This window comes from Caulobacter sp. BE254 (assembly GCF_031457295.1).
In the GTDB taxonomy this organism is placed as follows: domain Bacteria; phylum Pseudomonadota; class Alphaproteobacteria; order Caulobacterales; family Caulobacteraceae; genus Caulobacter.
In genome coordinates this window covers 1-55,965 of the sequence record NZ_JAVDWJ010000021.1, presented here as the reverse complement: position 1 = coordinate 55,965, position 55,965 = coordinate 1, and the positions used below count along the sequence as shown (strand labels likewise).

The 55,965-nt window shown below is 68.0% G+C and carries 51 protein-coding genes and 2 pseudogenes (1 of these 53 only partly in view); 39 read left to right on the top strand and 14 right to left on the bottom strand.

From position 1 onward, the window contains the following. The 3 genes from tilS to J2X41_RS23945 all read left to right on the top strand — a co-directional run. On the top strand, positions 1-317 hold the 3' portion of the coding sequence (gene tilS / locus J2X41_RS23955; protein WP_310086893.1) for a tRNA lysidine(34) synthetase TilS. The gene continues 1,084 nt to the left of window position 1, outside the view; only the last 317 of its 1,401 coding nucleotides appear in the window; the start codon falls outside the window, past its left edge; it ends in the stop codon at positions 315-317. Between the two features lie 76 nt (positions 318-393). Beyond that, positions 394-2,268 (top strand): ATP-dependent zinc metalloprotease FtsH, encoded by a 1,875-nt coding sequence (gene ftsH / locus J2X41_RS23950; protein WP_310086891.1) that lies wholly within the window; start codon positions 394-396, stop codon positions 2,266-2,268. Positions 2,269-2,408: 140 nt separating this feature from the next. After that, positions 2,409-2,897, top strand: a complete 489-nt coding sequence (locus tag J2X41_RS23945; protein WP_310086889.1) for a YbjN domain-containing protein — start codon at positions 2,409-2,411, stop codon at positions 2,895-2,897. On the opposite strand, the gene J2X41_RS23940 is transcribed toward J2X41_RS23945, so the two are convergent. Beyond that, positions 2,884-3,354: a DUF5063 domain-containing protein gene (locus J2X41_RS23940; RefSeq protein WP_310086886.1), complete on the bottom strand. Its 471-nt coding sequence runs from the start codon at positions 3,352-3,354 to the stop codon at positions 2,884-2,886. The genes J2X41_RS23945 and J2X41_RS23940 overlap by 14 nt on opposite strands. Between J2X41_RS23940 and folP the strand changes: the two genes are divergently transcribed. Next, a complete protein-coding gene (folP, locus tag J2X41_RS23935) occupies positions 3,353-4,162 on the top strand; it encodes a dihydropteroate synthase (RefSeq protein WP_310086883.1) in 810 nt (269 codons plus the stop codon). The two genes, J2X41_RS23940 and folP, sit on opposite strands and share 2 nt — an antisense overlap. A 150-nt stretch (positions 4,163-4,312) precedes the next feature. Here folP and J2X41_RS23930 read toward each other — a convergent pair whose 3' ends face one another. Next, positions 4,313-4,768 carry a helix-turn-helix domain-containing protein gene (locus J2X41_RS23930; protein WP_310086880.1) on the bottom strand — a complete coding sequence of 152 codons (456 nt, stop codon included), beginning with the start codon at positions 4,766-4,768 and terminating at the stop codon, positions 4,313-4,315. A 41-nt stretch (positions 4,769-4,809) separates the two neighbouring features. Here J2X41_RS23930 and J2X41_RS23925 point away from each other — a divergent pair, with 41 nt between their 5' ends. Then, positions 4,810-5,799, top strand: coding sequence for an alpha/beta fold hydrolase (locus J2X41_RS23925; protein ID WP_310086877.1), 990 nt, complete (start codon positions 4,810-4,812; stop codon positions 5,797-5,799). A 96-nt stretch (positions 5,800-5,895) separates the two neighbouring features. Here the strand turns inward: J2X41_RS23925 and J2X41_RS23920 are convergent, their stop codons facing one another. From J2X41_RS23920 to J2X41_RS23910, 3 genes are all read right to left on the bottom strand, one after another. Next, entirely contained in the window at positions 5,896-6,285 is a 390-nt protein-coding gene (locus J2X41_RS23920) for a hypothetical protein (protein WP_310086874.1), read from the bottom strand. 361 nt (positions 6,286-6,646) lie between these two features. Then, positions 6,647-7,006, bottom strand: coding sequence for a hypothetical protein (locus J2X41_RS23915; protein ID WP_310086870.1), 360 nt, complete (start codon positions 7,004-7,006; stop codon positions 6,647-6,649). Beyond that, positions 6,996-7,565, bottom strand: coding sequence for a hypothetical protein (locus J2X41_RS23910; RefSeq protein WP_310086866.1), 570 nt, complete (start codon positions 7,563-7,565; stop codon positions 6,996-6,998). Before J2X41_RS23910 ends, J2X41_RS23915 begins: the two co-directional genes overlap by 11 nt. A 160-nt stretch (positions 7,566-7,725) precedes the next feature. Here J2X41_RS23910 and thiD point away from each other — a divergent pair, with 160 nt between their 5' ends. From thiD to J2X41_RS23895, 3 genes are all read left to right on the top strand, one after another. Continuing rightward, positions 7,726-8,547: a bifunctional hydroxymethylpyrimidine kinase/phosphomethylpyrimidine kinase gene (thiD, locus tag J2X41_RS23905; protein ID WP_310086863.1), complete on the top strand. Its 822-nt coding sequence runs from the start codon at positions 7,726-7,728 to the stop codon at positions 8,545-8,547. Continuing rightward, positions 8,544-9,128, top strand: coding sequence for a nucleotidyltransferase family protein (locus tag J2X41_RS23900; protein ID WP_310086860.1), 585 nt, complete (start codon positions 8,544-8,546; stop codon positions 9,126-9,128). Before thiD ends, J2X41_RS23900 begins: the two co-directional genes overlap by 4 nt. Positions 9,129-9,390: 262 nt before the next feature. Continuing rightward, positions 9,391-10,236 (top strand): PhzF family phenazine biosynthesis protein, encoded by an 846-nt coding sequence (locus J2X41_RS23895; protein ID WP_310086857.1) that lies wholly within the window; start codon positions 9,391-9,393, stop codon positions 10,234-10,236. Between the two features lie 105 nt (positions 10,237-10,341). Here the strand turns inward: J2X41_RS23895 and J2X41_RS23890 are convergent, their stop codons facing one another. Then, entirely contained in the window at positions 10,342-10,737 is a 396-nt protein-coding gene (locus J2X41_RS23890) for a hypothetical protein (RefSeq protein WP_310086854.1), read from the bottom strand. A 325-nt stretch (positions 10,738-11,062) separates the two neighbouring features. Continuing rightward, the gene (locus tag J2X41_RS23885; protein ID WP_310086852.1) at positions 11,063-12,946 is read right to left on the bottom strand and encodes an ATP-binding protein; all 1,884 of its coding nucleotides are present in this window, start codon (positions 12,944-12,946) and stop codon (positions 11,063-11,065) included. A gap of 170 nt (positions 12,947-13,116) precedes the next feature. Here J2X41_RS23885 and J2X41_RS23880 point away from each other — a divergent pair, with 170 nt between their 5' ends. The 8 genes from J2X41_RS23880 (at position 13,117) to J2X41_RS23845 (ending at position 23,634) form a co-directional block, all read left to right on the top strand. Further along, positions 13,117-13,464 (top strand): hypothetical protein, encoded by a 348-nt coding sequence (locus J2X41_RS23880; RefSeq protein WP_310086849.1) that lies wholly within the window; start codon positions 13,117-13,119, stop codon positions 13,462-13,464. Positions 13,465-13,569: 105 nt separating this feature from the next. Then, positions 13,570-13,965, top strand: a complete 396-nt coding sequence (locus tag J2X41_RS23875; RefSeq protein ID WP_310086897.1) for a hypothetical protein — start codon at positions 13,570-13,572, stop codon at positions 13,963-13,965. 135 nt (positions 13,966-14,100) lie between these two features. After that, positions 14,101-15,273, top strand: coding sequence for a phosphoserine transaminase (locus tag J2X41_RS23870; protein ID WP_310086846.1), 1,173 nt, complete (start codon positions 14,101-14,103; stop codon positions 15,271-15,273). A gap of 148 nt (positions 15,274-15,421) precedes the next feature. After that, the gene (serA, locus tag J2X41_RS23865) at positions 15,422-17,002 is read left to right on the top strand and encodes a phosphoglycerate dehydrogenase (protein WP_310086843.1); all 1,581 of its coding nucleotides are present in this window, start codon (positions 15,422-15,424) and stop codon (positions 17,000-17,002) included. Between the two features lie 283 nt (positions 17,003-17,285). After that, positions 17,286-17,651 carry a VanZ family protein gene (locus tag J2X41_RS23860; protein WP_310086840.1) on the top strand — a complete coding sequence of 122 codons (366 nt, stop codon included), beginning with the start codon at positions 17,286-17,288 and terminating at the stop codon, positions 17,649-17,651. Between the two features lie 111 nt (positions 17,652-17,762). Then, the gene (locus J2X41_RS23855; protein ID WP_310086837.1) at positions 17,763-18,536 is read left to right on the top strand and encodes a protein imuA; all 774 of its coding nucleotides are present in this window, start codon (positions 17,763-17,765) and stop codon (positions 18,534-18,536) included. A 124-nt stretch (positions 18,537-18,660) separates the two neighbouring features. Then, complete coding sequence (locus J2X41_RS23850; RefSeq protein WP_404979982.1) at positions 18,661-20,115, top strand: DNA polymerase Y family protein; 1,455 nt, start codon at positions 18,661-18,663, stop codon at positions 20,113-20,115. Between the two features lie 141 nt (positions 20,116-20,256). Beyond that, positions 20,257-23,634 (top strand): error-prone DNA polymerase, encoded by a 3,378-nt coding sequence (locus J2X41_RS23845; RefSeq protein ID WP_310086834.1) that lies wholly within the window; start codon positions 20,257-20,259, stop codon positions 23,632-23,634. A 22-nt stretch (positions 23,635-23,656) separates the two neighbouring features. On the opposite strand, the gene J2X41_RS23840 is transcribed toward J2X41_RS23845, so the two are convergent. Next, complete coding sequence (locus J2X41_RS23840) at positions 23,657-24,514, bottom strand: LysR family transcriptional regulator (protein ID WP_310086829.1); 858 nt, start codon at positions 24,512-24,514, stop codon at positions 23,657-23,659. A gap of 124 nt (positions 24,515-24,638) precedes the next feature. Here J2X41_RS23840 and J2X41_RS23835 point away from each other — a divergent pair, with 124 nt between their 5' ends. The 6 genes from J2X41_RS23835 to J2X41_RS23810 all read left to right on the top strand — a co-directional run bounded on the left by J2X41_RS23835 (position 24,639) and on the right by J2X41_RS23810 (position 28,424). Beyond that, positions 24,639-25,076, top strand: a complete 438-nt coding sequence (locus tag J2X41_RS23835; RefSeq protein WP_310086826.1) for an ester cyclase — start codon at positions 24,639-24,641, stop codon at positions 25,074-25,076. Between the two features lie 258 nt (positions 25,077-25,334). Next, positions 25,335-25,766, top strand: coding sequence for a 50S ribosomal protein L11 (gene rplK / locus J2X41_RS23830; RefSeq protein WP_007661528.1), 432 nt, complete (start codon positions 25,335-25,337; stop codon positions 25,764-25,766). A 4-nt stretch (positions 25,767-25,770) separates the two neighbouring features. Further along, the gene (gene rplA / locus J2X41_RS23825; protein WP_310086823.1) at positions 25,771-26,460 is read left to right on the top strand and encodes a 50S ribosomal protein L1; all 690 of its coding nucleotides are present in this window, start codon (positions 25,771-25,773) and stop codon (positions 26,458-26,460) included. Between the two features lie 118 nt (positions 26,461-26,578). Beyond that, positions 26,579-26,818, top strand: coding sequence for a type II toxin-antitoxin system VapB family antitoxin (locus J2X41_RS23820; RefSeq protein WP_056762596.1), 240 nt, complete (start codon positions 26,579-26,581; stop codon positions 26,816-26,818). Further along, positions 26,818-27,213: a type II toxin-antitoxin system VapC family toxin gene (locus J2X41_RS23815; protein WP_310086821.1), complete on the top strand. Its 396-nt coding sequence runs from the start codon at positions 26,818-26,820 to the stop codon at positions 27,211-27,213. The genes J2X41_RS23820 and J2X41_RS23815 overlap by 1 nt, the downstream gene beginning before the upstream one ends. Then, positions 27,213-28,424 (top strand): TIGR03862 family flavoprotein, encoded by a 1,212-nt coding sequence (locus tag J2X41_RS23810; protein WP_310086819.1) that lies wholly within the window; start codon positions 27,213-27,215, stop codon positions 28,422-28,424. The genes J2X41_RS23815 and J2X41_RS23810 overlap by 1 nt, the downstream gene beginning before the upstream one ends. On the opposite strand, the pseudogene J2X41_RS25385 reads toward J2X41_RS23810, so the two are convergent. From J2X41_RS25385 to J2X41_RS23800, 3 genes and pseudogenes are all read right to left on the bottom strand, one after another. Next, positions 28,424-28,547 (bottom strand): annotated as a pseudogene (locus J2X41_RS25385) (hypothetical protein); the annotation flags it as partial. The gene J2X41_RS23810 and the pseudogene J2X41_RS25385 sit on opposite strands and share 1 nt — an antisense overlap. Further along, on the bottom strand, positions 28,544-29,920 hold the full coding sequence (locus J2X41_RS23805; protein WP_310086816.1) for an alpha/beta fold hydrolase: 1,377 nt from the start codon (positions 29,918-29,920) through the stop codon (positions 28,544-28,546). The pseudogene J2X41_RS25385 and the gene J2X41_RS23805, both read right to left, overlap by 4 nt. Before the next feature lie 340 nt (positions 29,921-30,260). Beyond that, complete coding sequence (locus J2X41_RS23800; RefSeq protein ID WP_310086814.1) at positions 30,261-30,605, bottom strand: hypothetical protein; 345 nt, start codon at positions 30,603-30,605, stop codon at positions 30,261-30,263. Positions 30,606-30,842: 237 nt separating this feature from the next. On the opposite strand from J2X41_RS23800, the gene J2X41_RS23795 reads away from it, so the two are divergent. From J2X41_RS23795 to rplL, 3 genes are read left to right on the top strand one after another with little or no spacing between them, the layout of a single operon-like run. After that, a complete protein-coding gene (locus J2X41_RS23795) occupies positions 30,843-30,983 on the top strand; it encodes a hypothetical protein (RefSeq protein WP_310086812.1) in 141 nt (46 codons plus the stop codon). A 17-nt stretch (positions 30,984-31,000) separates the two neighbouring features. Continuing rightward, positions 31,001-31,519, top strand: coding sequence for a 50S ribosomal protein L10 (gene rplJ, locus J2X41_RS23790; protein ID WP_310086810.1), 519 nt, complete (start codon positions 31,001-31,003; stop codon positions 31,517-31,519). Between the two features lie 44 nt (positions 31,520-31,563). Continuing rightward, on the top strand, positions 31,564-31,947 hold the full coding sequence (gene rplL / locus J2X41_RS23785; protein WP_028038099.1) for a 50S ribosomal protein L7/L12: 384 nt from the start codon (positions 31,564-31,566) through the stop codon (positions 31,945-31,947). 131 nt (positions 31,948-32,078) lie between these two features. Here rplL and J2X41_RS23780 read toward each other — a convergent pair whose 3' ends face one another. After that, positions 32,079-33,779: a YadA-like family protein gene (locus J2X41_RS23780; protein WP_310086807.1), complete on the bottom strand. Its 1,701-nt coding sequence runs from the start codon at positions 33,777-33,779 to the stop codon at positions 32,079-32,081. A gap of 123 nt (positions 33,780-33,902) precedes the next feature. On the opposite strand from J2X41_RS23780, the gene J2X41_RS23775 reads away from it, so the two are divergent. The 7 genes and pseudogenes from J2X41_RS23775 (at position 33,903) to rpoC (ending at position 46,928) form a co-directional block, all read left to right on the top strand. After that, positions 33,903-34,877 (top strand): AraC family transcriptional regulator, encoded by a 975-nt coding sequence (locus tag J2X41_RS23775; RefSeq protein ID WP_310086805.1) that lies wholly within the window; start codon positions 33,903-33,905, stop codon positions 34,875-34,877. A 50-nt stretch (positions 34,878-34,927) separates the two neighbouring features. After that, positions 34,928-35,086: a hypothetical protein gene (locus tag J2X41_RS23770; protein ID WP_310086803.1), complete on the top strand. Its 159-nt coding sequence runs from the start codon at positions 34,928-34,930 to the stop codon at positions 35,084-35,086. Between the two features lie 90 nt (positions 35,087-35,176). Continuing rightward, entirely contained in the window at positions 35,177-37,552 is a 2,376-nt protein-coding gene (locus tag J2X41_RS23765; RefSeq protein ID WP_310086801.1) for a glycoside hydrolase family 31 protein, read from the top strand. Between the two features lie 123 nt (positions 37,553-37,675). Then, positions 37,676-38,047 (top strand): hypothetical protein, encoded by a 372-nt coding sequence (locus J2X41_RS23760; protein ID WP_310086799.1) that lies wholly within the window; start codon positions 37,676-37,678, stop codon positions 38,045-38,047. Positions 38,048-38,076: 29 nt separating this feature from the next. Further along, positions 38,077-38,171, top strand: a pseudogene (locus tag J2X41_RS23755) (hypothetical protein); the annotation flags it as partial. 391 nt (positions 38,172-38,562) lie between these two features. Further along, positions 38,563-42,645, top strand: coding sequence for a DNA-directed RNA polymerase subunit beta (rpoB, locus tag J2X41_RS23750; protein WP_310086797.1), 4,083 nt, complete (start codon positions 38,563-38,565; stop codon positions 42,643-42,645). Positions 42,646-42,743: 98 nt separating this feature from the next. Then, entirely contained in the window at positions 42,744-46,928 is a 4,185-nt protein-coding gene (gene rpoC, locus J2X41_RS23745) for a DNA-directed RNA polymerase subunit beta' (RefSeq protein ID WP_310086793.1), read from the top strand. A gap of 122 nt (positions 46,929-47,050) precedes the next feature. On the opposite strand, the gene J2X41_RS23740 is transcribed toward rpoC, so the two are convergent. After that, entirely contained in the window at positions 47,051-47,950 is a 900-nt protein-coding gene (locus J2X41_RS23740) for a LysR family transcriptional regulator (RefSeq protein WP_310086790.1), read from the bottom strand. 92 nt (positions 47,951-48,042) lie between these two features. On the opposite strand from J2X41_RS23740, the gene J2X41_RS23735 reads away from it, so the two are divergent. The 3 genes from J2X41_RS23735 (at position 48,043) to J2X41_RS23725 (ending at position 51,568) form a co-directional block, all read left to right on the top strand. After that, a complete protein-coding gene (locus J2X41_RS23735) occupies positions 48,043-48,672 on the top strand; it encodes a glutathione S-transferase (protein WP_310086786.1) in 630 nt (209 codons plus the stop codon). A 1-nt stretch (position 48,673) separates the two neighbouring features. Continuing rightward, positions 48,674-49,600, top strand: coding sequence for a pyridoxamine 5'-phosphate oxidase family protein (locus J2X41_RS23730; RefSeq protein ID WP_310086783.1), 927 nt, complete (start codon positions 48,674-48,676; stop codon positions 49,598-49,600). A gap of 126 nt (positions 49,601-49,726) precedes the next feature. Beyond that, entirely contained in the window at positions 49,727-51,568 is a 1,842-nt protein-coding gene (locus tag J2X41_RS23725; RefSeq protein WP_310086780.1) for a methyl-accepting chemotaxis protein, read from the top strand. On the opposite strand, the gene J2X41_RS23720 is transcribed toward J2X41_RS23725, so the two are convergent. Next, on the bottom strand, positions 51,495-52,280 hold the full coding sequence (locus J2X41_RS23720; protein WP_310086777.1) for a hypothetical protein: 786 nt from the start codon (positions 52,278-52,280) through the stop codon (positions 51,495-51,497). The two genes, J2X41_RS23725 and J2X41_RS23720, sit on opposite strands and share 74 nt — an antisense overlap. Before the next feature lie 478 nt (positions 52,281-52,758). Here J2X41_RS23720 and rpsL point away from each other — a divergent pair, with 478 nt between their 5' ends. The 4 genes from rpsL to J2X41_RS23700 all read left to right on the top strand — a co-directional run. Then, on the top strand, positions 52,759-53,130 hold the full coding sequence (gene rpsL, locus J2X41_RS23715; RefSeq protein ID WP_007661566.1) for a 30S ribosomal protein S12: 372 nt from the start codon (positions 52,759-52,761) through the stop codon (positions 53,128-53,130). A 13-nt stretch (positions 53,131-53,143) separates the two neighbouring features. Continuing rightward, positions 53,144-53,617: a 30S ribosomal protein S7 gene (gene rpsG, locus J2X41_RS23710; RefSeq protein WP_007661568.1), complete on the top strand. Its 474-nt coding sequence runs from the start codon at positions 53,144-53,146 to the stop codon at positions 53,615-53,617. A 114-nt stretch (positions 53,618-53,731) separates the two neighbouring features. Then, positions 53,732-55,810 carry an elongation factor G gene (gene fusA / locus J2X41_RS23705; protein WP_310086773.1) on the top strand — a complete coding sequence of 693 codons (2,079 nt, stop codon included), beginning with the start codon at positions 53,732-53,734 and terminating at the stop codon, positions 55,808-55,810. 60 nt (positions 55,811-55,870) lie between these two features. Further along, the coding region (locus tag J2X41_RS23700) for a GTP-binding protein (RefSeq protein WP_209282537.1) at positions 55,871-55,965 on the top strand (95 nt) is incomplete at its 3' end.

Genomic DNA, 55,965 nt, shown 5'->3' with positions numbered 1-55,965 from the left:
ACGGGGGGAGGGGTGATTTGAGGCTGCCGGTCGGCCAATCGATCGTCTGGGACGGCCGCTACGAAATCACCGCCGTCGAGGAAGGCCTGGTCGTCCGCCCGCTACAAGGCCTGGCCGCCCGGCTGCCCGCCGCCCAACGCCAGGCCCTGAAAGCCCTGCCGCCGGCCGCCCGCCCGGCCCTTCCGGCCGTCGTCGACCCGGAAGGCGGCGTCAGTTGCCCGATCCTTGCAGGGGCCAAAACGACACGGGCGCGTTGTCTTGTGGCGGATCGTTTCGAAGCGGCGACAGGCCGTGTCGATCAAGAGCCCGCGACATGATATCCCCGCGCGTGGCGAAACCGGCCGGACCGTCCTATCTTGGAAGGTCAGAGACATCGTTGGGAAGACAACGCGTATGAATTTCAAGACCCTGGGCATCTGGGCGGCGATCGTGCTGGTGGTGGTGGCGGCCTATGGCGTCTTCAGCCAGGGCGGCCGCGCGGGCGCCGCCGGCGAGACCAGCTATTCGCAGCTGCTCAAGAACATCGACAGCGGCGAGGTCAAGAAGGCCAACATCAACGGCGACGTGGTCAAGGTCGAGCCGAAGACCGGCAAGCCCTACAGCGTCAACATCCCGACCAATTCCGAGGACCTGGTCAAGCGTCTCGAGGCCCGCAATTCCGAGATCGTCTACCAGAAGGGCGGCAACATCCTGGTGGGCGTGCTGTTCCAGATGCTGCCGATCCTGCTGCTGATCGGGGTGTGGATCTTCTTCATGCGCCAGATGCAGGGCGGCACCAAGGGCGCCATGGGCTTTGGCAAGTCCAAGGCCCGGCTGCTGACCGAGAACAAGAACCGCGTGCTGTTCGACGACGTCGCCGGCGTCGACGAGGCCAAGGAAGAGCTGCAGGAAGTGGTCGAGTTCCTCAAGGACCCGGCCAAGTTCCAGCGCCTGGGCGGCAAGATCCCCAAGGGCGCCCTGCTGGTCGGTCCTCCCGGCACCGGCAAGACCCTGATCGCCCGCGCCGTGGCGGGTGAGGCCGGCGTGCCGTTCTTCACCATCTCCGGTTCGGACTTCGTCGAGATGTTCGTCGGCGTCGGCGCCAGCCGCGTGCGCGACATGTTCGAGCAGGCCAAGAAGAACGCTCCCTGCATCATCTTCATCGATGAGATCGACGCCGTCGGCCGCCATCGTGGCGCCGGCCTGGGCGGCGGCAACGACGAGCGCGAGCAGACCCTGAACCAGCTGCTGGTCGAGATGGACGGCTTCGAGGCCAACGAGGGCATCATCCTGATCGCCGCCACCAACCGTCCCGACGTGCTGGATCCGGCCCTGCTGCGTCCGGGCCGCTTCGACCGCCAGGTCGTGGTGCCCAATCCCGACGTCATGGGCCGCGAGAAGATCATCCGCGTGCACATGAAGAACGTGCCGCTGGCCGCCGACGTCGACGTCAAGACTCTGGCCCGCGGCACCCCCGGCTTCTCGGGCGCGGACCTGGCCAACCTGGTCAACGAGGCGGCCCTGACCGCCGCGCGCAAGAACCGTCGCATGGTCACCATGCACGACTTCGAATACGCCAAGGACAAGGTGATGATGGGCGCCGAGCGTCGCTCGATGGCCATGAGCGAGGACGAGAAGAAGCTGACGGCCTATCACGAGGGCGGCCACGCCCTGGTGGCCCTCAACGTCGCCGTCGCTGACCCGGTGCACAAGGCCACCATCGTGCCGCGCGGCCGGGCCCTGGGCATGGTCATGCAGCTTCCCGAGGGCGACCGCTACTCGATGAGCTACGACATGATGACCTCGCGCCTGGCCATCATGATGGCCGGCCGGGTGGCCGAGGAGCTGATCTTCGGCAAGCACAAGATCACCTCGGGCGCGTCCAGCGACATCAGCGCCGCCACCAGCCTGGCCCGCAACATGGTCACCCGCTGGGGCTTCTCCGACGAGCTGGGCACCGTGGCCTATGGCGACAACCAGGACGAGGTGTTCCTGGGCCACTCGGTGGCCCGCACCCAGAACGTCTCGCCCGACACCATGATCAAGATCGACACCGAGGTCCGTCGCCTGGTCAAGGGCGGCGAGGACGAGGCTCGCCAGATCCTGACCGAGAAGCTGACCGAGCTGCACGCGGTGGCCAAGGCCCTGCTGGAGTTCGAGACCCTCAGCGGCGACGAGATCATCAACGTCATGAAGGGCATTCAGCCCGTCCGCGTCGAGGACGAGAGCAACAAGATGCCGACCGGGCCGGTGGCCTCGGTGCCGGTCTCGACGGGCCTCGTCGCCTAGGCCTGGAGCCCACGCGGCAGCACCAGGAAAAGCCGGACCGGTTCGCCGATCCGGCTTTTTCTTCGCCGGTTGCTTTGCGTCCGGAGCGGGCGCCGCTAGCCTGCGCCCTGGCCGCGAGCGCGCGGCGGGGGAGGCATGACATGAAGACGGCGATCATCGCCCTGGCGACCGCGACGGCGCTGCTGATCGTGGGCGGGGCCGGAGCGGCCCAGACCCAGGCCCAGGAGATCCACAAGGGCGGCATGACCGGCCCCGAAGTGGCGGCCTGGCTGCAGAAGGGCGGCTACAAGGCCGAGCTGACCAAGGATTCGTCGGACGATCCGCTGATCAACAGCGCCGCCGACGGCCAGACCTTCAAGATCTATTTCTACGACTGCGACGAGGCCAAGCGCTGCAAGGCGCTGCAGTTCTCGGCCGGCTTCGACCTGAAGGAGCCGCTGAAGCTGGAGAAGGCCAACGAATGGAACCGCAAGAACCGCTATCTGAAGGTCTATCTCGACGACGACGGCGACCCCTACGTCCAGTACGACGTCAATGTGAACGCCGGCCGCACCATGGCGGGCCTGGACGACGACTTCGGCGTCTGGACGGGGATGATCGGCAAGTTCACGACGTTCATCGACTGGTAGGGGTCGCGCCGCGCAGCGCCAGCTGGGTGAGAAGCGGCGCCGCGTGATGCGGCCCCCAGTGGTGTTCGTAGGCGAAACGCCATTCCCAGAGCGCCGGCCTTTCATGACCCAGAGCTAGAAGCTGAAGCCAGCGATCGAACTCCTCGGCGATTTCGCAGACATTGTCTGGCGCATAGCCGAGGTCCGCTTCTTCTTCTTGGCGGTAGTCGGTCAGGGCTGGGAAGCGCCGCTCGGCGTGGTCAAGCCAGTCGCCGGCCGGCGGAGGGCGCTCGTCCAGTTCGTTCTCGGCGTCGGATAGCACAGGCAGCTCGGTCGCTTCGGCCAAGGCGACCAGGACCGAGACCTTTTTGGCCAGATCATCAAGCGAGCCCTCACCTTCCGCCGCGACGAAGGCTAGAAAGTCCCGGCTGAGCGTAATCCACGCATTCGGGTCGATCGCGGCGAGTGAGGACGACATGCCCGTATCAATCCCCCGCGTCATGGGGATCGTCAATGTCACGCCCGACAGCTTCTCGGACGGCGGGCGGTTCCTCGACCGCGCCGCCGCCCTGGACCAGGCCCGGCGGCTGATCGACGCGGGGGCCGACATCCTCGACATCGGCGGCGAAAGCACCCGGCCCGGCGCGACGCCCGTCCCCGCCGCCGAGGAGATCGACCGGGTCGTTCCGCTGATCGAGGCGATCCGCGCGGCCAGCGACGTGACGATCTCGATCGACACCATGAAGCCCGCCGTGGCCCGCGCCGCCGTCGCCGCCGGGGCGAGCCTCTGGAACGACGTCGCCGCCCTGCGCTTCGCTGCCGACGCGCCGGAAACCGCCGCCGAGCTGGGCTGCGAGGTGGTGCTGATGCACATGCTGGGCGAGCCGGGGACCATGCAGGACGACCCGCGCTACGGCGACGTGGTCGCCGAGGTCGAAGCCTTCCTGCTGGCCCGGGCCCTGACCGCCATGGCGGCCGGCGTGGCCAAGGAGAAGATCTGGCTGGACCCGGGCATCGGCTTCGGCAAGACCCCGGCCCACAACCTGGCCCTGCTGGCCGCCCTGCCGCGCTTCGTGGCCCTGGGCTATCCGATCCTGCTGGGCGCCAGCCGCAAGCGCTTCATCGCCGCCCTGGACCCGCAGGGCGCCGACCCCGCCGCCCGCCTCGGCGGTTCGCTGGCGGCTCACCTGCACGCCGCGGCCGCCGGGGTGGCGGCGGTGCGGGTCCACGACGTCCGCGAGACGGCGCAGGCGCTGGCGGTGTGGGGAGCGATCGGGGGCGGGTAGGGCTCTAGGGACGGATCTCGCCCCATCCGAGACCTTGACGCACAGGGTTCGGCCCGGCCGATTTCGGGCTCAAAGGTGGCCGCTTGCTCTAGACTTTTGTTTTCACATCACTTTTGCGGAAAACCGGCGTCCACTTTTCCGCGCGATGCTCTAGGAGGCGCCCGCCGGCAAGCGCACAAGGGCGTCCTCCGGCCCAAGCAGGCGTCCGTCCTGCGCGCGCAGCTCCAGTTTTCGCACCGGAAGCCCCGCCTTCTTGTCGACGAGGAGCGCGCGCGGCTCGTCAGCGTCGAAGAAGAAGTCGTCGCCCCATTGCCGCAGGGCGACAAGCAGCGGAAACAGCCCTCGGCCTTTCGCGGTCAGCACATATTCCTGGTGCGGGCCGCCATCCGAGGCAGGGACCACCTCCATGACGCCGTGCGCCACCAAGCTGCGCAGGCGAGCCGCGAGGATGTTCTTGGCCAGCCCCAGGCTTTTCTGAAACTCCCCGAACCGGCGCAGACCGTCGAAGGCGTCGCGGACGATCAGCAAGGACCACCCGTCGCCGATGGCGTCCAGTGGCCGCGCGACGCCGCACGACGCGTCCCTGTGACTTGTTCTCTTGACCATCGTGGTCCGCTTTTCGGCTTCGTCCCTGGCCTAGATACCGGTTGCAATATGAAACCTCAAGCGATATGCGATTGTGGTTTCAAGTTGAAACTTTGAATGTCGAGGCCTTCATGATCCGATCCGACGCCACCTTCGGCGGCGCCTATCCCTTTGCGCCGCATTTCACCGCCGCCCCGGGCTTCCGGATGCACTATGCCGACGAGGGGCCGCGCGGCGGCGAAGTCGTCTTGTGCCTGCACGGCGAGCCGACCTGGGGCTTCCTGTTTCGCCACCTGATCCAGGCCTTGAGCCCAACGTACCGGGTGGTCGTTCCGGATCACATGGGCTTTGGAAAAAGCCAGACGCCGCCGGGGCGCAGCTATTGGCTGCAGGACCATGTCGACAATCTGGAGCGCTTTGTTCTGGCGCTGGATCTGGCCGAAATCACCCTTGTCGTGCACGATTTCGGCGGACCGGTGGGGATGGGGCTGGCCGCCCGCCATCCGAACCGTATCCGTCGCGTGATCTCGGTGAACGGCCCGACCCCGTTCGGGCAGCCGGATCTTTTCGAGCGCGTCGCAGCGAACGCCAGCGTCTCCCCGTGGTTTCAATGGATCGCCAAGGCCGAAGCGGACGGCAGCCTGGACGCCGTGCTGGGACAGCTCGGCTTCAACGTTCTGAGCACGCTGAAGCTCAACGGCTTTGAAAACAACCAGATCATCACCGACGCCTGGCTCGAGGCCTATGGCGCGCCCTTCGCGACTTCCGCCGATTGCCTCGGGGCGATCGGCTGGGCCAAGGGCTTCGCCACGGGCGCGCACAGGTTCGAGACGCCAAGCCCGGCCGCCGTGCGCGCGATCCGCGACACGCCCGCGCTGGCCATCTGGGGAGACGCCGACCGCACGCTTCAAGCCGAACACTTCCTGCCGCTCTTCAGCGCGCTCTTCCCGGCCTCGCCGGTCAAGCGTCTGGCCGGCGTCGGGCACTATTGCACCGAGGACGCGCCGGACTCCGTCGCGGCCTTGGTCTCGGAATTTATCCGACAGACCTGAAGCACGGCCAGACGCCAGAGCAGGCTCGCCATCAAGATTTCAAGGCGCGGCCTCGCCGTGGCGGGGGGCGGTTCGACACTCCACGTGCGCCGCATCTCACAGCCGTCCGCGCCGTCCGCCCTTGAGCTTGTCCAGCGCACGACGGGCGTGTTCGGCCTGAGCCGCCATGGGGGCGGCCATGGGGGCCACCATGGGAGCCGCGACGGGCGCGAGGGCCTCGGCCAGGGTCGGCGCGATCGCGGCCGACAGCGGCGGGGCGGGGGACCGCGCGGCGCGGGCCATGGGCACGATCAGCGCCACCTTGCGGGCCATGGCGGCCAGGTCGCCGATCGCCTTGGCCTTGTCGCGGATCTTTCGGATCTCGGCCGGGTCGTGACTGCGTTCAAGGCTCGCCCAGGCTGCGTCGAGGGCGGCCATGAGCTTGGCTTGCATCGCCTGGCACCAGGCGATGGACGGGGCGGGGGTGTGGGTCTGGGTTTGGGTCATGCCGCTAGTGTGCGGCCGTCCTGGAGGGTGGGGATCGGAAACGCGCGTTTTTGTGTAGGGCGTTGATAAGGCTTGTGTCTGTCCAGCGAAGTGCGGGGATAGACGCGGCGACCCTCCCCTTGCTCCAAGCCAAAAAGGACTGTCATCCCGGACAAGCGCGGCGCAGCCGGGCGCCGATCCGGGACCGCCGCAAGCTCGGAGTTCACGCGTCGGTCCCGGATCATCGCGCTACGCGCCGGGTTCGCCGACAGGCGGACCGCTCGCGCGGCCCGAAGGCCGGGATGACAATCGCTTTGGGTCGTGGGCGCTGGCCCGGCTCCTTCGCGGACGAGGGGCTAGGCCTGTGGATAACTTTGGTCGCCTACCCCGCCGGCAGGGCGTCGGCCAGGTGGCAGGACTTGCCGGCCGTCAGGTTCTCCAGGGCGACCACCTCCAGGCCGTTGCCGTCCTCGCCCTGGACCTCGACATACTCGCCGATCACCTCGACATAGACCGGCGCCTTCAGGGTCTTCAGGCGTTCGCGCAGCTTGGCGACAGGCTTGTCCGCCTCGCCCTCGCGGTCGCGCAGCACGTAGCGGTTCTGGACCAGATCGCAGCGGGTCAGGATCACCTGGTCCTTTTGGACGTCGACCGTGCCGATATAGAGGTCCTGGGCCAGGGCCGGAGCAGCGGCCGCCATGAACACGGCGCAGAGGGCGGCGAGGACGGGCTTACTGGCCATTTTCGATCATCTCGAAGGTGTAGCTGCAGCCGGCCAGGGTCTTGCCCGGGTGCGAGGTGACGGTGGAGACGTTGAGGGTGACGCGGGTCTTGTAGGTGAAGCCGCCGGCCTGGCCCTTGTCGGTGGTGGCCGAGATCTCGCGCTCGCCGAGGAACTTGGCCGGCAGGTCGATCGCCGGCTCGATCTCCAATTGCTTGGCCAACGGGTGAGGGTCGGCCTCGTCCAGCACGGCCATCAGGCCGGCGCTGTTGAAGACGATGTGGCGGGTCTGGCGGCCGAACACCGTGATCGGGGCCTTGAGCGCATAGGCCTTGAGCATGAAGTTGGCGGTCTTCTCCTCGGTCAGGCCGAAGTGGGCCCGCGCCTGGGCGGCCTCGTCGCCGACCAGCCAGAAGGCCAGGGCGTTGTACGACGGCACGTCGTAGGTCCGGCACTCGATCAGCTTGGCCAGGTCCAGGGTCGCCGGGTCGATCCCGTCGCCGCCGGCCGCCTGGGCCAGGGCCGCGACCGGCGCGCAACAGGCCGCGCCGACCAGCGCGGCGCAAAGCAGTCTTCTCATCGGCAACCCCACCAACACAACTTGGCAGTGAATACGCGCCGGATACGGTGAAGGTTCCGGAGCCGGATCGAGAATGTCGCGGCCTTTCCTACGGACGAGGCGTCGGCCACGCCCTCAAGGCGCCTACCCCCCACCCCCGACTCCCCGCTAGAACCTCTGCATGACGAAAGCGCCACATCGCGGTCGCGTGCTCGTCCTCGCCGGATCGGATTCCGGCGGCGGGGCGGGGATCCAGGCCGACATCAAGACCATCACCGCCCTGGGCGGCTACGCGGCCACGGCGATCACCGCGATCACCGTCCAGAACACCCTGGGCGTGACCGCCGTGCACCCGATCCCGCTGGAGATCGTCGAGGCCCAGGCCCGCGCCGTGCTCGACGACATCGGGGCCGACGCCTTCAAGACCGGCATGCTGGGCGACGCCGCCACGGTCGAGGTCGTGGCCCGGGTGCTGGACAGCGCGAAAAGCATTCCGGCCGTCATCGATCCGGTGATGGTCGCCAAGGGCGGGGCCGCGCTGCTGGCCCAGCCGGCGGTCGGGGCGCTGAAGAGCCTGCTGGTGCCGCGCGCCGCCCTGCTGACCCCCAACGCTCCTGAGGCCGCCGCCCTGACCGGACTGACCGTCGAGACCACCGATGACCTGCGCCGGGCCGGCGAGGCGCTGCTGGAGTTGGGCGCCCACGCGGTGCTGATGAAAGGCGGACACATTCTTGAGGGAAACGGGCCGGGCGAGCGCGTCGTCGACCTGCTGATCACCCGCCAGGGCGAGACGGCCTTCGAGGGCGAGCGGATCGACACCCGCCACACCCACGGCACCGGCTGCACCCTGGCCAGCGCCTGCGCCGTCGGCTTCGCCCAGGGCCTGACCCTGACCGAGTCGGTGGCCCGGGCCTGGAACTACGTCCACGAGGCCATGCTGCGCGCGCCGGGCTTTGGGGCCGGGCACGGACCGCTGGACCATGCTTGGGTGGTGCGCAAATGAGCGACCTGCAAGCCCGTCTCGTCGAGATCATCCGCGCCACGCCCACCACCTTGCAGGTGCTGCGCACGGTCCGCGACCTGGACCTGCCCGACGGCATGGTGTTCTCCGGCGCGGTCTACCAGCCGGTCTGGAACCACCTGACCGGCCGGGCGCCCGACTACGGGATCAAGGACTACGACGTGGCCTATCACGACGCGTCCGATACCTCCTACGAGGCCGAGGACGTCGTGATCCAACGGGTGGCGGCGGCGTTCGACGAGCCGCTGAGGAGCCTGGTCGAGGTCCGCAACCAGGCCCGCGTGCACCTGTGGTTCGAACAGAAGTTCGGGGCCGACGAGCCCTACCCGCCGCTCGAGTCCAGCGCCGACGCCCTGAAGCGCTTCGTGGCCACAGCCTTCTGCGTGGGCGTGCGGATGGAGGCCGACGACACCCTGTCGGTGTTCGCCCCGTTCGGACTGGAGGACCTGTTCGCCCTGCGGCTGCGGCCCAATCCCCTGCGGGTGAAGGGGGCCGGCGGCTGGGCCCGCACCACCGGCTCGGCCAAGGCCCGCTGGCCGGAGATCGTGGTGGAGGGGGAATAGGGGCTTCTCCCTTTTCCCCACCGTCATCCCGGGCCTCGTGCCCGGGAACCCTCTGTCCGTCGCAAGCGCGGAGGGGTGGCGCGCCGGCGCGCCATTTCGCTTCACCGTCAGCTGAACCAGGGGTCCTGGGCACAAGGCCCGGGATGACGAACGTCTTGAATGCGCGGCGGCAAAACATTGTCACCCGTGACAATGTTGCCTTTGATCCCGTGACGCCTTGCTCCTACGACCGCGAAAGCCGTCATTTCCAGGAGCTCCCGCCATGCGCCAGTGGACCATCGACGCCTTCGCCTCCGGCCCGTTCAAGGGCAATCCGGCCTGCGTGGTCGAGCCGTTCGAGGCATGGCCCGACGCCGCCTGGATGCAGGCCCTGGCCGCCGAGAACAACCAGGCCGAGACGGCCTTCCTGCTGAAGACCGCCGATCCCGCCCGGTTCGGCCTGCGCTGGTTCACCCCGGCCCTGGAGGCGCCGCTGTGCGGCCACGCCACCCTGGCCAGCGCCCATGCCCTGTTCCAGGAAATGGGCGTCGAGGTTCCGCTGCTGAGCTTCGACACCCTGTCGGGCGAGCTGACCGTACGCCGGGTCGACGGCGTGTTCGGCGGCGCGGGGCTGGAGATGGACTTTCCGGCCGATCCGCCGACGCGGGGCGAGGCCGGACCCGACCTGGCCAGGGCCCTGGGGGTGACGCCGATCGAGGTCTGGGCGGGGCAGTACCTGCTGGCCGTGGTCGCCGACGAGGCGACGGTGCGCGGGCTGTCGCCGGACCTGGCCCTGCTGGGCGCCGTCGGCGGCGGCCTGGCCAAGGGCGGGCCGGGCCAGGTGATCGTCGCCGCCCTGGCCGATCCCGGCCGGGACTACGCCGTGGTCAGCCGCTTCTTCGCCCCGGCGGCCGGCATTCCCGAGGACCCGACCACCGGCTCGGCCCACTGCATGCTGGCGCCGCTGTACGGCGACAAGCTGGGCGTGGCGGCCTTGCGGTTCCACCAGGCCTATCCCGGACGGGGCGGGGACCTGGACTGCGAAAACCGCGGCGCGCGCGTTCTCCTGCGCGGCCGCGGCTTCACGATGGTGGAGAGCCGGCTGCGGGTAGCGCCGGCCCTCGTCTAAAGCATCGCGCGGAAAAGTGGATGCCGGTTTTCCGCAAAAGCGATGCGAAAACAAAAGTCTAGAGCAAGGCGCGCGAACCCTATATCGCGCGGCTTGCTCTAGGGCCTAGTAGCGACGGCCGTCGCGATAGTCGCGGCCGTAGCCATAGTCGCGGTCGTGGCGCTCGTAGCGGATCTGGGCGCTGATGCGGTCGAAGCGGCGATCCAGGTCCTCGCGCTCCCAACGGTTCAGGCCGTCGCGACGATAGCGGGCCTCCAGGCGGGCGGTGTCGCGCAGCTCGCCCTTCAGGCGCCAGGCCTCGTTGCGGGTCAGGCCGCCGCTGCGGATGCCGCGGTCGATGCGGTCGTCCAGGCGGGCGACGCGGTCGCCGCCATAGCCGTAGCCGCGGTCGTAGCCGCGATCGGGGCCGCGGTCGTAGCCATAGTCCTGGGCCGAGGCGACGGCGGGGACGGCGGCGGCGATGGCCGAGACCGCGGCGATCGAAAGCAGAATCTTTTTCATCGTACGGTTCCTCTTGAAGATGTCCGGCGCCGACGAGGCGACGTTGGACACAAGAGACCACACGGCGGCTGAAGCGGTCCTGAGCCGCCCGTTATGTTGCGTTCAGGTAGGTGAACCATTGCTCCCCTCTGGGGGAGCCATTGCGCAGGACCGAAAAACGGCTGTCATCCCGGACGAGCGCGCAGCGCGAAGATCCGGGACCGGGGCGTGAACGCAGTGCTTGCGGCGGTCCCGGATCGGCGCTCGGCTCCGCCGAGCTTGTCCGGGATGACAGGTTTTTTCAGAGCAGATCCATAGGCGATCGCCCCGCGCAAAGCGGAAAGACCTAGGCCGCGGCGACCTTCGCGCCTTCGCGGCGGGCGGCGGCGACGGCGGTCTCGATGGCGTCGTAGAGCTTGGTCACCTCGATCGGCTTGGCGACGTGGCCGTCCATGCCTGCGGCCATGTAGCCCTCGACCTGGTGGACCAGGGCGTTGGCGGTCACCGCCACGATCGGGATGCGCTTGCGGCCCTCGCCGACCTCGAGCGCCCGGATGGTGCGGGCCGCCTCGACGCCGTCCATCACCGGCATGTGGATGTCCATCAGCACGATGTCGAAGCCGCCGCGCTTCCAGGCCTCGACGCAGGCGACGCCGTCGGCGACCAGCTCGACCTCGGCGCCCAGCGGGGCCAGGACGGCGGCGATGACCTTCTGGTTGGTGGGGTTGTCGTCGGCGGCCAGCACGCGCAGGCGGCGCTCGGACTCGATCGGCGGCGGCGCGGTTTCCTCCGGCGCGGGGGCGGCCGCCTCGCCGCGCGGCATGGCCACCACGACGGTGAAGGTCGAGCCCTGGCCCTCGCGGCTCTGCACGTGGACGCCGCCGCCCATCAGGGTGGCCAACTCGCTGCAGATCGACAGGCCCAGGCCCGAGCCGCCGAACCGCCGGGTGGTCGAGCTGTCGGCCTGGACGAACTTGTCGAACAGGCGCGGCAGGGTCTCCGCATCAATGCCGATGCCGGTGTCGACCACGTCGATGCGCAGGCCGCCACCGTCGTCGGCCGAGGCGAAGCGCACCGAGACGCTGCCCTCCAGCGTGAACTTCAGGGCGTTGGACACCAGGTTGCCGAGGATCTGGCGCAGGCGGTCGACGTCGCCGCGCCACGAGCCCAGGGCTTCGGGCGCGACGAACACCCCGAACTCCAGGTTCTTGGCCCGGGCCTGGGTGGCGTAGGTTTCGCGGACCGACAGGGCCAGGCTGGCCAGGTCGAAGTCGCGCTCGACCAGGTCCAGGCGGCCGGCCTCGATCTTCGACAGGTCCAGCACGTCGTTGAGCACCGACAGCAGCAGGGCCCCCGATTCGCGGATCACCGACAGGCGCTCGCGCTGGGCGGCCGACAGCTCGCCCATGGCCATCACCTCGGTCATGGCCAGCACGCCGTTCAGCGGCGTGCGGATCTCGTGGCTCATATTGGCCAGGAAGTGCGACTTCAGGACGTTGGCGGCGTTGGCGTCGTCGCGGGCCTTGACCAGTTCGGCCATGGCCCCGCGCAGCTCGTGGTCGTTGATCTCCAGCCGCGAGACCAGGTGGTTGAAGCTGGCGGTCAGGCTGTGGAAGACGTCGTCGTCGGCGGCCTGCTCCACCGGCTTGAAGCGACCGTCGGCGGCGACCTCGCGCATGGCGTTGGACAGGCGCTCCATCGGCTTGGTCATGCGGCGGGCCAGGCCGTTGGCCAGCAGGATCGCCAGGCCGGCCGAGCCGAAGAACAGGGTGCCGGTCAGGGCCAGGTCGCGGGCCATGATGTCGGTCAGGCTGGGGCGGCGAGCCGACAGGGCCAGCGACCCCACCTGGCGCGAGCCCAGCTTGATCGGACGGACCAGGGTGTCGACCTCGGCGTCGTCGGCCGCGCCGATCTGGGCGACCACCTGGCCATGCATGTCGGTCAGGCGCACGGACGCGACGTTGGGCGCCTTGGCCACCGCCTCGAGCGCGCGGTAGGCGCCGACCGTGTTGTGGTCGGCCACCGGCGCGGCGGCCCCCGCGGCCACCATCTGGACCAGGATCTCGTGGTTCGTCCGGGATTCCTGGCGCGCGACGCTCCACTGCTGGAGCATGAAGCACAGGCACGCCGCCAGCAGCGCGACCACTGTCGTGGTCAGCGCGACGGCCGCGATTCGCGCCTGCAGGGGCGCGTGCGTCGCGACTCCGGAGTTGCGGCTGTCGTCGATCATTTCCCGTCCCAGGAGAATCCCAGGGGTCCACCTTCGCTCAATCTTCCTAACGCTTCGCTTCCAAGGTGCCGACCCCCTGCGACAAAACAACGTTAACGGGCGTTTCTCATTGCTTTCTTCTTAACTTTTCGTTTACCTCTATTTTTAGTCTTTCATTAAGGAGATGGGGCGTGGAAAAGGTTTTTGTTGTCAAACGTGTGGCCGCCAAGCTGCATAGCACCGAGGCCGCGATCGACACGGCCATGGTGCAAGTCGCCGAAATGATGGGCGAACTGGTGCAGGCTCGTAAGGATCTGGGCCTGTCGGCGACCGTCGCCGCCGGCGCCTCGGCCAAGATCGCGGCCGCCGTGGCCGCGCTGTCGGAAGCCCGCACGGCCATGGTCGATGCGCACGGCCAGCTGGATCAGACCCGCCTGCGTCTGGGTGTTCGCACCAAGATGTTCGGCTGGGACGCCAAGGAAGGTTCCGCCCAGGTCGCGGACGATCGGTCGGACGAGCGCCTGTCCGAAGCGAGCTAAGCAATATTGCAAGAGTTTAATCCCTAGGGTCTCTAATTCGCGCTAGAGACTCTAGGGATGCATGTTCAGATCGCGCCTCTTCTGGGATGGGCAGCCACCTTGTTGGTGTGCGGTTTGGCGTGGGCCCGAGGCGGCCCGCCCGAGCGCTGGGGCAGTCTCATCGTATTGGTGGGCGCCATTGTCTATCCGCTGATTCAACTGTTCCTGCCGGCGCCGTCCAGGCCTGGCGTCTATCTGCTCTGCGAAGGCCTCTACGGCTTCAGCTTCCTTGTGCTGGCCTTGCGCTACACTAGCCCGTGGCTGGGCGGCGCGATGCTGCTGCAGGCGATCCAGTTCAGCCTGCACGCCTATTATATCATCGGCGAAAAGCCGCATGACCGCACCTACGGCATGGTCAACAACCTGAACTCCGCCGGCGTGCTGGTCTGTATCCTGTTCGGCATCTTCGCCGCGTGGCGCAAGCAGGCCCGTACGGCGAAACAGCTCCACGCGGCAAGATAATTGCCAGCCGCGGGTGATTCGCCCGTTCCGCCGCAAAATCTCTCCTTGCCTTCCCCGTCGAAAAAGAGTTTGTCGCCGGCGGGCCACGCCCCCCCAACGGGGCGCTGTCCATCTGTAAGGATGGGAGACATCGCTATGACCACCCTCGCCAAGCCGGCGATCCGCCCGGCTCGCCCCGAGTTCTCTTCCGGCCCCTGCGCCAAGCGCCCTGGCTGGACCCCCGAAAATCTCAGAAACGCCGTCCTGGGCCGGTCGCACCGCTCCAAGCTGGGCAAGGGCCGCCTGAAGGCCGCCATCGACCAGACGCGGCAAGTGCTGGAAGTCCCCGCCGACTTCCTGATCGGCATCGTCGCCGGTTCGGACACCGGCGCCGTCGAGATGGCGATGTGGTCGATGCTGGGCGCTCGCCCGGTGCAGGTCATGGCCTTCGAGTCCTTCGGCAAGGACTGGGTCACCGACGTCACCAAGCAACTGAAGCTGCCGAACGTCGAGGTGCTCGACGCCCCCTACGGCCAGCTGCCTGACACCGCCAAGGTCGATCCGGCCAAGGACCTGGTCTTCACCTGGAACGGCACCACCTCGGGCGTCCGCGTCTCCAACGCCGACTTCATCAGCGCCGACCGCGAGGGCGTCGTGATCTGCGACGCCACCAGCGCCGCCTTCGCCCAGGACCTGGACTGGACCAAGCTCGATGTCGTGACCTTCTCCTGGCAGAAGGCCCTGGGCGGCGAGGGCGCGCACGGGATCCTGATCCTGTCGCCCCGGGCCGTGGCACGCCTGGAAAGCTACACCCCGGCCTGGCCGATGCCCAAGCTGTTCCGGATGACCAAGGGCGGCAAGCTGGCGGCCGACATCTTCGAGGGCGCGACCATCAACACGCCGTCGATGCTGTGCGTCGAGGACGCCCTGGACGCCCTGAAATGGGCCGCCTCGATCGGCGGCCTGGAAGCCATGCAGGCCCGCGCCGACCAGAACCTGGCCGTGCTGGCCGACTGGGTCGCTCGCACCCCTTGGGTCGAGTTCCTGGCGGCGACGCCGGACATTCGCTCCAACACCTCGGTGTGCCTGAAGGTCGTCGATCCCGCGATCGCCGCCCTGCCGGACGACGCCCAGGCCGACTTCGCCAAGAAGCTGGCCAGCCTGCTCGAGAAGGAGGGCGCGGCCCTCGACATCGGCGGCTATCGCGATGCCCCGGCCGGCCTGCGCATCTGGTGCGGCGCCACCGTCGAGGCCTCGGACCTCGAGGCCCTGACGCCCTGGCTCGACTGGGCCTTCGCCACCATCTCGGCCGAACTGGCCGCCGCTTAACAGCCTAGCTTTACTCCCCCCTCCGTCGGCTTCGCCGACACCTCCCCCACAGGGGGAGGGTCTTAAACGAGGTCCTCCCCCTGTGGGGGAGGCGGCGCGAAGCGCCGGTGGGGGGAGTTTTCAAACTTCTCCGCAAGGAATCCCCCACATGACCGCTCCCCGCGTCCTCATCGCCGACAAGCTCAGCCCCGCCGCCGTCGACATCTTCAAGAACCGCGGCGTCGACTTCGACATCAAGGTCGGCCTGTCGAAAGACGAGCTGATCGCCGTGATCGGCGACTATGACGGCATCGCCATCCGCTCGGGCGCCAAGCTCGACAAGGACGTGATCGCCGCCGCCAACCGGCTGAAGGTCATCGCCCGGGCCGGCATCGGCGTCGACAATGTCGACATCCCCGCCGCCACCGCCAAGGGCGTGGTGGTGATGAACACCCCGTTCGGCAACTCGATCACCACGGCCGAGCACGCCATCGCCATGATGTTCGCCCTGGCCCGCCAGTTGCCGGCCGCCGACGCCAGCACCCAGGCCGGCAAGTGGGAGAAGAACCGCTTCATGGGCGTGGAGCTCTACGCCAAGACCCTGGGCCTGATCGGGGCCGGCAATATCGGCGGCATCGTCGCCGACCGGGCTCTGGGCCTGAAGATGAAGGTCGTGGCCTACGACCCCTTCCTCAGCCCCGAGCGCGCCGTCGAGATGGGCGTCGAGAAGGTCGAGCTGGAAGACCTGCTGGCCCGCGCCGACGTCATCACCCTGCACACCCCGCTGACCGACAAGACCCGCAACATCCTGTCGGCCGAGAACCTGGCCAAGACCAAGAAGGGCGTGCTGATCGTCAACTGCGCCCGCGGCGGCCTGGTCGACGAGGTCGCCCTGCGCAAGCTGCTGGACGACGGCCATGTGGGCGGCGCGGCCTTCGACGTGTTCGTCACCGAGCCGGCCAAGGAAAACCCGCTGTTCGGCAGCGACAAGGTCGTGGCCACCCCGCACCTGGGCGCCAGCACCAGCGAGGCCCAGGAGAACGTGGCCCTGCAGGTGGCCGAACAGGTCAGCGACTACCTGCTGACCGGCGCGGTGACCAACGCGCTGAACAGCCCCTCGATCACCGCGGAGGAAGCCCCCAAGCTGAAGCCGTTCGTGGCCCTGGCCGAGAAGATCGGCGCCCTGGCCGGCCAGATGGTCGATTTCGGGATCAAGGCCATCGACATCGCCTTCGAGGGCGAGGTCTCCAAGCTGAACGTCAAGCCGATGACCTCGGCCGCCCTGGCCGGGATCCTCAAGCCGATGCTGGCCGAGATCAACATGGTCTCCGCGCCGGCCGTGGCCAAGGAGCGCGGCATCACCGTCTCGGAGAGCCGCCAGGAGGTCAGCCCCACCTATGACAGCCTGATGCGCATCACCATCACCACCGAAAAGGGCAAGCGCGCCTTCGCCGGCACCGTGGTCGCCGGCGCCCCGCGCGTCGTCGAGGTCAAGGGCATGGAGCTGGACGCCGGCTTCTCGCCGGCCATGCTGTACATCAACAACCTGGACAAGCCGGGCTTCATCGGCGCCCTGGGCATGCTGCTGGGCGAGGCGGGCGTCAACATCGCCACCTTCAACCTGGGCCGCGTCTCGGCCGACGAGGACGCCATCGCCCTGGTCGGCGTCGACCAGGCCCCGGACGAGGCCCTGCTGGCCAAGATCCAGGCCCTGCCGCACGTCAAGGAAGCGCGAGCGCTGACGTTCTAGAGCCCGGACCCTTCTCCCCTTGCGCGAGAAGGTGGCCTGCGTAGCAGGTCGGATGAGGGGGTTCTCAGACGTTCGAAGCCGCGTTCGGTCGAAAGGCTGGGCGCGGTTTTCGCGTTCATCGACCCCTCATCCGTCGGCTTCGCCGACACCTTCTCCCGCAAGGGGAGAAGGAAGAGCGTGCAGATCCCATGCATTCCGCAAGGCGATGCGCCCAAGACGTCGTCCGGCCATTTTCAAGCCTCACCGGACCGGCTAGGTGCGGACGTCCCAGTCAGGAGCTTCGATGTCCCTCCGCGCCCGCAAGATCAACCGCCTGGTCTTCATCGTCTTCCTGACCGCCGCCGCCTACGCCCTGGCCAAGGCCCTGCTGCCCGACAACGACAGCATGGGCCTGATCCCCTGGGACAAGGCCAAGCACTTCCTGGTCTTCTACGTGCTCAGCATCCTGGCCAGCCTGGCCCTGCCGCAGAGCCGGCTGCACCGCATCGGCCTGGTGATCCTGGCGTTTGGCGGGGCGATCGAGATCCTGCAGGCCTTCGTCGGCCGCGACGCCTCGTGGTTCGATCTGTTCGCCGACGCCTGCGGCATCAGCGCCGCGTTCGGACCGATGCTGGTGTCGCGGTGGTGGCGGGCCGAGGCGCGGTTCTAGGCCTGCGCCCCCGGCGCGTCATTCCAGCGCATCCCTGAATCGCGACCCGGCTCCGCTTGACTCTCCACGCCTGGAGGGTCAGAACAAAAGTGGAACATTGGAGATGCAGGGATGCCCGGGGCGAGGCCCGCCCTTTCGGTTTTGAGAGCCCAGATCGCCGCCCTGGAGGCGGGGACTCGGACTCCGCCTCCCGTCCTGCCGTTCGGGGATCCGCGCATCGACGGCTGCTTTCCGGCCGGCGGCCTGCCGCGCGGCGGCTGGCACGAGGTGGGCGGGGCCGGGCTGGAGGAAGAGACCGGCGCCGCCCCCGCCGCCTTCGCGGCCCTGATGCTGCGGCCGCTGGCGGCCCAGGGCGCGGTGGTCTGGGTGATGCGCCGCGCCGACCTGCACGCGCCCGGCCTGGCCGGCCTGGGCTTTCCCACCGGCCGGCTGATCCAGGTCCGGGCCCGTGACGAGGCCGAGGTGCTGGCGGTGCTGGAGGACGCCCTGGCCACGGTCGGGGTGGCCGCCGCGATCGGCGAGGCGCAGAGCCCGGACCTCAAGGCCGGCCGCCGCCTGCAGCTGGCCTGCGAGCGGCGCGGCGCCACCGGGGTGCTGCTGCGACGACGGCCCTATGGCGGTCCGGCGGGCAAGGCGCGCGAGGTCTCCGGCGCGGCCGCCCAGACCCGCTGGCGGATCGCCGCCGCCCCCAGCCAGCCGCCGCCGGGCCTGCCAGGCCTGGGCCCACCGCGCTGGCGGGTCGAACTCGAACGCTGCCGGGGCGGCCGTCCCGGCGCCTGGATCCTCGAACAAGCGGAGGCCGCCGATGGCCCGCATCCTTTCCGTCTGGTGTCGAAGTTGGCCGATCACGACGTGGGCGAGGAAGAATACCGTCGCACCGCCTAGTCCCTCCCCCCGTGGGGGAGGCGACCGCGCAGCGGTCGGTGGGGGGAGTGATCGGAAGGTCGATCTTGCCGGTGGCCCAGGCCGCAAAACTCCCCCCTCCGTCGCCTGCGGCGACACCTCCCCCATGGGGGGAGGAGCCCCCGTCGCCCTGGTCGCCACCGAGGGCGGCACGCGCCGCCTGGCCGCCGTCGACGACGCGGCCGCGGCCCTGGGCCTGCATGTCGGCCAGAAGGCCGCCGACGCTGCGGCCCTGGTCCCCGACCTGCTGACCGCCGACCACGACCCCGACGGCGACCGCGCGGCGCTGGAGATTCTCTGCGACTGGTGCGTGCGCTTCTCGCCGGCCGTGGCCATCGACGGGCTGGACGGCCTGTTCCTCGACGTCGAGGGCGTGTCGCACCTGTGGGGCGGCGAGGGCCCGATGCTGGACGACCTGCTGACCCGGCTGGAGCGCTGGGGGGCGCCGGCCCGGGGGGCGATCGCCGACACCCCCGGCGCGGCCTGGGCCCTGGCCCGCTACGCTCCCGACCGCACCATCGCCCCGCCCGGCGGCCAGGGCCCGTTGTTGGCCCCGCTGCCGGTGGCGGCCCTGCGGCTGGACGAGGCGGCCCAGGCCCAGCTGCCGCGCCTGGGCCTGTTCCAGGTCGGCCAGTTGCTGGCCCTGCCGCGCGCCCAGATGGCCCGGCGGTTCGGACTTTCCGCCGTGATGCGCATCGACCAGGCCCTGGGCGCGGCTCGCGAGGCCCTGGCTTTCCGCCGCCCCGCCACCCCGTGGTTCGACCGCCTGGCCTTCTTCGAGCCGATCAGCGCCCTGTCCGACCTGGAGCGGGTGACCGGCGACATCTGCGCTCTGCTGTGCGCCCGGCTGGAGGCCGAGGGGCGGGGGGCGCGGCGGTTCGAGCTGGTCTTCCACCGCCTGGACGGCAAGGACCAGCCGGTGCGGGCCGGCCTGTCGCGTCCCGGCCGCGACGCCGCCCGCATCGCCAAGCTGCTGAAGCCGAAGCTGGACACGGTCGATCCGGGCTTCGGGATCGAGGTCGTCACCCTGTGGGCCGCCGAGGTCGAGCCGCTGTCGACCGCGCAACGGACCCTGGACGCCGACGACGGGGCCGGCCTGGAGGAGGGCCTGGCGCCGCTGGTCGACCGGCTGGTCAACCGCCTGGGCGAGGACCGGGTGTGGCGGGCCGATCCGCATCCGAGCCACGTGCCGGAACGTGCGGTGGTCCGCCGCGCGCCGCTGGACCCCCGGCCGGAAGACGCCTGGGACCCGGACCGTCCCCGGCCGACCCGTCTGCTGCGCCGTCCCGAGGCGATCGAGGTGCTGGCCAAGCTGCCGGACGACCCGCCGGTCCGCTTCACCTGGCGCGGCCGCTCGCGCCGCGTGCGCCTGGCCGAGGGCCCCGAACGGATCGGCCAGGAATGGTGGCGCAAGGCCTTCGACGAGGTCGGGCCGGGCAAGGTGCGCGACTATTACCGGGTGGAGGACGAGGCGGGCGAACGGTTCTGGATCTTCCGGGCCGGCCTGTACGGCGACGGGGAGAAGGCCCCGAAGTGGTGGTTGCATGGCCTGTTCGGGTAGCCGCGTACTTGCCCCCTACGGGCCTTCGGCCGTCTTCCCCCATAGGGGGAAGAGCCAAGCCGCTGGCGCCGAGCGCGAGGCTCCGCCCCCTATGGGGGCGGACAGGCCGCGTAGCGGCCAGGTGGGGGCAAGTGTGCGCCCATGACCATCCATGCCTACGCCGAGCTCCAGGCCACCACCAACTTCTCGTTCCTGCGCGGCGCTTCCCACGCCCAGGAGCTGATGCTGACCGGCCAGGCCCTGGGCCTGAGCGCCGTGGGGGTGGTCGACCGCAACAGCCTGGCCGGGGTGGTGCGGGCCTGGACGGCGGCCAAGGACCTGCAAATCCGCGCCCTGACCGGCTGCCGGCTGGACTTCATGGACGGCACGCCCAGCCTGCTCTGCTACCCGTCCGACCGCGAGGCCTTCGCCCGCCTGACCCGCCTGCTGACCGTGGGTCAGCGCCGGGCCGAGAAGGGCGAATGCCATCTGTCCTGGGAGGACTTCCTGGAGCACGCCGACGGCCAGTTGGCCCTGGTCGTGCCGCCGGCGAAACTGGACGAGGCTTTCCAGGTCGACCTCGACCGCATGGCCGGTGAACTGCGCGGCCGGGTCTGGCTGGCCGCCAGCCGGGCCTACGCCGCCCAGGACCTCAAGCGCCTGTCGCGGCTGGCCGAGCTGGCCCGCGAGGCCGGCGCGCCGATGGTCGCCACCAATGACGTGCTCTATCACGGCCCCGAGCGGCGGCCGCTGCAGGACGTGATGACCTGCATCCGCGAGGGCTGCACGATCACCGAGGCCGGCTTCCGCCTGGAGGCCAACGCCGAGCGCCACCTCAAGACCCCGGCCGAGATGGCCCGGCTGTTCGAGCGCTGGCCCCAGGCGGTGGAGCGCACGCTCGAGATCGTCGAGCGCATCGGCTTCGACCTTTCGCACCTCAAGGAGCAGTACCCCGACGAGCCGGTGCCGCCCGGCAAGACGGCCATGCAGCACCTGACCGACCTGACCTGGGCGGGCGCGGCCTGGCGCTATCCGAACGGGGTTTCCGACAAGGTCGCCGACCAGCTGCGCGAGGAGCTGCGGCTGATCGCCAAGATGGACTATCCCAACTATTTCATCACCGTGCACGACATCGTCCGCAAGGCGCGGGAGATGGGCGTCCTGTGCCAGGGGCGCGGTTCGGCGGCCAATTCCTCGGTCTGCTTCTGCCTGGGGGTGACCTCGATCGACCCCACCGAGCACCGCCTGCTGTTCACCCGCTTCATCTCCGAGAACCGCGGCGAGCCGCCGGACATCGACGTCGACTTCGAGCACGAGCGGCGCGAGGAGGTGATGCAATATGTCTATGAGCGCTATGGCCGCGACTATGCCGCCATCTGCGGCACGGTGATCCATTACCGCCCCCGCAGCGCCATCCGCGACGTCGGCAAGGCCCTGGGCCTGACCGAGGACATCACCGCGATCCTGGCCAACACCGTCTGGGGCAGCTGGGGCGACGGCCTGCCCGACGAGCATATCCGCCAGACGGGCCTGGATCCGCAGAACCCGCAGATCGCCCGCGCCATCGCCCTGGCCACCGAGCTGCTGCAGTTCCCGCGCCACCTGTCGCAGCACGTCGGCGGCTTCGTCCTGACCAAGCGGCGGCTGGACGAGACCGTGCCGATCGGCAATGCGGCGATGAAGGACCGCACCTTCATCGAGTGGGACAAGGACGACATCGACAGCCTGGGCCTGATGAAGGTCGACGTGCTGGCCCTGGGCATGCTGACCGCCATCCAGCGGGCGTTCGGCATGCTGCGCGCCGACCATGGCCTGCCGATCACCGACCTGGCCGACATCCCCACCGAGGTGAAGGGCGTCTACGACATGCTGTCCAAGGCCGACAGCGTCGGGGTGTTCCAGGTCGAGAGCCGGGCCCAGATGTCGATGCTGCCGAGGCTCCGGCCCAAGGAATTTTACGACCTGGTCATCGAGGTGGCGATCGTGCGGCCCGGTCCGATCCAGGGCGACATGGTCCATCCCTATCTGCGCCGACGGCAGGGCCTGGAGCCGGTGGAATGGCCCGCGCCCTCGCCGGAACACGGTCCGCCCGACGAGCTGTTCGGCATCCTGGGCAAGACCTTCGGCGTGCCGCTGTTCCAGGAACAGGCCATGAGCCTGGCCATCGAGGCCGCCAAGTTCACCCCCGACGAGGCTGACGGCCTGCGCAAGGCCATGGCCACCTTCAAGCATGACGGCGACCCGGCTCAGTATCGCGACAAGTTCGTCGAGGGCATGGTGTCGCGCGGCTACCAGCGCGACTTCGCCACGCGGTGCTTCAAGCAGATCGAGGGCTTCGGCTCGTACGGTTTCCCCGAAAGCCACGCGGCCAGCTTCGCCAAGCTGGTCTATGTCTCGGCCTGGATCAAATGGGCGTGGCCGGACGTGTTCTGCGCGGCCCTGATCAATTCCCAGCCGATGGGCTTCTACCAGCCGGCCCAACTGGTCCGCGACGCCCGCGAGCACGGGGTCGAGGTGCGGCCCCCGGACGTGCTGATGAGTGACTGGGACTGCACGCTGGAGAGCGGAGCGCCTTCCTCCCCCTTCATGGGGGAGGTGTCGGCGAAGCTGACGGAGGAGGCTCGGCGCCCGGACTCAATGCGGCGACTCCCCCATCCACCAGCTTCGCTGGTCCCCCTTCCCCACAAGGGGGAAGGAAAGACGCGAGAGGACAAGATCTTCAATCCCGACACCCGTCCGCATTGGAAGGCCGTCCGCCTGGGCCTGCGCCAGATCAAGGGTCTGAAGAAGAAGAAAAGGCCGGAGGACGCCGATCTCGACGCCGACCTGGTCATGGCCGCCCGCGCCGCCGGCGCCCGGACGCCCGCCGACTTCGCCCGGGCCGGGGTTTCCCAGCGCGCCCTGGAACTGCTGGCCGAGGCCGACGCCTTCGCCGGGGCGGGCCTGTCCCGCCGCGACGCCCTGTGGGCGGTCAAGGGGCTGAAGGGCGAGGTCAAGGTCGACAGCCAGGCGCCGCTGCTGGCCGGCCTGCCGCTGTTCGAGGACGCCGTCGCCCTGCCGGCCATGGCCTTGCCCCAGCAGGTGGCCGAGGACTACCGCACCACCAGCCTGTCGCTGAAGGCCCACCCGCTGCGGTTCTTCCGGCCGCAGCTGGACCGGCTGAACGTCACGCCCGCCGAGCGGCTGAAGGGCGTCCGCGACGGCCGCCGGGTCAGCGTCGGCGGGCTGGTGCTGATCCGCCAGCGGCCGGGCACCGCCAAGGGCGTGGTGTTCCTGACCCTGGAGGACGAGACCGGCGTGGCCAATGCGGTGGTCTGGAAGGACTGTTTCGACGCCCACCGCCGCACGGTGATGAGCGCCTCGTTCCTGGTCGTCCACGGCAAGGTCCAGGCCGCCGATGGCGTCATCCACGTGGTGGCCGAAAGCTTCACCGACCTGTCGGCCGAGCTGGCGCGGATGAAACAGGACCCCGAGGCCCCGGCCCCGACGGTGCGGATGCGGACGTCCGGACGACTGCAGCGCAGCCGGGATTTTCATTGAGATCGCATGTCGCGCAGGACGATCAGCCAAACGCCAGGACGGCGAAGTCGATGAAGCTCCGCAGCTTGGGAGTCATGCGGCGGTCGGGCGCGTACAGGATGTGCAAGGGCCGAGCGGGCGCGGTGTAGTCGGGCAAGACCTCGACCAGCCGGCCGTCTTCCAAGGCCGGCTGCAGGAGTTCGACCGGTTGCAGCAGGATGCCGAGGCCCGCGAGCGCCGCGTGCAGCAGCGGTTCCCCATGATCGACCATCAGACGACTCGTCACCGGCACGACGATGCGCCCTTCCGGGCCGTCAAACGTCCAATGGGTCCGCAGTTCCGTATGGGCGAAGCCCAGACATTCGTGTTGCTGGAGGTCGCGAGGCGCCAGAAGCGGCGGCGCTTCGGCGAGATAGGCCGGCGCCGCGCAGAGGACGAGCCGATAGGGCGCCAGGGCGCGCCCGACCAGACGGCTGTCGGCCAACGCGCCGACGCGGAAGGTCGCGTCATAGCCCTCGTCGACCAGATCTATGGCGCGGTTGTTGAGCGTTAGATCGACGGTCACCTGCGGATGATCGCGGAGGAACTCCGGTAACCGCGGCGCCAGGGCATGCATGCCAAAGCTGACCGGCGCGTTGATCCGAAGCCTTCCCGTCGGCGTCGCCAGGGCTTCGGCCGCCAGGCCTTCCGCCGCCTCGACGTCGGCCAGAATGATCTTGGCTCGGTCATAAAAGACCCGTCCGAAATCCGTCAGGCTCTGGCGACGGGTCGTCCGATGAAGCAGTTGCACTCCAAGGTGGGCCTCCAGCTGGCCGACCTGTTTGCCGACCAGCTGCGGTGAAATCCGCAACGCCTGGGCCGCGGCGCTGAACGATCCAAGCTCCACCGCCCGGATGAACACCCTCATCGCCGCGAACCGATCCATTGGAAGCTCTGCGTTTCTACTGTCCGTCCAAGGCTACCATTATTCGGCAGCTGGTTTTCGATTACCAATGTGCGCCGTCGGCCAAATGAACGAGCCGCCCATGCCGAGGTTCGAAATGTCGTCAGACGCCGCCCACTTGTTCATCCGTCGCTTCACGGACTTCATAAATTCGGGCGACCCGAACCTGGCGCCGGCGCTGGTTTCGCCGGACGCCATCTTCCACGCGCCCGGCGTACCGGCCCCGCTGCTCGGTCCCGACGGCTATCTGCAACTCCTGGCGATGCTCCGGAGCGCGTTTTCGGATGTGCGATGGGTGCTGGAAGAAGCGGTGGCCGAAGGCGACACGATCGCCGCCCGCTTCGGCATGAGCGGCACGAACGACGGCTCCTTCATGGGCGCGCCGCCGACCGGCAAGGCCTTCCAGGCCACGAGCATGGGATTCTACAAACTCTCGGGCGGAAAGATCGTCGAGGAGCGCGGCCTTCCCGACATGCTGTCGATCCTCCAGCAGATCGGGCTCGTCCCTCAACCGTCATAGCGGCGAAACACGGTCGGCGTCGGGCGTTGCAGTCATGGGCGAGTGAGCGGTCTCATCCCAGGTCTCTGGCCCGGTCTCTGGCCCGGTCTCTGGGTAGACTCCGCGCCCCCCGCCTGCTACATGCCGCGCCTTCGTCCCAGGACCCTGTCCCGGGGCGTGCTCGTCGTTAGGACGAGATCAAATCCGTGGGAGGGCCGCCAGCCCGCACCACGGCCAACCAGCGAAGGCCGCTAAACCCGGCTTTCTTGAGAGGATACAATGGCTAAGAAGATCCTGGGCTATATCAAGCTCCAGGTGAAGGCCGGCTCCGCCACGCCTTCACCGCCCATCGGCCCCGCACTGGGCCAGCGCGGCGTCAACATCATGGGCTTCTGCAAGGAGTTCAACGCGCGCACCGAGAACGTCGAAAAGGGCACCCCCCTGCCGACCGTCATCACGGTCTATCAGGACAAGTCGTTCACCTTCGTCACCAAGACCCCCCCGGCGACGCACTATCTGAAGCAGATCACCGGCCTGAAGTCCGGCGCCAAGCTGACCGGTCGCGAGACCGTCGGCGAAGTAACCCGCACCCAGCTGCGCGAGATCGCTGAAAAGAAGATGAAGGACCTGAACGCCAACGATCTCGAGGCCGCGGCCAAGATCATCGAAGGCTCCGCCAAGGCCATGGGCCTGAAGATCGTGGAGGCCTAAGACCATGGCCAAGCAACCCAAGCGCATCCAGGCCTGGACCGGCGATCGTGAAGCCGCCCACGCCGTCGCCGACGCCATCGCTCTCGTGAAGGCCAACGCCAAGGCCAAGTTCGACGAATCCGTCGAGATCTCGGTCAACCTCGGCGTCGACCCGCGCCACGCCGACCAGCAGGTCCGCGGCGTCGTGAACCTGCCGTCGGGCACCGGCCGCGACGTCCGCGTCGCCGTCTTCGCCAAGGACGCCAAGGCGGCCGAAGCCGTCGCGGCGGGCGCCGAGCACGTCGGCGCCGAAGACCTGTACGAAAAGATCGCCGGCGGCTTCATGGACTTCGATCGCGTCATCGCGACCCCGGACATGATGGCCCTGGTCGGTCGCCTCGGTAAGGTGCTGGGCCCGCGCGGCCTGATGCCGAACCCGAAGGTCGGCACCGTGACCCCGAACGTCGGCCAGGCCGTGAAGGACGCCAAGGGCGGCGCCGTCGAGTTCCGCGTCGAGAAGGCGGGCATCGTCCACGCCGGCATCGGCAAGATCTCGTTCTCGGACGAAGCCCTGCTGATCAACGTCAAGGCCCTGGTCGACGCGCTGAACAAGGCCAAGCCGTCGGGCGCCAAGGGCGTCTATGTGAAGCGTATCGGCCTGTCCTCGACGATGGGCCCGGGCTTCAAGGTCGACGTCGCGTCGATCACCGCCTAAAGCCTTCGACTGACCAAAGCGAGCGGGCGCTGGAGCGATCCAGCGCCCGCTTTGCGTTTGGGGCTGAGTTGTTGATGTGTCTAGCCGATGTTATCTTTCGGCTAGACGGAGGTTTCCGATGCCCTTCCATGTTCGCGATGCTGAAGCCGACGCCATGCTGCGGCAGTATGCTGAAGACAATCGTGTGGGTATTACCGACGCCATCAAGTTGGCAGTTCGAAAGGCGCGCGAAGCAGACAGGAAGGCGAGCGATGAGAAGTTGGCCCGCATGCGGGCCATCAGCGACCGCATCGCCCGCCTACCGAATACTGGCCTAAAGGCAGACAAGGCCTTCTTCGATGAACTCTCGGGCGACTGATGTTTGTCGACGCGTCCGCACTCTGTGCAATCTTGCTAGGCGAGCCTGAAAGGGATCTCCTCGAACAGCGCTTGGCCACTGTCGATGGGACGATCACATCGGCTGTCGCGGTTTGGGAGACAGTGCGTAGCTTGGTCCGGGCCAAAGCTATCGAGGTAAACGATGCTCGTTCTGAGGTGGAACTCTATCTGATTTCCGCCGAAATACGCGTCGTATCTATTGGACATTCGGAGGCTGGAGCTGCGATCGATGCCTTCGCGCGCTTTGGCAAGGGGCAACATCCCGCCAAGCTCAACATGGGCGATTGTTTTGCTTACGCCTGCGCGAAAACGCGAGGTGTTCCGTTGTTGTTCAAGGGTGACGATTTTCCACTGACCGATATCGAGCGCGCTTGATGCCGGTAGAAAAGCCCGACGTCGCCGTGGTCGGCGGCGGGCCGGCCGGGCTGATGGCGGCAGAGGTGCTGAGCACGGCGGGGCTGTCGGTGACGGTGTTCGAGCGCATGCCGACCTTGGGCCGCAAGTTCCTGATGGCCGGGCGCGGCGGGCTGAACCTGACCCATTCCGAAGACTTCGAGCGCTTCGTCGGGCGCTACGGCGCGGCGAGCGAGCGGCTGCGGCCGATGCTGGAGGCCTTCACCCCGGCCGACCTCACGGCCTGGGCCGAGGGCCTGGGGCAGGCGACCTTCGTGGGCAGCAGCGGCCGGGTGTTCCCCAGGGCGCTGAAGGCCTCGCCCCTGCTGAGGGCCTGGATTGCGCGGCTGGAGGCGGGCGGCGTGGCGCTGAACCTTCGCTCGAGCTGGACCGGCTGGACCGCGGCGGGAGAGCTGGCTTTCGAGACGCCCGACGGGCCGCGCGCCGTCCGGCCCCGCGCCACGATCCTGGCCTTGGGCGGGGCCAGCTGGGCTCGGCTCGGCTCGGACGGCGCCTGGGCTCCTCGGCTGACAGCATGCGGCGCGGCCGTGGCGCCGTTCCGGCCGGCCAATGTCGGGTTCGACGTGGCCTGGACGCCGGTGTTCCGCGAGCGGTTCGCCGGGACGCCGCTGAAGAACGTGGCCTTGGAGTTCGAAGGCCAGGTCTCGCGCGGCGACGCCCTGGTCGCGGGCTACGGCCTGGAGGGCGGGGCGGTCTATGCCTTGTCGGCGGCCCTGCGCGATGCGGTCGACGCCCATCGCCGGGCGACGCTGGACGTCGACCTGCGGCCCGACCTGTCCTTGGCCCAACTGACCGCGCGGCTGTCCCGGCCGCGCGGCGGGCAGTCGCTGTCGAGCTGGCTGCGCAAGGCCGCCCACCTGTCGCCGGTCGAGATCGGCCTGCTGCGTGAGGCGCATGGCATGGCCTTGCCCGTCGCGCCCGACGCCCTGGCCGCGGCGATCAAGGCCGCGCGGGTCGTGCTGACCGGGGCCCAAGGCCTGGAGCGGGCGATCTCCAGCGCCGGCGGCCTGGCCTTCGAGGCGCTGGCCGGGCTGGAACTGAAGGCCGCGCCTGGCGTGTTCGTGGCCGGCGAGATGCTGGACTGGGAAGCCCCGACCGGCGGCTACCTGCTGCAGGCCTGTTTCGCCACCGGCGTGGCGGCGGCGCGGGCGGTGGCGGAACGGTTGAGCTGACGCCCTGCGTCCTTCGAGGCCCGCTGCGCGGGCGCCTCAGGATGAGGATTTCAGAGCCAATCCAAGGTCCTCATCCTGAGGTGCGAGCCGAAGGCGAGCCTCGAAGGACGCACGAGTCTTCAGGGTTTCATCGCCGCCCGGATCCTGGCCGCCGCCGCTTCGATCGCCTTGGGGTCGCCCCGGGCGTTCTCGACGAACATCAGCGGCTTGCCGGCCACGCGCGGGATGACGTGGATGTGCAGGTGCGGCACGCTCTGGCCGACGCCGTTGTTCTGGACGATCGTGAAGCCCTCGACGCCCAGGCCGTCGACCTGGGCCTGGCCGACCCGGGCGGCCACGGCCATGAGCCGGCTCAGGTCGGTCGGCGAGACCTCCAGCAGGTTACGGGCCTTGGAGGTCTTGGAGATCACCAGCACATGGCCCGGCTCGGCCGGGGCGTAGTCCATGAAGGCCAGGACCTGGTCGTCCTCATAGACCTTGGGCACGGCGATCTCGCCGCGCAGGATCTTGGCGAAGGGGTTGGCCTCGTCATAGGCCGCCTTTAGCGGGATCCCCGGCGTGCCGACCTGGGCCGAGGCCGGGTCGAACTGGCCCAGCCAGCGGATCACCTCGGCCTCCAGGGCGATGCGGCTGTCGGAGAAGCTGTGGTCGGTGTCCATGTAGGTTTCGGTCAGCGCCCCCTTGGGCGCGTCCTGGGCCTGGGCCTGGCGGGCGGCGGCGGCCAGCTTGCGCGTGGTCGGCGCCCCGGCGTGCTCGGCCCCGATCATCAGCACCGGCCGGTCCGCGATGCGGGCGCTGAGCGCCTCCAGGTCCAGCTTGGTCGAGGTGGTCTCGATCTCCTTGGCCAGCAATTCGGCGCTGGTTCCGGCCAGGGGCGGGGTGCTCGAGCGCAGGTCCTCGAGCGCCGCCTCGCGCTTGGCCGGATCGACGAGGTCGGCCTTCTGCTTGCCGATGTCCCAGGCGTCGATGAGGATCGCGCCCGCCGCCTTGGGATCGGCGGCGACGGCGTCGGCGGCCATGAAACCGCCCATGCTGTGGCCGGCCACCACGATCCGGGTCGGATCGATGCGGTACTGGGCGAGGTTGGCCGGGTCGCGCAGGAAGGCCAGGGCGGCCTCGGCGTCGGCCCGGCTATTGGCGAAAGAGAACTTGCCGGGGCTGCCCCACGAGCCGCGATAGTTGACCCGCATCACGTTCCAGCCGGCCCGGCGCACGGCCTGCATCAGGTCGATATTGGTCTCGTTGCCGGGAAAGCCGTGCAGCATCAGCATCGTCGGGTGCGGCTGGTCGCCCGAGGCCAGGTACATCATGGCGTTGACTCGCACGCCGCCGGTCGGGACCGTGAAGACGGCCATGTCGGCCGGATGGGTCGGATCGCGGACCGGATCGGCGATCACCGCCTTGGGGATCGGCAAAAAGCGCGGCTCGGCGCGGGCGGGCGCGGCGAGGCCGACGAGCAGCACGGCGGCCAGGCTGGCGGCGAACAGGCGCTTCATGGATGGATCCCCGATTTCGATTGTCCTTGTTATCCAGGAAATGACGGGCGAGGCCAGAGCTTCTCCGCTCCCGCGAGGCGGATGGGTTCAGGTGGTGACGCAGTTTGAATCCGGGAGTTAGCAAGCGCGCTATGCCTTCGGTTTGCGCCCGCCTCCCTTGCAGGTTGGGCATACCTCGGGCGTAGACTTTTTAGCGTGAGGTGCCGCTGGCCTACGCGCTTCAGCAAGTTGTCCGGTTCCACTGCAATCGGGACAACGGTCGTCCTCTTGTTGTGGACTCATGGGTGCATCCCTTCTCGTAGGATCGCGCGATGGCAAACTAGGGCGATGCAATCGATGCTCAACGCGGCCTAGACGGGTCACCGTCCTCGAAGAACTGGGTCGGGTTGTGATTCATCGCCCAATAAATATCGCGGTTCGCGGGAACGGTCTGTGGCGCGCGCTGCCGCGCGATGTCTACGAGCAAGTTGGAGCACATTCCCGACAATATAGCGGCGTCAGGGTATTTCGACTTTAGGACGAAGTTTAAGAAATTGGCCTTCTGATAGGCGTGTTCTCGGTCGCTGGTCAGTACTTCCATAAGAAAGTTAGCCAATTCTACTTGAACGCGGATGGCTCGCTGATAGGCCTGGAAGAACCAGCACGCGAGAAACGCCAAGATGAATGAGAGGATTGCTAGCAGCATGCGCGTCACTCCTTGCGGTCCGCAAGGTCCGCTTCGTCTCAGCGCATATCAAGGTGTCATTTCTAACTGCGTCACCACCTGGGTTCATGCCCTGTTGAAATCCCGCCGCAAACCGTCTATACGCCGCCCCTTCTCCGCTGGGCTCGCCCGGCGGCGATCCTGTTTGAGAACTGCGGGGCGTGGGGTCACCAGCGCCATAATCGAGGAAGAGCCCTTCCTCGCCGTCGGGAGACAGGGATGGACAAGACCACGCAATTCCTCCTTCCGGGATGGGACGCGCGGCTGACTTTCCTTGGAACAGGCTTGATGCAACTCGCGTGCGGGAGCGATCCCGCGTGGGACGCGCATCTGGCTGCCGGAATGGTCCGGCCGCTGTAATTGAGTAGGAGACCGCAATGGACCGCGCTCAAAAGCAGGAGTCGATCGAGGCGCTGAAAAGCGTGTTCGCCGGCGCCGGCGCTGTCGTCGTGACCCACTATTCGGGCATGACCGTTGCGGAAATGACTGAACTGCGCGCCCGCCTCCGCAAGGAAGAGGGCACGTTCCAGGTGGTGAAGAACACCCTGGTCCAGAAGGCGCTGGACGGCTCGATCGGCGAAAAGGGCGACGCCCTGTTCACCGGCCCGGTCGCCATCGCCTTTGGCAAGGATCCTGTCTCCGCCGCCAAGATCGTCACCCAGTACGCCAAGGAAAACGACAAGCTCAAGCTGGTCGGCGGCATCCTGGGCCAGACGAACGTTCTGGACGAAAACGCGGTGCGGGCCCTGGCCACGCTGCCGTCGCTCGACCAGATCCGTGGCAAGCTCATCGGCCTGATCCAGGCTCCGGCGACCAAGATCGCTGGCGTCCTGCAGGCCCCGGCTGGCCAACTGGCTCGCGTCTTCAACGCCTATGCGACCAAAGACGCCGCGTAACGGTCATCTCCGCATAAATCCCTCATCCTCTAAGGAACTTACCCATGTCCAAGCTCGAAAAGCTGGTTGAAGAACTGTCCACCCTGTCGGTCCTGGAAGCTGCTGAGCTCTCCAAGCTGCTCGAAGAAAAGTGGGGCGTCTCGGCCGCCGCTCCGGTCGCCGTCGCCGCCGTTGGCGGCGCTGCCGCCGCTCCGGCCGAAGCCGCCGAAGAGCAAACCGAGTTCACCGTTGTCCTGACCGCCGGTGGCGACAAGAAGATCAACGTGATCAAGGAAGTCCGCGGCGTCCGTCCGGACCTCGGCCTGAAGGAAGCCAAGGACCTGGTCGAAGGCGCTCCGCAGAACGTCGTCGAAAACGTCTCCAAGCAAGTCGCCGAAGAGATCGCCAAGAAGCTGACCGAAGCCGGCGCCACCGTCCAAGTGAAGTAATTCACGCCCGCGCCCAAGTCTTCGGAGGAGGGGGTGGGGGATTGAGCCGGCGTCAGCTCTCTGACGCACAAGTGACGGCCCCGGAGGGAAACCTCCGGGGCCGTTTGCTGTTGGGCGGACGGGGCGGGCAGCTACCAGGCCAGGCCGAAGCTGCCGCCGCCCATCACCTTGCCGCCGGCCGCCGAGACGCCGACGTTGAAGGCGGCGCGGTTGCTGAAGTCGCGGCTGTAGCCGGCGGCCACGCCGGTGCTGCCGCCATAGGTCCCGATCCCCAGCACCAGCCGGTTCTGCAGGCCCGCGCCGCGTCCGGCGCTGTTGCCGGCCATGGTCGCGAAGGCCGCGCTCATCGCCCCGACGTCGTCGAGCCGGGTCTCCAGCCGGTCGAAGCGCTGGTCGTTGACCTGGCTCCAGGCGGCCAGCTTGGTGTCGGTATAGCTGTTGGCCGCTGTCAGGGTCTGGGCCGATTTGGTGTCGGTATAGGCGTTGGCCTGGATCCTGGCGGCGGCGGCGGCCTGCTCCGCCTGGGCGTCGGCATGGGTGTTGGCGGCCGTCAGGGTCTGGGCCGACTTGGTGTCGGTATAGGTGTTCGCGGTCGCCAGGGTCGCCGCCGTCTTGGTGTCGGTATAGGTGTTGGCCGTCGTCACGGCCTGGGCCGACTGGGTGTCCGTATAGGCGTTGGCCGTGGTCAGGGTTTGGGCGGAGGCGGTGTCGGTGTAGGTGTTGGCCGCCGCCAAGGCCTGGGCCGAGCGGGCGTCGGCGTAGCTGCCCATCAGGTTGGCGGTCTGCAGCAGTTGTGACACGTTGACGGCGTCGTTCGCCCCGACGCCGTTGGCGACATTGACCACCCGCCGCCGGGCGCCGACCGCGCCGACCGAGACTGTGCCGATCTGGTCGGCGACGGAGCCGATGCCCAGCGCCACCGAATTGTCCGCCGAGGCGACGGCGCCGCTGCCGATGGCGACGGCGGCGTCGCCCGAAGCGTTGCTCGTGGCCCCCAGGGCGATGGCGCCGTCCCCCGAGGCGCTGCTGCTCGCGCCGGCCGCGAGGCTGTATCCGCCGCCGGCGGAGGCGAAATTGCCGACCGCCGAGGACGCCTGGCCGGCGGCCGAGGCGTTGGCGCCGACCGCCGTCGCGGCGATCCCGCTGGCGACCGACGATCCCCCAAAGGCGGAGCCGCCCAGCCCGGCGGAGCTTTGGGAGCCATAGGCCGAGGCGTAGTTGTCGCTGGCCGAGCTGCCGACCCCGGTGGCCGTGCTGCGAAAGCCGGTGGCGTGGCTGTCGCTGCCGATGGCCGTGGTCGCGAAGCCCGCGGCCTGGCTGCTCGCGCCGAACGCGCTCGCCTGGTCGCCGCTGGTCTGGCTGGAATAGCCGAAGGCCGAACCTTTCTCGCCCGGGGTGGTGGAATTCACACCGAAGGCCGATCCGTAATCGCCGGTCGCCTGGCTGTTGAATCCGTTGGCCGTCGCGCTAAGGCCGGAAGCGATGGCGCCAAACCCCGTGGCGGTGGCGCTGTTCCCCGTGGCGGTCGCGGTGCCGCCCAAGGCGGTGGAGCCGAAGGTCGACGCGTTGGCCTGGACGCCCAGGGCGACGGCTCCTCCACCGGTGGCTGTGGCGTCCTCGCCGATCGCCGTGGCGTCCGAGCCGGTCGCTACGGAGCCCTGGCCGCAGGCGAGCTGATGGCCGACGTTCTCCACGCAGCTGGCCGGTGTCGCTGGCGCGCTCACCGTCTGGGCGCGGGCGCCGCCAAGGGCCGAGCCCACCGCCAGGGCCGCCAGGCCGCCGACCAGCGCCAGCCGTCGGCCGCCGCTCTTTCTCAAGCTCCGCAAAGTCATTTCGCCCCTCCATTGTGCAATCGGCATGATCGTCTGGAGGCTAGCGAAGGCGGGGATGGTCAGGCTTGGACTCCGTGATACTGTTTCATGGTCCCTGTGACACCACGGGACCGAGGGGGCGACATGGCTGAGGGCGCGGCCGTGGGAGGAATCTGGCGGTTCTCGAGCGACGACTTCCCGGAGGAGCGTCGGCTCAACCTGTTTCGCGAAACGCTGGAGCCTGTCCTGCCGTTCGCGATCGAACCCGTGCACGGCGCGCGGTTCTTCAACGCGGTCACCTTGATGGCCCTGCCCGGACTGGACGCGGCCGTGGGGGTCAGCGAGGGGGCGGTGTTCCATCGCACCCGGCCGCTGACCCGCCAGAGCGACGACCTGACCCTTTGCGTCACCCGCGACGGCCGCTCGAGGATCTCCCAGCGCGGGACCGACATGGTGATGGAGGACGGCGACGCCTTCCTGGGCGCGGCCGACGTCGTCTCCACCTCGGGACCTCTTGAAGGCGCGGTCGGGTGCCTGACCCTGCGCCTGCCCCGCCAGGCGTTGGCGGCGTCGGTTCTGGACATCGAGGCCGCCTTCGTCCGTCCGATCCGGCGGGGAACCGAGGCGCTGCGCCTGATGGCGGGCTATATGGGCGTGGTCCGTCAGGCGGCCGACAGCGGCTCGATCGGCGTTCAGCGCCTGGTCGCCTCGCATGTCCAGGACCTGGTCGCCCTGGCCCTGGGCGAGACGGCCGAGGCCGGAGAGATCGCGCGGGGCAGGGGGCTGCGCGCCGCGCGGCTGCGGGCGATCAAGGCCGACGTGCGGGCCCATCTGCGCGAGCGCGACCTGTCGGCCGAGACCGTGGCTCGCCGCCAGGGCGTGTCGCCCAGCTATGTGCGCAAGCTGTTCGACCTGACGGGAACCAGCTTTTCGGCCTTCGTTCTGGACCAGCGCATCGCCTGCGCCCACGCCATGCTGCGCAACCCCCGCTTCTCAGGTTTGGGGATCAGCGCCATCGCCTATGACGTGGGATTCGGTGACCTGTCCTATTTCAACCGCGCGTTCCGCCGCCGCCATGGCGCGACGCCGTCCGAGGCCCGGCGAGGAGAGGCGGGCTGAAGAGCGCCATCGCCGTGGAACCGTCGTCGGGCGACCTGTGTTCCTTGTTCATGCTCAAGTTGGCCGCGATCCTGCTGGTCCTGATGATCGTGTTCGGCGTGCTGGGCTTCGTCGTCGACGTGGCCGGCGCCCTGGCCAGGATCGCGTTCTTCGTCTGCCTGGTCGGCGTGGCGCTTTCGCTGGTCGGCAAGGCGCTGCGGCGCGACTGACCCATTGATGCTATCAATCTTGTTGACGCTGGCCGCCCGCATCTCTAGCCATGCCGCCCAATAGATAGCGGTAACATTTGTGGGGAAGCGATGGATCGCCTGAACAAGGGCGCGCGGCGCTGGTCGGCTGGACTGGTCTCGGGCCTGGCCTTGAGCCTCGCCACGGGCGTTCTGGCCAGCCTGGCCGCGCCGATGGCCGTTCAAGCCGCGCCGATGGCGGTGATGGACCGCAACGGCTCCTATGTCTCGGTCGAGACCTACGCCCCCAACATCGTCCGGGTGACCATCAGCCAGGACAAGGATCTGGCCGCGGCGGCGCCCGGCTACGGCTTCCTGGCTGACAGCGATGTCAAGGGTTGGCGTCATGACCAGAAGGCCGGGGCCGACATCTTCACCTCCGGCGCCCTGTCGCTGGAGGTCGTCGCCCAGCCCTGGCCGGGCGCGCCCAGCCAGATGGACCGCTACTTCGCGCCGGCCCTGCCGCCGGTCTCGGTCAAGGTGCGCAAGGCCGACGGCTCGGACCTGGTGGCGATGAACGGCTGGGAAATGTCGCCGCACGTCGTCAACGGCGAGAAGACCTACCAGGCCGGCGCCAGCTTCTCGACCAGCGCCGACGAGCACTTCTACGGCCTGGGCCAGAACCAGGAGGGGATCCTCGACCTGCGCGGCCGGGCCATCGACTGCAAGCACCACTATGACGCCCCGCACGGCGAGACGGTCTGCGTGCCGTTCCTGGTCTCCAGCAAGGGCTACGGCGTCCTGTGGGACAATCCCTCCGACACCAAGGTCTATCCGGCCGTCAACGGCCGCACCCTGTGGCAGTCGAACGTCGGCGAGCGGGTGTCGTTCTTCGTGATCACCGGCAGCTATGACGAGATCTATGCCGGCTACCGCAAGCTGACCGGGGTCACGCCGCTGCCGCCCAAGGCGGCCTTCGGCTACATCCAGTCCAAGGCCCGCTACGAGACGCAGCAGCAGATCCTCGACGTCGCCAAGGGCTATCGCGACCGAGGCTATCCGCTGGATATCATGGTGCTGGACTGGTTCTACTGGACCCGGATGGGCCAGATGGACATCGATCCGGCCGCCTTCCCCGACCCGTTGGCGATGAACAAGGAACTGCACGACAACGGCGTGCACAGCATCATCAGCGTCTGGCCGCGCTTCGAGAAGGAAGGCCGCTACTTCAACTACCTGGCCGACAAGGGCTGGCTGCTGAAGGACAAGGACGGCAAGGTCGTCGACGGCCTGCCGTTCCGCAGCGACCGGGCCGGGGCCCTGATCGACAGCACCAACCCGCAGGCGCGCGAGTGGTTCTGGGGCAAGATCCGCGACAACATCGCGTCGAAGGGCTTCGACTGGTTCTGGCTGGACGAGACCGAGCCGGACCTGGTGCCGGACGGCTATTTCTATTCGATCGGTTCGGGCGACCGCTATCACAACCTGTTCCCGCTGGTGCACACCCAGGGCGTGGCCGAGGGCTCGCGCCGCGACCGGCCCGACAAGCGTAACCTGATCCTGGCCCGGGCCGCCTATATCGGCGCCCAGCGCAACGGCGGCCTGTTCTGGTCGTCCGACATCCAGCCGACCTGGGACGCGCTGAAGCGCCAGGTGCCGACCGGCCTGAACTTCACCGCCTCGGGCTTCGCCTATTGGGGCAACGACATTGGCGGCTGGCAGTGGCTGCCGCAGAGCACGACGGCGACCAAGGCCCCGCTGCTGGACCCGTCCGACGCCCGCGCGGTGGTCGGCCAGAACAACGACTATCCGGAACTGCTGGCCCGCTGGTTCCAGTACGGGACCTTCACCCCGACCCTGCGGGTGCACGGCATGCGCAAGGACACCGAGGTCTGGGCCTATGGCAAGCAGGCCGAGGCGGTGATCGCCAAGTACCTGAAGCTGCGCTACGCCCTGATCCCCTATCTCTATTCGATGGGCCATTCGACCTATGAGACCGGCGCGCCGTTCATGCGCGGGCTGTTCATGGACTTCCCCAACGATCCCAAGGTCGTCAACCTGGGCGACCAGTACATGTTCGGCCCGGCCTTCCTGGTGGCGCCGATCACCGACCAGGGCGTCGAGGACCGCGACGTCTACCTGCCGGCCGGCGCCGACTGGTATGACTACTGGACCGGCAAGAAGTTCACCGGCGGCCAGACGATCAGCGTCCATGCGCCGATCGACACCATCCCGCTGTTCGTCCGGGCCGGCTCGATCATCCCGATGGGCGCGCCGATCCAGAGCACGGCCACGCCGCAGACGATCAATGCGGTCAAGGTCTATCCGGGCCGCGACGCCGACTTCACCCTCTATGACGACGACGGGGTGACCAACGCCTACGAGAAGGGCGTCGGCAAGACCGTCAAGCTGCACTGGGACGACAAGGCCGGCAAGCTGACGGCCACGGGCGACAAGGGCCTCAGCGCCCAGGCGCTGGCGGCGGTGCAGGTGGTTTCGGCCCGATAAGCCGTCGCCCAGCCCGCCCTTCAGGGCGGGCTGGGAGCCGAGCTTCAATCGTGGACAAGCCTCTCTAGCGTCCCGTTGTGGCACGAGACTTGCAACCCTTCGGCGAACTGCGAAGGGGCGAGCATGACCATTTCAGGGATTTCCGGAGGCTATTCGGGCTACGGCAATGTCGGCCGCGGCTCCGCCGTCGGCGGACCCAAGATCGAAGCGCGGAGCGATGTGGACTCCGTCCGCGAGAAGGGCCTCGTCGCCTTCGCCCGGGACGCCAAGAAGACGGCTTGGGAAGAAAAGCTCAAGCAATGGCGGGAGGAGGCCATGAAGGCCATGGGTCTCACCCAGGACCGCCTCGACGCCATGCCGTCCGAGCAGCGCTCGGCAGCGTTGAAGATGGTCGAGGAAGCCGTCCAGCAGAAGATCAAGGACGCCTTGGAAAGCGCCCGCAAGCAGGGCAAGGACGGCGTCTCGGTCCCTCAGTTCGTGGACATGAGCGTCTAGGAACTGTGGGTCGTTGACGATCTTGGGCCGAATTCCTCGTCCTTCGACAGGCTCAGGATGAGGAATTCTACCGAACCGCCTTACCAGTAGCCCTCATCCTGAGCTTGTCGAAGGACGAGGGCGGCGCCACGGTGCCTGGCCGGTCGGCAGGAATTTCCGACTGGTCCCGCATTTCGAGGTTCGAACTGGGCTTTGACGCCCGCAGATCTGGTTCCAGACGCCTTCGCATTCTTTTGTGGATAAACCCCCTTCCCAACCCGGGCCGGTTGTCCTATATCCGCCGGCTCACGAAGAAATTCGGCGGAGCGCGTACGCGTGTGTCCGCATGATACGCCCCGAGGCGCGGTCAGCCGCCCTCCGACCAGCGCGAAGGGGCGCCCGTCAGGCTTCCGGTCCCGGTTGTCCTGACAGGGGAATTCCAGCGTCCAGCGTTCTCCCGAGGGGAGAGCGGCGAGGGTGGACGCTAGGTGCATTCGAATTCACGCGCGGAGTCCGTCCGCGCCCAGGGAAAAAACATGGCGCAATCCTTCACCGGCAAGAAGCGGATCCGGAAGTCTTTCGGCCGCATCCCCGAAGCTGTGCAGATGCCGAACCTGATCGAGGTTCAGCGCTCGTCCTACGAACAGTTCCTCCAGCGCGAAGTCCGTCCGGGCGTGCGCAAGGACGAGGGCATCGAGGCCGTCTTCAAGTCGGTGTTCCCGATCAAGGACTTCAACGAGCGCGCGGTGCTCGAATACGTCTCGTACGAATTCGAAGAGCCCAAGTACGACGTTGAAGAGTGCATCCAGCGCGACATGACCTTCGCGGCGCCGCTGAAGGTCAAGCTGCGCCTGATCGTGTTCGAAACCGAAGAAGAAACCGGCGCCCGGTCCGTCAAGGACATCAAGGAGCAGGACGTCTACATGGGCGACATCCCGCTCATGACCGACAAGGGCACCTTCATCGTCAACGGCACCGAGCGGGTCATCGTCTCGCAGATGCACCGTTCGCCCGGCGTGTTCTTCGACCACGACAAGGGCAAGACCCACGCCTCGGGCAAGCTGCTGTTCGCCGCCCGGGTGATCCCGTACCGCGGCTCGTGGCTGGACTTCGAGTTCGACGCCAAGGACGTGGTCTATGTCCGCATCGACCGCCGCCGCAAGCTGCCGGCCACCACCTTCCTCTATGCCCTGGGCATGGATGGCGAAGAGATCCTGACGACGTTCTATGACGTCGTCCCGTTCGAGAAGCGCACCGCGGCCGGGGCCGAAGGCTGGGCCACCCCGTACAAGCCCGAGCGCTGGCGCGGCGTGAAGCCGGAATTCGCCCTGATCGACGCCGACACCGGCGAGGAAGTGGCTCCGGCCGGCACCAAGATCACCGCCCGCCAGGCCAAGAAGCTGGCCGACGCCGGCCTGAAGACCCTGCTGCTGGCCCCCGAGGCCCTGACCGGCCGCTACCTGGCCCGCGACGCCGTCAACTTCGAGAACGGCGAAATCTACGCCGAAGCCGGCGACGAGCTTGACGTCACCTCGATCCAGGCCCTGGCCGACCAAGGCTTCAGCACCATCGACGTGCTCGACATCGACCACGTCACGGTCGGCGCCTACATGCGCAACACCCTGCGCGTGGACAAGAACGCCGTCCGCGAGGACGCGCTGTTCGACATCTACCGCGTGATGCGTCCGGGCGAGCCGCCGACCGTCGAAGCCGCCGAGGCGATGTTCAAGTCGCTGTTCTTCGACGCCGAGCGCTACGACCTGTCGGCCGTGGGCCGCGTGAAGATGAACATGCGCCTGGAGCTGGACGCTTCGGACGAGATGCGCGTTCTCCGCAAGGAAGACGTGCTGGCGGTGCTCAAGCTGCTGGTCGGCCTGCGCGACGGTCGCGGCGAAATCGACGACATCGACAACCTGGGCAACCGCCGGGTCCGCTCGGTCGGCGAACTGCTGGAAAACCAGTACCGCGTCGGCCTGCTGCGGATGGAACGCGCCATCAAGGAACGCATGTCGTCCGTCGACATCGACACCGTGATGCCGCACGACCTGATCAACGCCAAGCCGGCCGCGGCCTCGGTGCGTGAATTCTTCGGCAGCTCGCAGCTGTCGCAGTTCATGGACCAGACCAACCCGCTGTCGGAGATCACCCACAAGCGTCGTCTGTCGGCGCTTGGCCCGGGCGGTCTGACCCGCGAGCGCGCCGGCTTCGAAGTCCGCGACGTTCACCCGACCCACTACGGCCGTATCTGCCCCATCGAAACGCCGGAAGGCCCGAACATCGGCCTGATCAACTCGCTGGCCACCCACGCCCGCGTGAACAAGTACGGCTTCATCGAGAGCCCCTACCGTCGCGTCGCCGACGGCAAGCCGCTCGAAGAGGTCGTCTACATGTCGGCCATGGAAGAGTCGAAGCACGTCATCGCCCAGTCCAACATCAAGGTGTTGAACGGCGAGATCGTGGACGACCTGGTCCCCGGCCGGATCAACGGCGAACCGACCCTGCTCCAGAAGGAACAGGTCGACCTGATGGACGTGTCGCCGCGCCAAGTCGTGTCGGTGGCCGCGGCCCTGATCCCGTTCCTGGAAAACGACGACGCCAACCGCGCCCTGATGGGCTCGAACATGCAGCGTCAGGCCGTGCCGCTGGTGCAGTCCGACGCCCCGCTGGTCGGGACCGGCATGGAAGCCGTCGTCGCCCGTGACTCGGGCGCCGTGGTCATCGCCAAGCGCACCGGCGTCGTCGAGCAGATCGACGGCACCCGGATCGTCGTCCGCGCCACGGAAGAGACCGACGCCGCCCGTTCGGGCGTCGACATCTACCGCCTGAGCAAGTTCCAGCGTTCCAACCAGTCGACCTGCATCAACCAGCGCCCGCTGGTGAAGGTGGGCGACCGCATCAGCGCCGGCGACATCATCGCCGACGGTCCCTCGACCGAGCTGGGCGAACTGGCCCTGGGCCGCAACGCGCTCGTCGCGTTCATGCCCTGGAACGGCTACAACTTCGAAGACTCGATCCTGATCTCCGAGCGCATCGTCCGCGACGACGTCTTCACCTCGATCCACATCGAGGAATTCGAAGTCATGGCCCGCGACACCAAGCTGGGTCCGGAAGAAATCACCCGCGACATCCCCAATGTCGGCGAGGAAGCCCTGCGCAACCTCGACGAAGCGGGTATCGTGGCGATCGGCGCCGAGGTCCAGCCGGGCGACATCCTGGTCGGCAAGGTCACGCCGAAGGGCGAAAGCCCGATGACGCCGGAAGAAAAGCTGCTGCGCGCCATCTTCGGCGAAAAGGCCTCGGACGTCCGCGACACCAGCCTGCGCCTGCCCCCGGGCGTCGCCGGCACGATCGTCGACGTGCGCGTGTTCAACCGTCATGGCGTCGACAAGGACGAACGCGCCCTGGCCATCGAACGCGCCGAGATCGACCGCCTGGGCAAGGACCGCGACGACGAATTCGCGATCCTGAACCGCAACATCTCGGGCCGCCTGCGCGAGCTGCTGATCGGCAACGTCGCCCTGTCGGGTCCCAAGGGCCTGTCGCGCGGCGAGATCACCGCCGAGGGCCTGGCTGAAGTCCAGCCCGGCCTGTGGTGGCAGATCGCCCTCGAGGACGAGAAGGCGATGGGCGAACTTGAGTCGCTTCGCCGTCTGTTCGACGAGAACCGCAAGCGCCTGGACCGTCGCTTCGAGGACAAGGTCGACAAGCTGCAGCGCGGCGACGAACTGCCCCCGGGCGTGATGAAGATGGTCAAGGTCTTCGTGGCCGTGAAGCGCAAGCTTCAGCCCGGCGACAAGATGGCCGGCCGTCACGGCAACAAGGGCGTCATCTCGCGTATCCTGCCGATCGAGGACATGCCGTTCCTCGCCGACGGGACGCACGTGGACGTGGTTCTGAACCCGCTGGGCGTGCCTTCGCGCATGAACGTCGGCCAGATCTTCGAGACCCACCTCGGCTGGGCCTGCGCCAACCTCGGCAAGCAGATCACCAACCTGCTGGAAGACTGGCAGGCCGGCGGCCAGAAGCAGGCCCTGGTCGAACGTCTGACCGAGATCTACGGCCCGGACGAGGAACTGCCGGAAACCGAGGAAGAGCTGGTCGAACTGGCCCGCAACCTCGGCAAGGGCGTTCCGATCGCCACCCCGGTGTTCGACGGTGCGCGCATCGGCGACATCGAGGAGCACCTGATCATGGCGGGCGTCGATCCGTCGGGTCAGTCGATCCTGTTCGACGGCCAGACGGGCGACCAGTTCAAGCGTCCGGTCACGGTCGGCTACATCTACATGCTGAAGCTGCACCACCTGGTCGACGACAAGATCCACGCCCGTTCGATCGGTCCGTACTCGCTGGTCACCCAGCAGCCGCTGGGCGGCAAGGCCCAGTTCGGCGGTCAGCGCTTCGGGGAAATGGAAGTGTGGGCTCTGGAAGCCTACGGCGCGGCCTACACCCTGCAGGAAATGCTGACGGTGAAGTCCGACGACGTGGCCGGCCGGACCAAGGTCTACGAGTCGATCGTCCGCGGCGACGACACGTTCGAAGCCGGTATCCCGGAAAGCTTCAACGTGCTGGTCAAGGAAATGCGCTCGCTCGGCCTGAACGTCGAGCTGGAGAACAGCTGATCAGGATCTCCCTCCCTGGCGTGATCGCCGGGGAGGGGCCTCCCCTCAGCCCTCTCCAACTTTGAATTTTCGCGGGTAGTCCCGCAGAAGGAACCAAGATGAACCAGGAAGTCCTGAACATCTTCAATCCGGTCCAGGCCGCTCCGACCTTCGACCAGATCCGCATCTCGCTGGCTTCGCCGGAAAAGATCCGCTCGTGGTCGTTCGGCGAGATCAAGAAGCCCGAGACCATCAACTACCGCACGTTCAAGCCCGAGCGTGACGGCCTGTTCTGCGCCCGTATCTTTGGCCCGACCAAGGACTACGAATGCCTGTGCGGCAAGTACAAGCGCATGAAGTACAAGGGCATCATCTGCGAGAAGTGCGGCGTCGAAGTCACCCTGGCCCGCGTCCGTCGCGAGCGCATGGGCCACATCGAACTGGCCTCGCCGGTGGCCCACATCTGGTTCCTGAAGTCGCTGCCCTCGCGCATCGCCATGATGCTGGACATGCCGCTGAAGGACATCGAGCGCGTCCTGTACTTCGAATACTACATCGTCACCGAGCCAGGTCTGACCCCGCTGAAGCAGCACCAGCTGCTCAGCGAGGACGACTTCATGCGCGCCCAGGACGAATACGGCGACGACAGCTTCACCGCCGAGATCGGCGCCGAGGCCGTCCAGAACCTGCTCAAGGCGATCGACCTCGAGAAGGAAGCCGAGAAGCTGCGCGAAGAGCTGGCGGGCAATCCGTCGGACATGAAGCAGAAGAAGTTTTCGAAGCGCCTGAAGATCCTGGAAGCCTTCCAGGAGTCGGGCAACCGTCCCGAGTGGATGGTGCTGACGGTCGTGCCGGTGATCCCGCCGGAACTGCGCCCGCTGGTGCCGCTGGACGGCGGCCGCTTCGCGACCTCGGACCTGAACGACCTCTATCGCCGGGTCATCAACCGGAACAACCGTCTGAAGCGCCTGATCGAGCTGCGCGCCCCCGACATCATCATCCGCAACGAAAAGCGGATGCTGCAGGAGTCGGTCGACGCCCTGTTCGACAACGGCCGTCGCGGCCGCGTGATCACCGGCGCCAACAAGCGGCCCCTCAAGTCGCTGGCCGACATGCTGAAGGGCAAGCAGGGCCGCTTCCGCCAGAACCTGCTGGGCAAGCGCGTCGACTATTCGGGCCGTTCGGTCATCGTCGTGGGTCCGGACCTGAAGCTGCACGAGTGCGGCCTGCCCAAGAAGATGGCTCTGGAGCTGTTCAAGCCGTTCATCTATGCGCGCCTGGACGCCAAGGGCCTGTCGGGCACCGTCAAGCAGTCCAAGCGCATGGTCGAGCGCGAGCAACCCCAGGTGTGGGACATCCTCGAAGAGGTGATCCGCGAGCACCCGGTGATGCTGAACCGCGCGCCGACGCTGCACCGTCTGGGCATCCAGGCGTTCGAGCCGAAGCTGATCGAGGGCAAGGCCATCCAGCTGCACCCGCTGGTCTGCGCCGCGTTCAACGCCGACTTCGACGGCGACCAGATGGCCGTGCACGTCCCGCTGAGCCTCGAGGCCCAGCTGGAAGCGCGCGTCCTGATGATGTCGACCAACAACATCCTGTCGCCCGCCAACGGTCGCCCGATCATCGTGCCGTCGCAGGACATCGTCCTGGGCCTGTATTATCTGTCGGTGGCCCGCGACGGCGAGCCGGGTGAAGGCAAGATCTTCGCCGACCTGGGCGAGATCGAGGCGGCCATGGACGCCGGCGTCGTCAGCCTGCACGCCAAGATCAAGTCGCGCTTCACGGAAATGGACGCCGACGGCGTCGTCCGTCGCCGGGTGATCGACACCACCCCGGGCCGGATGAAGATCGCCGCCCTTCTGCCCCAGCACACCGCGATCGGTCACCGACTGATCGAGAAGGCGCTGACCAAGAAGGAAATCGGCAACCTGATCGACGTCGTCTACCGCCACTGCGGTCAGAAGGCGACGGTGATCTTCGCCGACCAGATCATGGGTCTGGGCTTCAAGGAAGCGGCCAAGGCCGGCATCTCCTTCGGCAAGGACGACATCATCATCCCCAAGCGGAAGGAGGCGATCGTCGCCGAGACCCGCACCCTGGCCGAGGAGTACGAGCAACAGTACGCCGACGGCCTGATCACCAAGGGCGAGAAGTACAACAAGGTCGTCGACGCCTGGGCCAAGGCCACCGACCGCGTCGCCGACGAGATGATGGCCGAGCTTCAGATGAAGCATAAGGACGAGAACGGCCGCGAGAAGGAAATCAACGCCATCTACATGATGGCCCACTCCGGCGCCCGTGGTTCGCAAGCCCAGATGAAGCAGCTGGGCGGCATGCGCGGCCTGATGGCCAAGCCCTCCGGCGAGATCATCGAGACCCCGATCGTCTCGAACTTCAAGGAAGGCCTGACCGTTCAGGAGTACTTCAACTCGACCCACGGCGCCCGCAAGGGCCTGGCGGACACCGCGCTGAAGACCGCCAACTCGGGCTACCTGACCCGTCGTCTGGTCGACGTCGCGCAGGACTGCATCATCGTCGAGGAAGACTGCGGCACCACGCGGGGCATCACCCTGCGCGCCGTGGTCGAAGGCGGCGACGTGCTGGTCTCGCTGGGCGCCCGCGTCCTGGGCCGCTTCTCGGCCGAGGACATCAAGGATCCGGCGACCGGCGAGATCATCATCCCGGCCGACACCTACCTGACCGAGAACATGGCCGACACCATCGAAGCCGCTGCGGTGCAGTCGGTGAAGGTGCGCTCGGTCCTGACCTGCGAAGCCAAGATCGGCGTCTGCGGCGCCTGCTACGGCCGCGACCTGGCCCGCGGCACGCCGGTGAACATCGGTGAAGCGGTCGGCGTCATCGCCGCCCAGTCGATCGGCGAGCCCGGCACCCAGCTGACGATGCGGACCTTCCACATCGGCGGCACCGCCCAGGTGGCCGAGCAGTCGTTCTTCGAAAGCAGCAACGACGGTACGGTCCGCGTGACCGGCGCCACCGTGGTGGGTTCGGACGGCCAGCTGGTGGTCATGAGCCGCAACACGGCCGTCAGCGTCCTGGTCGACGGCAAGGAACGCGAGAACTACAAGCCGCCGTACGGCGCGCGCCTGAAGGTCAAGGACGGCGACAAGGTCAAGCGCGGCCAGCGCCTGGCCGATTGGGACCCCTACACCACCCCGATCATCACCGAAGTGGCCGGCAAGATCCGCGCCGAAGACCTGGTGGACGGCTTCTCCGTCCGCGAGGAGACCGACGAAGCCACCGGCATCGCGCAACGCGTGATCGCCGACTGGCGGACCTCGGCCCGCGCCTCGGACCTGCGTCCGGCCATGGGCGTGCTCGGCGAGGACGGCGCCTATGTTCGCCTGGCGAACGGCGGCGAGGCCCGCTACCTGATGTCGGTCGGCGCCATTCTCTCCGTCGCCGACGGGGACATGGTCAAGCCGGGCGAGGTCATCGCGCGGATCCCGACCGAAGGCGCCAAGACCCGGGACATCACCGGTGGTCTGCCGCGCGTCGCCGAACTCTTCGAAGCCCGCCGTCCCAAGGACTGCGCGGTCATCGCGGAAATGGACGGCCGTGTCGAATTCGGCAAGGACTACAAGAACAAGCGCCGGATCAAGATCACCCCGGACATCGACGCCGACGGCAACCAGCCCGAAGCGGTCGAGTTCCTGATCCCCAAGGGCAAGCACATCGCGGTGCATGATGGCGACTACATCACGCGCGGCGAGTACATCATCGACGGCAACCCGGATCCGCACGACATCCTGCGCATCCTGGGCGTCGAGGCCCTAGCCAACTTCCTCGTGGACGAAATCCAGGAGGTCTACCGACTGCAGGGCGTGCCGATCAACGACAAGCACATCGAGACGATCGTTCGTCAGATGCTGCAGAAGGTCGAGATCGTCGAGCCGGGCGATACGGGACTGATCAAGGGCGATCACCTCGACAAGCCCGAGTTCTACGTCGAGCAGGACAAGGCCGTCGCCCGCGGCGGCCGTCCGGCCACGACGCAGCCCGTGCTGCTGGGCATCACCAAGGCCTCGCTGCAGACCAAGAGCTTCATCTCGGCCGCGTCGTTCCAGGAAACGACCCGCGTCCTGACCGAAGCCTCGGTGCACGGCAAGACCGACACCCTGGAAGGCCTGAAGGAAAACGTCATCGTGGGTCGTCTGATCCCCGCCGGCACGGGTTCCTACCTGCGCAGCCTGCAGCGCGTCGCCGCCAAGCGCGACGAGCAGCTGGCCCAGCAGCGCGAAGACGCGATGGAGCCGCTGCCCGCGGTCATCGCCGAAGAGGCGTAAGCTTCCTTCGAGAACTGAAACGGAACGGCCCGGGAGCGATCCCGGGCCGTTTTGTTTTTGGCTCCTCCCCCGTGAAACGGGGGAGGTGGCGGGCGAAGCCCGACGGAGGGGCGTCCTCGGCGCTACCCCTCCCGCAACACCGCCAGTCGCTCCAGCCTCGGCGTCGCGAAGTCCAGGAACGCCCGCACCAGCGGCGGCATGAAGCGGCCGCCCACCGTGACCAGCTGCACCGGCAGGGGCGGGGGCTCGAAATCGGGCAGCAGGCGGACCAGCCGACCCGCCGCCAGGTCCTGCGCCACCTGGTAGGACAGCGCCCGGCCGATCCCGCGTCCGGCCAGCATGGCCGCCAGGGCCGCCTCGACATTGTTGACCCGCAGCCGGGGCTCCAGCCGCACGGCCCGGACCTTGCCGCGGTGCTCGAACCGCCACTCCGGCGAGGCCGAGACCACGGTGGTCAGGATCACCTCGTGCCCGGCCAGGTCGCCGGGCTCCAGCGGGGTCCCGCGCCGCGCCAGGTAGTCGGGCGCGGCCACCAGCAGCCGGCGCACCTGGCCCAGCTTGCGGACCACCAGGCTGGAATCGGCCAGCGGCCCGATCCGCAGGGCCACGTGCAGCTCGCCCTCGATCAGGTCCAGATTGCGGTCGTGCAGGGTCAGGTCGGCCAGGACGCCGGGATGCTGGGCCAGGAAGTCGGCCACCACCGGCGTTAGGTGCCGGCCGCCGAACACCGTCGGGCCGGTGATGCGCAGCGTGCCGCGCACCGCGTCGGGGGCGGGGGCCTGAAGGGCGGTCTCATAGTCGGCCAGCAGCCGGCGGGCCCGCTCGGCCAGGTCGCGGCCGGCTTCGGTGGGCGCCAGGCGGCGGGTGGTGCGCTCGATGAGCCGCGCGCCCATCCGCTCCTCCAGCGCCGCCAGGGCCCGGGTCATGGCGGCGGGCGAGCGCCGCAGCCGACGTCCGGCGGCCGCCAGCGACCCGGTGTCGATGACCGCCACCAGCAGGGCCAGTTCGTCCAGACGATCCATTCCGAAATCCGCAATTATATCTTGCCGATTTGCGCAATTCATTTCGACGGGCGCAATGGCGAATATGGGGCCGCAAGAGAGGGAGGCTCTAGATGTCCGATACCGATACCGACACCGCCATCGTCCTGCACGGCACGCCGCTGTCGGGCCACACCCATCGCGTGGGCCTAATGCTGGACGCCCTGGGACTGGCCTGGCGCTTCGCCAACGCCCCCAAGGACGTCCGCGCCTCGCCCGCGTTCCTGGCTCTCAACCCGCTGGGCCAGGTCCCGGTGCTGCAGGACGGCGACCTGGTCCTGGCCGACAGCAACGCCATCCTGGTCTATCTGGCCCGCCGCTACGCGCCCGACGCCGGGTGGCTGCCGCAGGAGCCGGTCGCCGCCGCCCGGGTCCAGCGCTGGCTGTCGATCGCCGCCGGCGAGGTCATGCACGGCCCGGCCATCGCCCGGATGATCGCCCTGTTCGACCTGCCCGACGATCCGGCCCGCGCCGCCCGCATCGCCGCCCGGGTGCTGGCCTTCATGGACGGCCATCTGGCCGACCGCGCCTTCCTGGCCGCCGACCACGTCACCATCGCCGACCTGGCCTGTTATTCCTACGTCGCTCACGCCCCGGACGGCGGCGTCGACCTTGCGCCCTATCCCGCCGTGCGCGCCTGGCTGGCCCGGGTCGAGGCCCAGCCCTGGTTCAGGCCCATGCCCGACTTCGCCAAGGCCGCCTAGGATGGACGGCCCGTTCCATCGCGGGGAACTGGTCGCCCAGGCTCTGGCCGGAACGGGCGCGCCCGGCATGACGGGCATCCGCCCCTTCATGCCCGACCAGCACCGCGACTTCTTCGCCCTGCTGCCCTATCTGTTCATCGCCACCACCGACGGCGAGGGCTGGCCTGTGGCCACGGTGCTGACCGGCTCGCCCGGCTTCGTTCAGAGCCCCAACCCCAACATCCTGACCGTCGCGGCCCGGCCGCGCGCGGACGAGCCCGGCGCCGAGCTGTTCGCCGCCGGCCGGCCGTTCGGGGCCCTGGGCCTGGACTTCGCCACCCGTCGCCGCAACCGCGCCAACGGCCTGATCGCGGCGGCGGGCGAGGACGGGCTGACGCTGCAAGTGCTGCAGAGCTTCGGCAACTGTCCGCAGTACATCCAGACCCGCGCGGCGGCGCCGGGCCCGGCCTCGACCCTGCCAGCTGAGGCGGTCGCCTTCCCGACGCCCGAGGCCCTCGCCCAGATCGCCCGCGCCGACACGATGTTCGTGGCCACCAACGCGGGCGGCGACAACGGCGGGGTCGACATCTCGCATCGGGGCGGCCTGCCCGGCTTCGTCAAGGCCAGCGGCGAGGTGCTGACCATCCCCGACTTCCGGGGCAACCGGTTCTTCAACACCCTGGGCAACCTGGTGCTCGACCCGCGCGCGGCCCTGCTGTTCGTCGATTTCGAAACCGGCGACCTGCTGCACCTGCAAGGCCGGGTCGAGATCGACTGGGAACCGCCCGTCGGTGGCTGGCCCGAGGGCGTCCAACGACAATGGCGGTTCATCGTCGAGCGCGCCTGGCGCCGGCCCGCCGCCCTACCGCTGCGCTGGACGTTCGGCGACTATTCGCCGGTGACCCTGGGCACGGCGGCCTGGAACGCGTCGGCGGCGCCCGTCGCCTGAACCGTTTACCGGGTGCGGCGCAACGTCGCGGTTTCATCAGGAGGATCAATCGACCGGAAGGTTAAGCCTTGCTTGACGTGTTGCGGTGCAAACCGGAGGCAGGATTCTCCAGACATTGGCGCCCCCATGCGTTCCGACATCTCCACCAAGGTCAGCCTGACCGTTGTCGCGGCCTTCATGACCCTGTTGCTGGCCTTGTTGGCCATGGTCGGCAAGAACTCGCTGGACTTCGCCAAGTCGCAGGCGGTCAGCCAGCAGGAGGCCAGCCTGCGCGTGGCCTGGGATGCGGTCGGCGGCCCGGACGCGGTGTTCGCGCGCGACGGCGACAAGCTGACCGTCGGCGGCAAGGTCCTGAACGGCGACATCGCCACGGTCGACCACGTCAAGGACCTGGTCGGCGGCACCATGACCATCTTCCTGGGCGACACCCGCGTCGCCACCAACGTCCAGAAGCCCGACGGCAGCCGGGGCGTGGGAACGCCCCTGGCCAAGGGCCCCGTCTATGACGCGGTGCTGGGCCGGGGCGAGTCCTATCGCGGCGAGGCCAAGGTGCTGGGCAAGCCCTATTTCGCCGCCTACGACCCGATCAAGAACGCCTCGGGCGAGGTGATCGGCATCCTCTATGTCGGCGTGGCCAAGGCCGACTACTTCCAGCCGGTCTATCGCCAGCTGATCTGGCTGGCCGTGGCCGGCGCGGTGCTGGCCGGCCTGGGCGTCGCGGTCTCCGTGACCGTGGTCCGCCGCCAGCTGTCGCCGCTGCGCGACCTGCGCGAGGCCATGAAGCGGGTGATGGGCGGCGACCTGACCGTGGCCCTGCCGTTCGCCGGCCGCCGCGACGACATCGGCCTGATGGCCGACGCGGTCCACGCCTTCCGCGACGAGGCCCGCGAGAAGGGCCGGATCGAAGCCGAGGCCGAGACCCATCGCCAGGCCGCCGAGGCCGAGCGCCGCCTGTCGGCCGATCGCGACAGCCACCAGGCCGAGCAGCAGGCCCTGGTCGTCTCGCGCCTGGCCCAGGGGCTGGACCGGCTGTCGGCCGGCGACCTGACCGTTCGCCTGACCGAGGCCTTCGCCCCCGACTACGAACGCCTGCGCGCCGACTTCAACCAGGCCGTCGAGCGCCTGGAGCAGGCCATGGGCGCGGTAATCTCGGCCGTGGGCGGGCTAACCGCCGGCGCCAACGGCATCGCTGGCGCGGCGGGTGACCTGTCGACCCGCAGCGAGCAGCAGGCCGCCAGCCTGGAAGAGGCCGCCGCCGCCCTGACCGAAATCACCAACGCCGTCCGCGTGGCCGCCGACGGCGCGCGCGGGGCCCGCGAGGCCGTCAGCCAGGCCCAGGCCGAGGCGGGCCGTTCGCGCACCGTCGTCGACGAGACCATCCAGGCGATCGGCGGCATCGAGGCCTCCTCGCACCAGGTGGCCCAGATCGTCGGCGTCATCGATGAGATCGCCTTCCAGACCAACCTGCTGGCCCTGAACGCCGGGGTCGAAGCCGCGCGCGCGGGCGACGCCGGCCGCGGCTTCGCGGTTGTGGCGCAGGAAGTCCGGGCCCTGGCCCAGCGCTCGGCCGACGCGGCCAAGGAGATCAAGGTCCACATCGCCGACTCCGCCCGCCAGGTCGAGGCCGGCGTCGTGCTGGTCGGCCGCACGGGCGAGGCGTTGCAGACGATCGCCGGCCAGGTGGGCGCCATCGACGGCGTCATCGGCCGGATCGCCGCCTCGGCCGCCGAGCAGGCCTCGGGCCTGTCCGAGGTCAACACCGCCGTCAGCCACATGGACCAGGCCACCCAGAAGAACGCCGCCATGGTCAACCGCTCGGCCGCCGACAGCCTGACCCTGGTGCGCGAGGTCGAGGGCCTGGCCGCCCTGGTCGGCCACTTCAAGGTCGGCGCGGCTAGCGCTGGTCGTTCTGGCGCGCGGCCTTCTTCCGACGCTCGTCGGCCTTCCGCGCATCGTCCAGCCGCCTGAGCGCCTGCTGCTCGGTCGACAGCGACCGACCCAGGCCGTCCTGCTCGGCGCCCAGCACCCAGGGGATGTCCTTGCCCTTGCCTGGATTGTCGCGATTGCGGTGATCCACGCCGACGGTCGGGGCGTCGCGATAGGCGCGGTCGGCCTGCTGCTTCAGGGCCTGGGCCTCGAAGCCTCGCCGCTTGGCCGTGTCCATCGGCGCGTCATAGACCGGGGCGTTGCGGACCTTGGCCCCGAACACCTCGTCGCAATGTTCCTGTTCCCGCCGGTTGAGGCCGACCGCCTCGGCGTTGGCGCAGCCGGCGCTGCTGCCGCGCAGGGCGGTGCGCAGGTCGCCGCGCGGGCCTTCGGGCAAGGGGGCGGGATGGAGGCCGGTCGCGCGGTTGCTGGGCGCGGGCGGACCGGGGACGGGCGCGACGCCCAGCGGCTGGATCCAGGACGGCGCGACCCGGCGCGGCGCGCGCGGCTGGATCGGCGAGGCCGCCGCCGCCCGCTCGGCGCTGGCCACCGGCTCCAGCGTGGGACGGCGGCGCGCCAGGTCGCGCTCCAAGGTGACGCGGATGGCGTCCTCGTCGCTCGACCGGTCCTGGAAGCGGGTCACCACCGGCCAACCCAGGACGACCAGGATCACGGCGTGCAGCGCCAGCGACCCGCAAAGAACGGCGCCGTTTCTCAACCGGGTTTTGCGCGCCGTGGCCGGGGATTGGGGCAAGAACGAACTCGACAGGACGGAGCGAACAGGTTTGCCACCGCAAGTGGCGAAACGGTGTCCGCCATACGCTAGATGGGGCGGTCAACCGCCTGCGCCAGTAGGGCGCCGCGGATGTCGACGCGGACGGGACGCTGCCCCCTTTTGGCGCGTGGACGACGCACTTAGGCTTGCCACCTCAGGTGGCGAAAGCGTGGCCGTGGAGGGGCGAATAACCGGCGCAAACCCGTGATTTGACTCGGCATTGACGTCGGATGCGTTCGCGAGTAGTTTCCGCGCTCTTTTCGAGGCGGACCCTGTCCGTCCTGATGAGCGCCCGTCCCTTACCCCGACGGACCAGCCCGCCGGAACGCTGCCCGCGTCCCGGCGAGTTTCGTGTTTATCAGGTCCTCATCCGAGGCCGAGAAAGCCGGAATAAAAATGACAAGGACCTGAAGCGCCTCGGCCGAAAGGCACACGCTTCCATCAGAGCAGAGACTTAATGCCTACCGTCAACCAGCTCATCCGCAAACCGCGCCAGCCTAAGCCGGTCCGGAACAAGGTGCCCGCCCTGAAGGGCTGCCCCCAACGCCGCGGCGTTTGCACGCGCGTCTACACGACGACCCCGAAGAAGCCGAACTCGGCTCTGCGTAAGGTCGCCAAGGTCCGTCTGACCACCGGCATCGAAGCCGTTTGCTACATCCCGGGCGAAGGCCACAACCTGCAGGAGCACTCGGTGGTGCTCATCCGCGGCGGCCGCGTCAAGGACTTGCCCGGCGTCCGCTATCACATCCTGCGCGGCGTCCTCGACACCCAAGGGGTCAAGGATCGTAAGCAGCGTCGTTCGCTCTACGGCGCCAAGCGTCCGAAGTAAGGAATAGAAGAAGATGTCCCGCCGCCGTCGCGCCGAGAAACGCCAAGTCCTGCCGGATCCCAAGTTTGGGGACCTGATCGTCACGAAGTTCATGAACTACGTGATGTACGAGGGCAAAAAAGCCGTCGCCGAAAACATCATCTATGGTGCTTTCGACATCCTGGAAAACAAGCGCAAGGACCAAGGTCCGCTTGAGACCTTCCACTCCGCCCTGGACAATGTCGCCCCGGCGATCGAAGTCCGGTCGCGCCGCGTCGGCGGCGCCACCTACCAGGTGCCGGTGGAAGTCCGTCCGGACCGCCGCCGCGCCCTCGCCATCCGCTGGCTGGTGACCGCCGCCCGCAAGCGCGGCGAGAACACCATGACCGAAAAGCTGGCTGGTGAGCTGCTCGACGCTTCCAACAACCGCGGCACCGCGGTGAAGAAGCGCGAAGACACCCACAAGATGGCCGAAGCCAACCGGGCGTTCTCGCACTACCGCTGGTAACCTTTCTTACCAGCACTCTTTCAGGCGCGGGCGGTTTGAGATAAACCGCCCGCGCCGCACGTTTAAATGTCCCTGCCCCAGCTTGGGGTCGGGCAGTCACGCAGAGCTAGATCCATGGCCCGCCAGCATAAAATCGAAGACTACCGCAACTTCGGCATCATGGCGCACATCGACGCCGGGAAGACGACGACGACCGAGCGGATCCTGTATTACACGGGTAAGTCGCACAAGATCGGCGAAGTCCACGACGGCGCCGCGACCATGGACTGGATGGACCAGGAACAAGAGCGCGGCATCACCATCACGTCGGCCGCGACGACCGCTTTCTGGAAAGAAAAGCGCCTCAACATCATCGACACCCCCGGACACGTCGACTTCACGATCGAAGTCGAGCGCTCGCTCCGTGTCCTCGACGGCGCCGTGACGGTGCTGGACGGCAACGCCGGTGTCGAGCCGCAGACCGAAACCGTCTGGCGCCAGGCCGACAAGTATCGCGTTCCGCGCATCGTCTTCGTCAACAAGATGGACAAGATCGGCGCCGACTTCGACAAGTCGGTGGAATCGATCCGCGACCGTCTGGGCGCCAAGGCAGTGCCGATCCAGTTCCCGATCGGTTCGGAAAGCTCGCTGAGCGGCCTGGTCGACCTGGTCCGCATGAAGGCCGTGGTCTGGGACAACGACGCCCTGGGCGCCAACTTCCGTGACGAAGAGATCCCCGCCGACCTGCTGGACAAGGCCAAGGAAGCTCACGCCTACCTGGTTGAAGCCGCCGTCGAGCTCGACGACGAAGCCATGGAAGCCTATCTGGGCGGCGAAGAGCCCTCGGAAGCCGTGCTGAAGAAGTGCATCCGCAAGGCCGTGCTGACCGGCGCCTTCTATCCGATCCTCTGCGGCTCGGCCTTCAAGAACAAGGGCGTGCAGACGCTCCTGGACGCCGTCGTCGACTACCTGCCCTCGCCGGTGGACATCCCGCCGACCAAGGGCATCGACTTCAAGACCGAAGAAGAAGTCGTGCGTCGCGCCTCGGACGACGAGCCGCTGTCGGTCCTGGCGTTCAAGATCATGGACGACCCCTTCGTCGGTTCGCTGACCTTCTGCCGGATCTATTCGGGCAAGCTGGAAACCGGCATGAGCCTGCTGAACGCCACGCGCGACAAGCGCGAGCGCGTCGGCCGCATGCTGCTGATGCACTCCAACAACCGCGAAGACATCAAGGAAGCCTTCGCCGGCGACATCGTCGCGCTGGCCGGCCTGAAGGAAACCCGCACGGGCGACACCCTGTGCGATCCCCTGAAGTCGCCGGTCATCCTGGAGCGCATGGAATTCCCGGCCCCGGTCATCGAGATCGCCGTCGAGCCCAAGTCCAAGGCCGACCAGGAAAAGCTGGGCGTCGCCCTGGCCAAGCTGGCCGCCGAGGATCCGTCCTTCACCGTCTCGACCGACTTCGAAAGCGGCCAGACGATCCTGAAGGGCATGGGCGAACTGCACCTGGACATCAAGATCGACATCCTGAAGCGGACCTACAAGGTCGAAGCCAACATCGGCGCGCCGCAGGTTGCCTATCGCGAAAGCCTGGGCCGCAAGGTCGACATCGACTACACCCACAAGAAGCAGACCGGTGGTACGGGCCAGTTCGCCCGCGTCATGATCACCTTCGAACCGGGCGAGCCGGGTTCGGGCTTCGTGTTCGAGAACTCGATCGTCGGCGGCGCGGTGCCTAAGGAATACATCCCCGGCGTCCAGAAGGGCCTGGAGTCCGTCAAGGACAACGGCCTGCTGGCCGGCTTCCCGCTGATCGACTTCAAGGCCACCCTGACGGACGGCAAGTACCACGACGTCGACTCCAGCGTGCTGGCGTTCGAAATCGCGGCCCGCGCCGCCTTCAAGGAACTGCGCGAGAAGGGCGCTCCCAAGCTGCTTGAGCCGATCATGGCCGTCGAGGTCGTGACCCCGGAAGAGTACCTGGGTTCGGTCATCGGCGACCTGAACGCCCGTCGCGGGATGATCCAGGGCCAGGACATGCGCGGCAACGCCACGGTGGTGAACGCCTTCGTGCCGCTGGCCAACATGTTCGGCTATGTGAACACCCTGCGCGGCATGTCCCAGGGCCGCGCCCAGTTCACCATGCAATACGACCACTACGAGCCGGTGCCGCAACACGTCGCCGACGAAGTGATCAAGAAGTACGCCTAAGCTAACCCCAGAAATCCCCTTTTAATTGCAGGCCCCTCTGGGGTCCGGAGCTAGAGAAAAATGGCCAAGGAAAAGTTCGAACGTAACAAGCCGCACTGCAACATCGGCACCATCGGTCACGTCGACCATGGCAAGACGACGTTGACGGCCGCGAT

What these genes read in the sequence shown, in the direction of transcription:
- ftsH (WP_310086891.1), top strand. Translation starts at nt 394, where the DNA reads ATGAATTTCAAGACCCTGGGCATCTGGGCGGCGATCGTGCTGGTGGTG.
- J2X41_RS23945 (WP_310086889.1), top strand. Translation starts at nt 2,409, where the DNA reads ATGAAGACGGCGATCATCGCCCTGGCGACCGCGACGGCGCTGCTGATC.
- folP (WP_310086883.1), top strand. Translation starts at nt 3,353, where the DNA reads ATGCCCGTATCAATCCCCCGCGTCATGGGGATCGTCAATGTCACGCCC.
- J2X41_RS23940 (WP_310086886.1), bottom strand. Translation starts at nt 3,354, where the DNA reads ATGTCGTCCTCACTCGCCGCGATCGACCCGAATGCGTGGATTACGCTC.
- J2X41_RS23930 (WP_310086880.1), bottom strand. Translation starts at nt 4,768, where the DNA reads ATGGTCAAGAGAACAAGTCACAGGGACGCGTCGTGCGGCGTCGCGCGG.
- J2X41_RS23920 (WP_310086874.1), bottom strand. Translation starts at nt 6,285, where the DNA reads ATGACCCAAACCCAGACCCACACCCCCGCCCCGTCCATCGCCTGGTGC.
- J2X41_RS23915 (WP_310086870.1), bottom strand. Translation starts at nt 7,006, where the DNA reads ATGGCCAGTAAGCCCGTCCTCGCCGCCCTCTGCGCCGTGTTCATGGCG.
- J2X41_RS23910 (WP_310086866.1), bottom strand. Translation starts at nt 7,565, where the DNA reads ATGAGAAGACTGCTTTGCGCCGCGCTGGTCGGCGCGGCCTGTTGCGCG.
- thiD (WP_310086863.1), top strand. Translation starts at nt 7,726, where the DNA reads ATGACGAAAGCGCCACATCGCGGTCGCGTGCTCGTCCTCGCCGGATCG.
- J2X41_RS23900 (WP_310086860.1), top strand. Translation starts at nt 8,544, where the DNA reads ATGAGCGACCTGCAAGCCCGTCTCGTCGAGATCATCCGCGCCACGCCC.
- J2X41_RS23895 (WP_310086857.1), top strand. Translation starts at nt 9,391, where the DNA reads ATGCGCCAGTGGACCATCGACGCCTTCGCCTCCGGCCCGTTCAAGGGC.
- J2X41_RS23890 (WP_310086854.1), bottom strand. Translation starts at nt 10,737, where the DNA reads ATGAAAAAGATTCTGCTTTCGATCGCCGCGGTCTCGGCCATCGCCGCC.
- J2X41_RS23885 (WP_310086852.1), bottom strand. Translation starts at nt 12,946, where the DNA reads ATGATCGACGACAGCCGCAACTCCGGAGTCGCGACGCACGCGCCCCTG.
- J2X41_RS23870 (WP_310086846.1), top strand. Translation starts at nt 14,101, where the DNA reads ATGACCACCCTCGCCAAGCCGGCGATCCGCCCGGCTCGCCCCGAGTTC.
- serA (WP_310086843.1), top strand. Translation starts at nt 15,422, where the DNA reads ATGACCGCTCCCCGCGTCCTCATCGCCGACAAGCTCAGCCCCGCCGCC.
- J2X41_RS23860 (WP_310086840.1), top strand. Translation starts at nt 17,286, where the DNA reads ATGTCCCTCCGCGCCCGCAAGATCAACCGCCTGGTCTTCATCGTCTTC.
- J2X41_RS23855 (WP_310086837.1), top strand. Translation starts at nt 17,763, where the DNA reads ATGCCCGGGGCGAGGCCCGCCCTTTCGGTTTTGAGAGCCCAGATCGCC.
- J2X41_RS23850 (WP_404979982.1), top strand. Translation starts at nt 18,661, where the DNA reads ATGGGGGGAGGAGCCCCCGTCGCCCTGGTCGCCACCGAGGGCGGCACG.
- J2X41_RS23845 (WP_310086834.1), top strand. Translation starts at nt 20,257, where the DNA reads ATGACCATCCATGCCTACGCCGAGCTCCAGGCCACCACCAACTTCTCG.
- J2X41_RS23835 (WP_310086826.1), top strand. Translation starts at nt 24,639, where the DNA reads ATGCCGAGGTTCGAAATGTCGTCAGACGCCGCCCACTTGTTCATCCGT.
- rplK (WP_007661528.1), top strand. Translation starts at nt 25,335, where the DNA reads ATGGCTAAGAAGATCCTGGGCTATATCAAGCTCCAGGTGAAGGCCGGC.
- rplA (WP_310086823.1), top strand. Translation starts at nt 25,771, where the DNA reads ATGGCCAAGCAACCCAAGCGCATCCAGGCCTGGACCGGCGATCGTGAA.
- J2X41_RS23820 (WP_056762596.1), top strand. Translation starts at nt 26,579, where the DNA reads ATGCCCTTCCATGTTCGCGATGCTGAAGCCGACGCCATGCTGCGGCAG.
- J2X41_RS23815 (WP_310086821.1), top strand. Translation starts at nt 26,818, where the DNA reads ATGTTTGTCGACGCGTCCGCACTCTGTGCAATCTTGCTAGGCGAGCCT.
- J2X41_RS23810 (WP_310086819.1), top strand. Translation starts at nt 27,213, where the DNA reads ATGCCGGTAGAAAAGCCCGACGTCGCCGTGGTCGGCGGCGGGCCGGCC.
- J2X41_RS23805 (WP_310086816.1), bottom strand. Translation starts at nt 29,920, where the DNA reads ATGAAGCGCCTGTTCGCCGCCAGCCTGGCCGCCGTGCTGCTCGTCGGC.
- J2X41_RS23800 (WP_310086814.1), bottom strand. Translation starts at nt 30,605, where the DNA reads ATGCTGCTAGCAATCCTCTCATTCATCTTGGCGTTTCTCGCGTGCTGG.
- J2X41_RS23795 (WP_310086812.1), top strand. Translation starts at nt 30,843, where the DNA reads ATGGACAAGACCACGCAATTCCTCCTTCCGGGATGGGACGCGCGGCTG.
- rplJ (WP_310086810.1), top strand. Translation starts at nt 31,001, where the DNA reads ATGGACCGCGCTCAAAAGCAGGAGTCGATCGAGGCGCTGAAAAGCGTG.
- rplL (WP_028038099.1), top strand. Translation starts at nt 31,564, where the DNA reads ATGTCCAAGCTCGAAAAGCTGGTTGAAGAACTGTCCACCCTGTCGGTC.
- J2X41_RS23780 (WP_310086807.1), bottom strand. Translation starts at nt 33,779, where the DNA reads ATGACTTTGCGGAGCTTGAGAAAGAGCGGCGGCCGACGGCTGGCGCTG.
- J2X41_RS23775 (WP_310086805.1), top strand. Translation starts at nt 33,903, where the DNA reads ATGGCTGAGGGCGCGGCCGTGGGAGGAATCTGGCGGTTCTCGAGCGAC.
- J2X41_RS23770 (WP_310086803.1), top strand. Translation starts at nt 34,928, where the DNA reads ATGCTCAAGTTGGCCGCGATCCTGCTGGTCCTGATGATCGTGTTCGGC.
- J2X41_RS23765 (WP_310086801.1), top strand. Translation starts at nt 35,177, where the DNA reads ATGGATCGCCTGAACAAGGGCGCGCGGCGCTGGTCGGCTGGACTGGTC.
- J2X41_RS23760 (WP_310086799.1), top strand. Translation starts at nt 37,676, where the DNA reads ATGACCATTTCAGGGATTTCCGGAGGCTATTCGGGCTACGGCAATGTC.
- rpoB (WP_310086797.1), top strand. Translation starts at nt 38,563, where the DNA reads ATGGCGCAATCCTTCACCGGCAAGAAGCGGATCCGGAAGTCTTTCGGC.
- rpoC (WP_310086793.1), top strand. Translation starts at nt 42,744, where the DNA reads ATGAACCAGGAAGTCCTGAACATCTTCAATCCGGTCCAGGCCGCTCCG.
- J2X41_RS23740 (WP_310086790.1), bottom strand. Translation starts at nt 47,950, where the DNA reads ATGGATCGTCTGGACGAACTGGCCCTGCTGGTGGCGGTCATCGACACC.
- J2X41_RS23735 (WP_310086786.1), top strand. Translation starts at nt 48,043, where the DNA reads ATGTCCGATACCGATACCGACACCGCCATCGTCCTGCACGGCACGCCG.
- J2X41_RS23730 (WP_310086783.1), top strand. Translation starts at nt 48,674, where the DNA reads ATGGACGGCCCGTTCCATCGCGGGGAACTGGTCGCCCAGGCTCTGGCC.
- J2X41_RS23725 (WP_310086780.1), top strand. Translation starts at nt 49,727, where the DNA reads ATGCGTTCCGACATCTCCACCAAGGTCAGCCTGACCGTTGTCGCGGCC.
- rpsL (WP_007661566.1), top strand. Translation starts at nt 52,759, where the DNA reads ATGCCTACCGTCAACCAGCTCATCCGCAAACCGCGCCAGCCTAAGCCG.
- rpsG (WP_007661568.1), top strand. Translation starts at nt 53,144, where the DNA reads ATGTCCCGCCGCCGTCGCGCCGAGAAACGCCAAGTCCTGCCGGATCCC.
- fusA (WP_310086773.1), top strand. Translation starts at nt 53,732, where the DNA reads ATGGCCCGCCAGCATAAAATCGAAGACTACCGCAACTTCGGCATCATG.